This window comes from Algibacter lectus, from assembly GCF_004368925.1.
Classification (GTDB): domain Bacteria; phylum Bacteroidota; class Bacteroidia; order Flavobacteriales; family Flavobacteriaceae; genus Algibacter; species Algibacter lectus.
The window spans coordinates 1573684-1631354 of sequence record NZ_SORL01000007.1 but is presented as its reverse complement, the minus strand read 5'-3'; the positions used below and the strand labels follow the sequence as shown (position 1 = coordinate 1631354).

36 protein-coding genes (2 of these 36 only partly in view) are annotated in these 57671 nt (G+C 34.7%); 33 read left to right on the top strand and 3 right to left on the bottom strand.

The annotated features are described in order from the left end of the window. Both DFQ06_RS07380 and DFQ06_RS07375 read right to left on the bottom strand, forming a co-directional pair. Positions 1-619 carry the 5' portion of a phosphatase PAP2 family protein gene (locus DFQ06_RS07380; RefSeq protein WP_042503047.1) on the bottom strand. The gene continues 218 nt to the left of window position 1, outside the view, so the window shows 619 of its 837 coding nt (coding positions 1-619); the start codon lies at positions 617-619; its stop codon lies beyond the left edge, outside the window. 465 nt (positions 620-1084) lie between these two features. Then, complete coding sequence (locus DFQ06_RS07375; RefSeq protein WP_042497348.1) at positions 1085-2107, bottom strand: glutamine synthetase beta-grasp domain-containing protein; 1023 nt, start codon at positions 2105-2107, stop codon at positions 1085-1087. 320 nt (positions 2108-2427) lie between these two features. Here DFQ06_RS07375 and DFQ06_RS07370 point away from each other — a divergent pair, with 320 nt between their 5' ends. The 6 genes from DFQ06_RS07370 (at position 2428) to DFQ06_RS07345 (ending at position 9571) form a co-directional block, all read left to right on the top strand. After that, complete coding sequence (locus DFQ06_RS07370; protein ID WP_042503045.1) at positions 2428-4614, top strand: glutamine synthetase III family protein; 2187 nt, start codon at positions 2428-2430, stop codon at positions 4612-4614. Between the two features lie 204 nt (positions 4615-4818). After that, positions 4819-5997 carry an AIR synthase related protein gene (locus tag DFQ06_RS07365; RefSeq protein ID WP_042503042.1) on the top strand — a complete coding sequence of 393 codons (1179 nt, stop codon included), beginning with the start codon at positions 4819-4821 and terminating at the stop codon, positions 5995-5997. Positions 5998-6021: 24 nt separating this feature from the next. Further along, the gene (locus DFQ06_RS07360) at positions 6022-6714 is read left to right on the top strand and encodes a hypothetical protein (RefSeq protein WP_042503039.1); all 693 of its coding nucleotides are present in this window, start codon (positions 6022-6024) and stop codon (positions 6712-6714) included. 72 nt (positions 6715-6786) lie between these two features. Then, positions 6787-7746: a DUF3078 domain-containing protein gene (locus DFQ06_RS07355; RefSeq protein WP_042497359.1), complete on the top strand. Its 960-nt coding sequence runs from the start codon at positions 6787-6789 to the stop codon at positions 7744-7746. Positions 7747-7980: 234 nt separating this feature from the next. Then, positions 7981-8691, top strand: a complete 711-nt coding sequence (locus DFQ06_RS07350; RefSeq protein WP_042503036.1) for a hypothetical protein — start codon at positions 7981-7983, stop codon at positions 8689-8691. 481 nt (positions 8692-9172) lie between these two features. Continuing rightward, positions 9173-9571 carry a hypothetical protein gene (locus DFQ06_RS07345; RefSeq protein WP_133966923.1) on the top strand — a complete coding sequence of 133 codons (399 nt, stop codon included), beginning with the start codon at positions 9173-9175 and terminating at the stop codon, positions 9569-9571. Here DFQ06_RS07345 and DFQ06_RS07340 read toward each other — a convergent pair. Continuing rightward, positions 9548-10210: an ATP-binding cassette domain-containing protein gene (locus DFQ06_RS07340; protein WP_133966921.1), complete on the bottom strand. Its 663-nt coding sequence runs from the start codon at positions 10208-10210 to the stop codon at positions 9548-9550. The two genes, DFQ06_RS07345 and DFQ06_RS07340, sit on opposite strands and share 24 nt — an antisense overlap. Positions 10211-10613: 403 nt before the next feature. Between DFQ06_RS07340 and prfA the strand changes: the two genes are divergently transcribed. The 27 genes from prfA to DFQ06_RS07200 form a co-directional block, all read left to right on the top strand. After that, entirely contained in the window at positions 10614-11690 is a 1077-nt protein-coding gene (gene prfA / locus DFQ06_RS07330; protein WP_042503030.1) for a peptide chain release factor 1, read from the top strand. Between the two features lie 100 nt (positions 11691-11790). After that, the gene (gene pyrF, locus DFQ06_RS07325; RefSeq protein WP_042497370.1) at positions 11791-12603 is read left to right on the top strand and encodes an orotidine-5'-phosphate decarboxylase; all 813 of its coding nucleotides are present in this window, start codon (positions 11791-11793) and stop codon (positions 12601-12603) included. 249 nt (positions 12604-12852) lie between these two features. Further along, positions 12853-15351 carry a glycoside hydrolase family 95 protein gene (locus tag DFQ06_RS07320; protein WP_133966919.1) on the top strand — a complete coding sequence of 833 codons (2499 nt, stop codon included), beginning with the start codon at positions 12853-12855 and terminating at the stop codon, positions 15349-15351. Between the two features lie 147 nt (positions 15352-15498). Continuing rightward, positions 15499-17163: a hypothetical protein gene (locus DFQ06_RS07315; protein ID WP_206672762.1), complete on the top strand. Its 1665-nt coding sequence runs from the start codon at positions 15499-15501 to the stop codon at positions 17161-17163. 17 nt (positions 17164-17180) lie between these two features. Next, positions 17181-18743 carry a sulfatase-like hydrolase/transferase gene (locus DFQ06_RS07310; protein ID WP_206672763.1) on the top strand — a complete coding sequence of 521 codons (1563 nt, stop codon included), beginning with the start codon at positions 17181-17183 and terminating at the stop codon, positions 18741-18743. Between the two features lie 29 nt (positions 18744-18772). Beyond that, positions 18773-20407 carry a glycoside hydrolase family 172 protein gene (locus tag DFQ06_RS07305; protein ID WP_133966917.1) on the top strand — a complete coding sequence of 545 codons (1635 nt, stop codon included), beginning with the start codon at positions 18773-18775 and terminating at the stop codon, positions 20405-20407. A 63-nt stretch (positions 20408-20470) separates the two neighbouring features. Further along, entirely contained in the window at positions 20471-23101 is a 2631-nt protein-coding gene (locus tag DFQ06_RS07300; RefSeq protein WP_133966915.1) for a glycoside hydrolase family 31 protein, read from the top strand. A 35-nt stretch (positions 23102-23136) separates the two neighbouring features. After that, the gene (locus tag DFQ06_RS07295) at positions 23137-24516 is read left to right on the top strand and encodes a 3-keto-disaccharide hydrolase (protein WP_133966913.1); all 1380 of its coding nucleotides are present in this window, start codon (positions 23137-23139) and stop codon (positions 24514-24516) included. Positions 24517-24553: 37 nt separating this feature from the next. Next, positions 24554-25987 carry a right-handed parallel beta-helix repeat-containing protein gene (locus tag DFQ06_RS07290; protein ID WP_133966911.1) on the top strand — a complete coding sequence of 478 codons (1434 nt, stop codon included), beginning with the start codon at positions 24554-24556 and terminating at the stop codon, positions 25985-25987. Positions 25988-26007: 20 nt separating this feature from the next. Then, on the top strand, positions 26008-27498 hold the full coding sequence (locus DFQ06_RS07285) for a right-handed parallel beta-helix repeat-containing protein (RefSeq protein ID WP_206672764.1): 1491 nt from the start codon (positions 26008-26010) through the stop codon (positions 27496-27498). Between the two features lie 179 nt (positions 27499-27677). After that, positions 27678-29513, top strand: coding sequence for an arylsulfatase (locus DFQ06_RS07280; RefSeq protein WP_133966909.1), 1836 nt, complete (start codon positions 27678-27680; stop codon positions 29511-29513). Between the two features lie 54 nt (positions 29514-29567). After that, entirely contained in the window at positions 29568-31361 is a 1794-nt protein-coding gene (locus DFQ06_RS07275; protein WP_133966907.1) for an arylsulfatase, read from the top strand. A 33-nt stretch (positions 31362-31394) separates the two neighbouring features. Further along, on the top strand, positions 31395-32984 hold the full coding sequence (locus DFQ06_RS07270) for a sulfatase family protein (RefSeq protein ID WP_133966905.1): 1590 nt from the start codon (positions 31395-31397) through the stop codon (positions 32982-32984). A 98-nt stretch (positions 32985-33082) separates the two neighbouring features. Beyond that, positions 33083-35041 carry a DUF1565 domain-containing protein gene (locus DFQ06_RS07265; protein WP_133966903.1) on the top strand — a complete coding sequence of 653 codons (1959 nt, stop codon included), beginning with the start codon at positions 33083-33085 and terminating at the stop codon, positions 35039-35041. An 18-nt stretch (positions 35042-35059) separates the two neighbouring features. Beyond that, the gene (locus DFQ06_RS07260) at positions 35060-35863 is read left to right on the top strand and encodes an SGNH/GDSL hydrolase family protein (RefSeq protein WP_074938042.1); all 804 of its coding nucleotides are present in this window, start codon (positions 35060-35062) and stop codon (positions 35861-35863) included. 122 nt (positions 35864-35985) lie between these two features. After that, entirely contained in the window at positions 35986-37470 is a 1485-nt protein-coding gene (locus DFQ06_RS07255; RefSeq protein WP_133966902.1) for a sulfatase family protein, read from the top strand. 59 nt (positions 37471-37529) lie between these two features. Continuing rightward, positions 37530-38468, top strand: a complete 939-nt coding sequence (locus DFQ06_RS07250) for an alpha/beta hydrolase (protein WP_133966900.1) — start codon at positions 37530-37532, stop codon at positions 38466-38468. Between the two features lie 63 nt (positions 38469-38531). Next, the gene (locus DFQ06_RS07245) at positions 38532-39512 is read left to right on the top strand and encodes a hypothetical protein (protein WP_133966898.1); all 981 of its coding nucleotides are present in this window, start codon (positions 38532-38534) and stop codon (positions 39510-39512) included. A 307-nt stretch (positions 39513-39819) separates the two neighbouring features. Continuing rightward, on the top strand, positions 39820-44178 hold the full coding sequence (locus DFQ06_RS07240) for a CBM96 family carbohydrate-binding protein (RefSeq protein WP_133966896.1): 4359 nt from the start codon (positions 39820-39822) through the stop codon (positions 44176-44178). A gap of 212 nt (positions 44179-44390) precedes the next feature. Then, complete coding sequence (locus tag DFQ06_RS07235) at positions 44391-46862, top strand: leucine-rich repeat domain-containing protein (protein WP_133966894.1); 2472 nt, start codon at positions 44391-44393, stop codon at positions 46860-46862. 208 nt (positions 46863-47070) lie between these two features. Continuing rightward, a complete protein-coding gene (locus tag DFQ06_RS07230; protein ID WP_133966892.1) occupies positions 47071-47898 on the top strand; it encodes a 3-keto-disaccharide hydrolase in 828 nt (275 codons plus the stop codon). A gap of 313 nt (positions 47899-48211) precedes the next feature. Continuing rightward, entirely contained in the window at positions 48212-49807 is a 1596-nt protein-coding gene (locus DFQ06_RS07225; protein ID WP_133966890.1) for a sialate O-acetylesterase, read from the top strand. Positions 49808-49826: 19 nt separating this feature from the next. Continuing rightward, positions 49827-51278 (top strand): glycoside hydrolase family 30 protein, encoded by a 1452-nt coding sequence (locus tag DFQ06_RS07220; RefSeq protein WP_133966888.1) that lies wholly within the window; start codon positions 49827-49829, stop codon positions 51276-51278. Positions 51279-51319: 41 nt separating this feature from the next. Further along, positions 51320-52954 (top strand): GH39 family glycosyl hydrolase, encoded by a 1635-nt coding sequence (locus DFQ06_RS07215; protein WP_133966886.1) that lies wholly within the window; start codon positions 51320-51322, stop codon positions 52952-52954. A 13-nt stretch (positions 52955-52967) separates the two neighbouring features. After that, complete coding sequence (locus DFQ06_RS07210) at positions 52968-53720, top strand: DUF6250 domain-containing protein (RefSeq protein WP_052415214.1); 753 nt, start codon at positions 52968-52970, stop codon at positions 53718-53720. Positions 53721-53744: 24 nt separating this feature from the next. Then, complete coding sequence (locus DFQ06_RS07205; protein WP_133966884.1) at positions 53745-56162, top strand: glycoside hydrolase family 3 N-terminal domain-containing protein; 2418 nt, start codon at positions 53745-53747, stop codon at positions 56160-56162. 225 nt (positions 56163-56387) lie between these two features. Next, positions 56388-57671 carry the 5' portion of a UxaA family hydrolase gene (locus DFQ06_RS07200; RefSeq protein WP_133966882.1) on the top strand. Its footprint extends 378 nt past the window's final position, so the window shows 1284 of its 1662 coding nt (coding positions 1-1284); the start codon lies at positions 56388-56390; its stop codon lies off the right edge, out of view.

Below are 57671 nucleotides of genomic sequence, written 5' to 3'. Positions count from 1 at the left end.
CTGCTTTTATCCATGGACTCTTAAATTGTTTTGCAATGGCATAGGCATTCCCAAACGATAAAACGGTATGGCCAGAGAAAAAGGAATCGTAATTATTAACTTTTTTTAGTAATAAAGGATCAAAACTATTCGCTGAATCTCCAGTTAATGGTCTAGATCTTCCTAAAACACGCACGGTTACTTGCTGTAAAACTCCCCCTGTAATAGATGAAGCTAGCATTAAAACACCTGTTCTTCTAAGTTTTTCGTTTTTAATGAATAATCCTGTAAAATATACAGCGCCACTAAGGCTATAGTTTCCTTCCGGATTTGCTGTTTTTCCGCCAAAATGTAGCACGTTGTTAGGAATAGCACTTCGGAAACCATCAGACCAATGATCTATTTCATCATCTGCAAGTGTTAATAAAGCCGTTCCAGCCACTATTCCTGCAAAGTCTATCCATTGTTTATCTTTCCATTTTGTAGGCCTAGTAAAAGCATAACCAACACTTCTGCCAACACTACCCATATCGTATTTAAAGGTTTGCCAAATGGTTTGCTCTCCAAATGATTCCGGTGTGGTTTGTCCGTTCATGAAGTTTGAACAGAATAATAAAAAGACAATAAGCACTTTATTCATACAATTAATGGTGTTGGTAGATAATTGAAGTTATCTATCTGAAATGGGCGCGCAAATATATATTAATATCTTATTTAGAACTAATATATAGATATGTATTAATGTGTATAGAGATATGAGAGTAACTTATTGTTTTGAGACGAACACAGGCAGAAATTAGAAAGAAGCATAATGTTGCAAGAATGGGGAACTCTTTTGTTAAGCTGAAACGTTAGCGAGAATACGCGTTAGGGATTGATGCGGCATCCTTTTTTGTGCGAGCATCACTGTTGTAAACAGTGCGGAAGTTTTGTGTTTGTCTATGATGTTGTAAATAGTTTAAAAACTGTAGTGGCACAAATAAAGATATAGCGGAAAGCCCGACCCTGTGGGTAACGCCCCAAAAACTAACTTTATGATAAAATAAAAGCGCTAACAAATAAATGCGAGCGCTTGTATTATGAACAAAATGTTATGCTATGTGAATTATACCTTTGCAGATTTAACTGTTTTCACAATTCTTGCTGCAATTTTGTATGGATCAGCGTTTGAAGCAGGACGTCTGTCTTCTAACCAGCCTTTCCAGCCTTTTTCTACTGCGATTAAAGGAATACGGATTGATGCACCTCTATCTGAAATTCCCCAAGAGAAATCTGTAATAGCTGCAGTTTCGTGTAAACCTGTTAAACGTTGGTCGTTAAACTCACCGTAAACAGCAATGTGTTCTTTTACTACTGGGCGGAAAGCCTCGCAAATTGCTGCGTAAACTTCTTTGTCTCCACATGTTCTTAAAACATTGTTAGAGAAGTTTGCGTGCATACCAGAACCATTCCAATCCATATCTTTACCTAATGGTTTTGGGTGGTACTCGATGTAGTAACCATATTTTTCTGTTAAACGATCTAATAAATATCTTGAAATCCAAAGTTCGTCACCAGCTAATTTAGCGCCTTTTGCGAATAATTGGTACTCCCATTGTCCTGAAGCAACCTCTTGGTTAATACCTTCGAAGTTTAAACCTGCCGCGATACATAAATCTGCATGCTCTTCAACGAAATCTCTACCGTGTGTGTTTTTACCACCAACAGAGCAGTAATACATACCTTGTGGAGCAGGATAACCACCTACAGGGAAACCTAAAGGTAATTGTGTTTTATTATCCATAATGAAATACTCTTGCTCGAAACCGAACCAGAAATCATTATCATCATCATCAATAGTAGCTCTACCATTAGATACGTGTGGCGTTCCATCAGCATTCATAACTTCAGTCATAACTAAATAACCGTTGATACGATCTGGATCTGGGTAGATTGCAACAGGAACTAATAAACAGTCTGACGATCCGCCTTCTGCTTGTCTAGTAGATGATCCATCAAAAGACCAATTTCCTATTTCTTCTAATGTACCTTTGAAGTCTTCATGCTCTTCAACTTTAGTTTTACTTCTTAAGTTTTGAGTAGGGTGGTAACCATCTAACCAAAGGTATTCTAATTTAATTTTTGCCATAATGAATATTTTATAATTGAAATATTGATAATAATATCACAAATATATATTTTTAAGTTTTTACTACGAATTTATTAGGGGTGTTTTAACAAAGAGGTGACTTGTTTTTATTTATACCCTACTTTTTTGAGGATTATTTTAAAAAAAGTTGATTATTTATTGAAAATACTGAAAAAGTGTTAATAATATATTTAGGGTTTTTACGGAATTCTTGATTTTGGTGCCTATTTTTGCTCGAAAGTTTAATACTGATGTTGAGAATTAAATTTTTTATGAGTTATATTGAAGAATTATTAGAAAATATAAAACTGCTTTAGAAAATGTCTACACTTAGATTTCATGCCGTAAAAGAATCGTTGGCCTATAAACCTGTGCATATTGAGGAAAAGGAAAGACGATCGGATTTATTTGGTAAAAATGTGTTTAACGAAAACACGATGCGCCAATATTTAACCAAAGATGCCTTTAATGGGGTTATGAATGCTATAAGTCATGGTAAAAAAATAGACAGAAGTATTGCCGATCAAGTATCGTCTTCTATGAAAGATTGGGCTTTATCTAAAGGAGTTACACATTACACGCATTGGTTTCAGCCATTAACAGGAGCGACTGCCGAAAAACACGATGCTTTTTTTGAAACTATTGGTGGTGGTATGGCTATTGAAAAATTTGGTGGCGACCAATTGGTACAGCAAGAACCAGATGCTTCTAGTTTTCCGAACGGAGGTATTAGAAACACTTTTGAAGCGCGTGGTTATACGGCTTGGGATCCTACATCGCCAGCTTTTATTTATCAAACAACATTGTGTATACCGACTATTTTTGTGGCTTATACAGGTGAAGCGCTAGATTTTAAAACACCTCTTTTACGCGCACTAAATGCAGTAGATACAGCAGCTACGGCTGTGTGTCGTTATTTTGATAAAAATGTAAAAAAAGTAACCAGTTCTCTAGGTTGGGAGCAGGAGTATTTTTTAATAGATAAAATGTTGGCTGCTAGCCGTCCAGATATTACACTTACTGGGCGCACTATGCTTGGGCATTCGGCAGCAAAAGGGCAACAGTTAGACGACCACTATTTTGGATCGATACCTAACAGAGCCTTAAATTTTATGCGTGAGTTAGAAACGGAGTGTATGCTTTTGGGAATCCCCGTGAAAACAAGGCATAACGAAGTGGCGCCTAATCAATTTGAATTGGCTCCTATTTATGAAGAAGCGAATTTGGCTGTCGATCACAATTCACTTTTAATGGATTTAATGGGGCGTGTAGCATCTCGACATAATTTTAAAGTGCTCTTTCACGAAAAACCATTTGCGGGAATGAATGGTTCTGGAAAGCATAACAACTGGTCGCTTTCTACAGATACTGGAGTGAATTTATTGGGGCCAGGAAAAACACCAATGAGTAATTTACAGTTTCTTACCTTTTTTATAAATACTATTAAAGCGGTTTATAAACATGAAGCACTTTTGCGTGCCTCTGTGGCATCGGCAAGTAACGATCATCGTTTGGGAGCTAGTGAAGCGCCACCAGCTATTATGTCGGTGTTTATTGGCGAGCAACTTACTAAGGTTTTAGATGAACTTGAAGGAGTTACAAAAGGAAAATTATCTCCACAAGAGAAAACAGAACTTAAGCTTAATGTTATAGGTAAAATTCCTGATGTTTTACTTGATAATACGGATAGAAACAGAACATCGTCTTTTGCTTTTACAGGAAATAAATTTGAATTTAGAGCTGTGGGATCTACTGCAAATTGTGGTAACCCGATGACGGTTTTAAATACTATTGTAGCAAAACAATTAAAAGATTTTAAAATTGAAGTTGATGCTTTAATCAATAAAAAAGATTTAAAAAAGGATGAAGCTGTTTTTAATGTTTTGCGAGAATATATAAAGGATACTAAAGCAATTTTATTTGAAGGAAATGGATATGGTAAACCTTGGGAAATAGAAGCGAAAAAACGTGGGTTGAGTCACAACAAGACCACTCCGGAGGCTTTAACCGCTAAAATATCTCAACAAACCATCGATTTGTTTGAAGAAATGAATGTTATGAGTAAAGTGGAAACTCAAGCGCGTTACGAAATTGAGATGGAAGCTTACAGTAAACATATACAGATAGAAGGTCGAGTTTTGGGAGATATTGCTCGAAACCATATTGTGCCAACCGCAATTAAATATCAAAATATTTTAATTAGAAACGTTCGTGGATTAAAAGAGATTTTTGAAGAGAAATATCACGATGTTTCTAAAGAGCAAATGCTTTTAATTGAAGAAATTTCGAATCATATAGAAGGCATTAACGCAAATGTTACTAAAATGGTAGATCAGCGTCGAAAAGCAAATGCCATTGAAGATATTGAAAAACGTGCTTTAGCTTATGCGAAAAAAGTAAAACCGCTGTTTGATGATATTAGGTATCACTGTGATAAATTAGAAATGCTTGTTGATGATGAAATTTGGCCATTAACGAAGTATCGCGAATTATTATTTACGCGATAATTAAAATACAATTCGTTTTTTAGTTGAAAAGAGATAAATGCAAGGTTTAAAACTTTTCTTTTATTTAGTTTTTACTAAAAAAGAATAGAGAATTGAAAATAATAAAGGGTTTAACCCATAAAATATTAAAACTTCTAAAATCCTGCTTTAAAAAAGTGGGGTTTTTTCATTCAAAAAAGTAAATTTGCAACACAATAGAATATTATGAGTCAAGAAGTTTCAAAACGATACGCACAACGAGGGGTTTCAGCATCAAAAGAAGATGTTCACAACGCTATTAAAAATATAGATAAAGGTTTGTTTCCACAGGCGTTCTGTAAAATAGTTCCTGATTATTTAACTAATGATGAAGATTATTGCTTAGTGATGCATGCAGATGGCGCAGGTACAAAATCGTCGTTGGCTTATATGTATTGGAAAGAAACTGGCGATGTTTCGGTTTGGAAAGGTATTGCTCAAGATGCGTTAATAATGAATATTGACGATTTATTGTGTATTGGTGCTACAGATAACATTATGTTATCGTCTACTATTGGTAGAAACAAAAGCTTAATTCCAGGAGAAGTGCTTTCGGCTATTATAAACGGTACCGAAGAACTTTTGGAAGATTTAAAATCTTTTGGAGTTACTATACATTCTACAGGTGGTGAAACTGCCGATGTTGGAGATTTAGTAAGAACTATAATTGTAGATTCTACCGTAACAGCACGTATGAAACGTAGTGATGTTATAGACAATGCCAACATAAAAGCTGGTGATGTAATTGTAGGTTTGGAAAGTTTTGGACAAGCCACTTACGAGAAAAGCTATAATGGCGGTATGGGAAGTAATGGGTTAACTTCTGCAAGGCACGATGTGTTTAGCAAGTATTTAGCCGAAAAATATCCTGAAAGTTTTGATGCCGCAGTACCTGAAGACCTTGTGTATTCTGGTGGTGTAAAATTAACAGATGCTGTGGAGAACTCTCCAATAGATGCAGGTAAACTTGTATTATCACCAACAAGAACTTATGCGCCTATTATAAAGAAAATTTTATCAACGTTTAAAAGTGATACTGTACATGGTATGGTGCATTGTTCTGGTGGCGCACAAACTAAAATTCTTCATTTTGTAGATCAATTTCATATTGTAAAAGATAATTTATTTCCAATTCCACCGCTTTTCAAGTTGATACAAGAGCAATCTAAAACAGATTGGAAAGAAATGTACCAAGTATTTAACTGTGGTCATAGAATGGAATTATACGTAACACCAGAAATAGCTGAAGATATTATTGCTATATCTAAATCGTTTAACGTCGATGCTAAAATTATAGGTAGAGTAGAAGCTTCTGAAACTAAAAAATTAAGCATAAAAAGTGAGTTTGGAGAGTTTGTATATTAATAACTAGTATTTAATATTTTTTCCATGGAATCGAGAAAAGTTATTTTCTGTGTTACAGCTTTGCTCGTTTTGGCAAACTTGTTATCGGTAACTTTTTTTGATTTAGAAGGCATGCGCAACGTGCGGCTTATTAGTAGCGTTTCCTTTTTAGTCCTTTTTGTTTTTTTTAAAGGTTATAAAAACATATTTCTACTGCTTGGGCTGGTAGGCTTAGTTTGTGCAGATTTTTTTATACATTTTTTTGAAACCTTATATTACGCTCGTCTTGTTCTTATTTCTAGGGGGCTTGCAGCTATATGTGTTTGTTTAGATGTTTTACCTAAAATAATTCGTTTAAAATATAGTGTTTCTACAATTTTGGTGCTCTTTGTTGTAGCCTTATTACATGTGTTTTTGCTGTTTAAATTATTAAGTTTAACTGAGATTGCGCTAAAAGATCCTTCATTAACAGCTGTAGCCTTGTTTAATGGAGGGCTTCAAATATTTTTAACGATACTTGCATTTATGTATAGCTATGGTTATTCAACTGTAAAAGCGAGGTATTATTTGTTTTTTGTATACGGAATTGCTATTTCTAATATTTTAACTTCGGCAGGATACTTTTTAAGTTTAGATTTTGTGTTTTACATTTCTAGACCTTTGTACGTTTTGGGGTTAGGATCTATGGTTGTTTATAGTGTGGCCGAATTTAAAATTATTAAGCCAATTGAAATATAATTCTTAAATATTCGTTAAAATGGTACAATTATTGATGCTTTGTGTAATTTTAAAAAATACCCTAATATAATCATGAAAAATTCTTTCTTAATTATTGCCTGTCTTCTTTTTCAATGTATTCATGCTCAGCCTGATTCTTTATTTTTAAAGGTTGCTAAACCAAAATATGATGGTCCGCAATGGCAGCAAAAAAATAAAGCAACTTTCGATTTAAGTGAAGTGGCTTTTGTTAATTGGAATTCGGGTGGTAGTAATTCTATTTCAGGTTTAATAGGTTTTGAAACTAGTGCTAATTATAGCGATAAGTATTTTTCATGGAGAAACGATGCGCGTATGCGTTACGGTATAAATAAGCAACAATCTAGAGAGCTTAGAAAAACAGACGATTTAATCGAAATCAATTCTAGCATGGGGTTTAAACCAGATTTAAAGTCTAACTGGTTTTATTCTGCACAATTAAATTTTAGAACACAATTAACAAATGGGTACAGTTACCCAAATACAGACAATCCTATATCTAGATTAATGGCTCCAGGTTATTTATTTTTTGGTGGAGGTATGGAATACGGTAAAAATATTGAGAAAATGTCATTTTACTTTTCACCACTAACCTTAAAAGCCACCTTTGTTTTAGATGAAGATTTGGCAAACGCAGGAGCTTTTGGTGTTACACCAGCTGTTTACGACTCTGAGGGTTTATTAATTCGTGAAGGAGAACAAACACGAAGAGAGGTTGGTGTTTTAATTACTAACAGTTATGAGATGGAGTTAGTTGAAAATATAAGTGTGAAAAATCAATTAAGTATGTATTCGGATTATATTAATAACTTCGGAAATGTAGATGTTGATTGGCGTGTAGATTTTGACTTTAAAGTGAATAGTTTTATTAGAGCAACTTTAGGTTCACATTTAAGATATGATGATGACGTTAAGACCACTATAGAAACAGATGTTGAAGGTGAAACTGAAGAAGCTGGAGCAAAAGTGCAGTGGAAACAGTTTTTAGGTGTTGGTTTTGCTGTAGATTTTTAAATCGAGAACTCAGACCTTTTATTAGTAAGGTGTTTTAATTGATATTTTGTTTTCAATTTACTACAAAATTACGTGTTATTTTATGAAATTGATTTTTAAACTATTGAAAATAGAAATATTTGCATAAAATAAAATTTCAGTATTCTTAACTAGCAGATTTTAAATGATATAGTTAAATTGCGTTAATTTTCACTGTAAAAGATACAGCCTCGGCTGTAAACAAAATGCCCGGAAATGTTAACGCTCAAGAATAAAATATACTTAGTTACTTCTGTTTTCTTTATTTTATGCTGTTGTTGTCAATACTATCACAAATTAAGTGGTGTATTTACAATTAACCTTTTAGCAGACATTATTTTCTTTACTATTTTTCTGAAGTTTAAAAAAATTAAAGAGCGAACTATTCCTTTGTTTTGGCTCTTTTTTATTTTAGCGGCAACAGCTATATATTTTAATAATAATATTGCTTATGGCCCGATAACCACTTCCCTAAAGCTTATTGGGTATGTTATGCTACTTATTTATGTATATCCTAAACAGAAAAAAGTAAAGAATAACAGCATGGATATTTGTGTTTATTCACTCGTTTTTTTGATCAATGTATATGTGGTTTATAAAATAGTTGAATTAGTTGCAGATTTGGTTGAAGAACAATATATGACGGTCGTGTTTTTTGTGTATGGCATCGTTCTTATTTTACTCAGTATAAGTGCCTATAGATATCGCTTGTTACACGATTCGCGTTCTAGGTATTTCTTGTTTTTAATAGCCTTTTTAATAACAGCTGAAGTCTTCGGGATTGTTGGTTTCTTTTTAGATTATACCTTCATGTATTATCTAGAATATTTTTTCTTTCTATTTGGATTAAGTTTTGGAGTCATTGCTTTTATTGATGAAAACGTTAGTGATAGTGTACATAAATTAATAAAAACAGGCAGTATTTAGAGTTTTTTAAGTGTAGGTAGATCAGACGTCTATTCGTTTGTTTTTACCGTATATCTTTTAGATATTATCTTAAAAAGATATTTATCTGCTTACATGTATTGTATTTCTTATAATATTTTTAAATTACACGCTTAAATAGAAATCTCTTGGTTTACAGCTACTCAAAAATAAACAGTGCATGTTAAGTATTAAAAATAGGGTGTACTTAATAACCAGCATTTTTTTTGTATTGAGTTGTATTACATTATTTTTAAGTTATAGCTTAAATGTTGTATTGGTTACAGAACTAGTGCTTTTTGTATTTGTTTTGAAGTACAAAATTTATTCGGAATGGACTATAGCACTTTTTTGGTTGTGCTTTATTTTATCTGAAACTTTCCTTGTTTTTTCTGAAAACCCACTCAACACCATATGGCCAACCCTTTTTAAATTATTTGGTTATGTTATGCTTTGTCTCTGTGGTTTTTTCAAACAAAAAACATTGCGTATTAGTTATATTGAATATCTAATTTATGGATTGCTTATTTTTCTTAATACTTATGTAGTTCGAGCTGTTATCGCAATAATAGAACCTTTTATTATTTTAGAATATTTGGTTAATTTGTACTTTCTTTTAGGGTGTGCTCTAATTATAGTTGCGGCTTTTGCTATTCGGTATCGCTTAATAAAAGATTCTAGATCTAAATATTTTGCTTTAGTAGTCGTGTTTTTAACTTTAGCCGAAGTTACTAGTGTTATTGCTCACTATCTTCAATTAATGGCACTATGTTATTTGGAGTATTTTTTATTCTTATTTGGGTTAAGCTTTTGTGTTTTATTCTCTGTTTTAGAAAATAAAAACGATAAAGCATTTAAATTAGTTAAGGTTAGAGGTGTTTAAGTACTTCAAATCCTCTAATTCTTTTACATTTTCAATGTGTCTTGAATTACCATTTTTTATAAAGTAAAGATTATCAGCAATATCAATAATCTCTTTATATAAATGATCTGTAATTATAATAGCTTTATGCTCTTTTTCAGCTGTAATCACATTTTTTATAATTTCAATATTTAATGGAGATAGATGAGAAAAGGGTTCATCTAATAAAATCAATTTAGTGTTGCTTTTTAAAACAATGTATGTTTCAATTAAGCGGCGTTCTCCTCCCGATAATTTTCCGATTTTAATTTTCTTATAATGTCCGAACACTTCAAAATGATGTGTGAATGTTTTCCAAGATATTTTAAAAAGTTTAAAAATTCTTTTCACTTTTAAATGACTAGGAATAAAATGATGCTGTGGTAAATAGCCAACCAGTTTTGTTTTGTAAAGAGGTTTTAAAACAGGTTTATTATCAACGCGAATTAGTTTGTATTTAGGCTTTAAACTCCCAAACAATATATTTAGCAAACACGTTTTTCCGCAACCATTACTTCCTAATAATCCTGTGATGTTATTGGTTTCAGCTTTAAGATAAATACCGTTTAAAATACGTTTTTCTTTAAAGGATAATTCAATATTATCAATTTCAAAAATCATATAAATTCTTTCAAAATTAAAAGAAAAGGCAGACTTAAAATTAAATCGATAATAAATACACAACCAAAGAGTTTTAAAGTTGAAAGGCCCAAGTTTTTATAGAATGTCAATTTGCGTTTAGCGTTGGTTTCATTCATTAAATACCACAAAAAAGCAATCAGAATTAATTTTATTATAAATATAGGAATTAGACTATAGCCCATAATAGCAAAAAGAATATTCACACCAAAAGACCATAACATATATGGCCGGTAAAATATAAATAAAGCAGATAATTGTTGCATAGTATGGCCTATAACGTGAAAAAACATAAATTATTTTTAAAGTTACGTTAGTTCCATGTCATGTAGTCATTGAAAATTCATAATTTATTGTATTTTTGATTTCCAATTAAATAAGGCAGATGTTAGAGAAGTTACAAATAGTAAAACAACGTTTTGATGAGGTTAGCGATTTAATTATCCAACCAGATATCATCACCGATCAAAAGCGTTATGTAGAGCTTAATAAAGAATACAAAGATTTACGTATCCTTATGGATAAACGTGAGGAATATATAGAGTTTACTAATAATTTAGCTGAAGCTGAAGAAATAATTGCAGACGGTAGTGATGCCGAAATGGTTGATATGGCCAAAATGCAGTTGGAAGAAGCTAAAGTTGGTATCCCTAAGTTAGAAGAAGAAATAAAAGTTCTCTTAATTCCTAAAGATCCTGAAGACTCTAAAAATGCTGTAGTAGAATTACGTGCCGGAACCGGTGGTGATGAAGCGAGTATTTTTGCAGGAGATTTATTTAGAATGTACAGCAAGTATTGCGAAAGTAGAGGCTGGCGTGTAGATACTGTAGATTTTAGTGAAGGTACAAATGGCGGTTTTAAAGAGATTCAGTTCGAAGTTTCGGGTGAAGATGTTTATGGAACCTTAAAGTTTGAAGCCGGAGTACACCGTGTACAACGTGTGCCGCAAACAGAAACTCAAGGTCGTGTACACACTAGTGCAGCAACGGTTATGGTGTTTCCAGAAGCGGAAGAATTTGATGTTGAAATTAACCCAAAAGAAGTTCGAATCGACTTTTTCTGTTCATCTGGACCAGGTGGGCAATCGGTAAATACAACTTATTCTGCGGTACGTTTAACTCACATACCTACAGGGTTAGTGGCGCAATGTCAGGATCAAAAATCGCAACATAAAAATAAAGAAAAAGCCTTTAAAGTATTACGTTCTCGTCTTTACGAAATGGAATTGGCTAAAAAGAACGAAGCCGATGCTGCTAAACGTGGTAGTATGGTATCTTCGGGAGATAGATCTGCTAAAATTAGAACGTACAATTACTCGCAAGGTCGTGTAACCGATCATAGAATTGGATTAACGCTTTACGATCTATCAAATATTGTAAACGGTGATATTCAAAAAATTCTTGACGAATTAATGTTAGCTGAAAACACAGAGAAATTAAAAGCAAATACCGATATCATTTAGAATATGTACTGCTATGTTGGTGTTAAAACTAACATGAAATTTACAGTACGTCGAGTTTAATATTAAATAGTAATTTCCTTTTAAGGAATATTAAGTTAGGATGACAACAAAGCAGCTTATTGAACAAATTCAGAAGAAAAAAACTTTTTTATGTATAGGTTTAGATGTGGATTTAAACAAAATACCTCAACACCTTTTAAAAGAAGAAGATCCTATTTTTGCTTTCAATAAGGCTATTATCGATGCCACACATCATTTGTGTGTTGCCTATAAACCAAACACGGCTTTCTACGAGGCTTATGGTATTAAAGGCTGGAAATCTTTAGAGAAAACTATTAAATATTTAAATGAAAAGTATCCTGAGATTTTCACTATTGCCGATGCAAAACGTGGCGATATTGGTAACACAAGTACTATGTATGCTAAAGCATTTTTTGAAGATTTAGCATTCGATTCGGTTACTGTAGCACCATATATGGGAAAAGATTCTGTGGAGCCGTTTTTAGCTTTTAAAGATAAACATACTATTATGTTGGCTTTAACCTCTAATGCTGGAGCTTTCGATTTTCAAACGAAAACGGTTGATGGAAAAGAGCTTTATAAACAGGTTTTAGAAACGTCTAAAACGTGGACAAACGCCGAGAATTTAATGTATGTTGTTGGAGCAACCAAAGCAGAATACTTTGCTGATATTAGAAAAATTATTCCAAACAGTTTTTTACTCGTCCCTGGTGTTGGCGCTCAAGGCGGAAACTTGCAAGACGTTTGTAAATATGGTATGACGGACAATGTTGGCTTATTAATTAATTCTTCGAGAGGCATTATTTATGCATCTCAAAACGAAGATTTTGCAGAAGCCGCTGCTAAAAGTGCAGAAATACTTCAACAAGAAATGAAAGCGATTTTAGAATAAAACGCATTTTATAATTTTATAAAAACAGCCATCTTTTATTTAAAAGATGGCTGTTTTGTTTACAATAAATTCTAACCGTAATCTTACTATTTTATTTTTATTTAAAGTTTAATATTCATCTGTTTATTTAGCTAATTACGATTAATAAGTTATAGTTTATATGGATGAAACCATAGTTTATACTATAAAATCCTGTAAATATTATTTTCGTTAAAAATTACAACTAAACCATAGCTAAAAGTAAAACGGATGAAAATTATATTAAATACTTTTATTTTAATTTGTATCGGAATTGGAACTTGTGTTGCTCAAAATAATAATAAAAACAAACTTTGGTACAATGCTCCGGCTGCAGATTGGAATGAAGCTTTACCATTAGGAAATGGCCGATTAGGTGCTATGGTTTTTGGGAATCCGGTAAACGAAAATATTCAACTTAACGAAAATACACTTTGGGCTGGTGGTCCGCATAGAAATGATAATGCAGCAGCTAAAACGTCTTTGTCTGAAATACGAACATTACTTTTTGATAAAAAATATACGGAAGCGCACCGTTTGGCTGATAAAGATTTTATTTCGAAAAAATCTCATGGTATGCCTTACGAAACGGTTGGTAATTTAAGGTTGAATTTTGAAAACCATGATAATTTTTCTAATTACCACCGCGAGCTCGATATTGAAAACGCTGTTAATACAACCACCTATACTGTTGGTGATGTAAACTATAAACGTGAAATTTTTACATCGTTTACCGATCAGGTTATTGTAATAAAATTATCGGCTAGCGAAAACGGAAAGATTAGTTTTTCTGCTAGTATGGACCGACCAAAACCTGCAATGGTTTCAATATCTACTGAGGATAACAATATTTTAAAAATGACAGGGCTTAGTAGCGACCGTATTAGCAAACGTATAAAAGATGGAACACCAACAAAAGGACAGGTAGAATTTGAATCTCGTTTAAAGATTTTACAAGAAGGCGGGAAAACATCTGCGAAAGCTGAACACTTGGTAGTTTCTAGAGCGAACAGTGTAACGCTATTTATTTCAATAGCTACTAACTTTGTTAATTATCAAGATATAAGTGCAGATCCACATAAACGAGCTGCGGATTATATCGCTAAAGCGGAAAATAAAGCTTACCATCAATTACTAAAAGATCATACAGCTTTCTATCAAAAATATTTTAAAAGAGTTGAGTTAGATTTAGGTGTTACAGATTCTATAAATAACACAACAGATGTTAGAATTAAAGAATTCAGTACAGGTAACGATCCTGCATTGGCAGCTTTATATTTTCAATTTGGACGTTATTTATTAATTTCTTCATCGCAACCAGGAGGGCAACCTGGAAATTTACAAGGCTTATGGTGTAATCAATTAACACCACCATGGAAAAGTGCTTACACGGTAAATATTAACACTCAAATGAATTATTGGCCGGCTGAGGTGACTAACTTATCCGAAATGCATGAGCCGCTTATTCAAATGGTTCGAGAACTTTCTGAAGCAGGTAAAGAAACCGCAGAAGTTATGTACGGAGCCGATGGTTGGGTAACGCACCACAATACCGATTTATGGCGTATTGCAGGGCCTGTAGATGGCGCAACTTGGGGCATGTGGCCAACAGGAGGTACATGGTTAAGTCAGCATTTATGGGAGAAATTTATGTTTAATGGCGATTTGGAGTATTTACGTTCTGTATATCCTGCAATGAAAGGTGCCTCGGAGTTTTGCTTGAGTTTTTTAACAGAAGAGCCCGATAATGGATGGTTAATTATGTTGCCAACTATTTCGCCGGAACACGGGCCAAAAGGACGTGATAAAGGCGTGAATATTGAAGCTGGTACAACCATGGATAATCAATTGGTTTACGATATTTTAACTAAAACTATTGCTGCTGCAAAATTATTAGATGTCGATTCTAATTTAATTCCAAAAATGGAGGTGGCACTTTCTAAATTACCACCAATGCAAGTTGGTAAATACAATCAGCTCCAAGAATGGATGGAAGATTTAGACGACCCGGAAGATAAACACCGTCATGTATCACATTTATACGGATTGTATCCTTCTAACCTAATTTCACCTTATAGAAATTCAGAATTATTTGAAGGTGCTAAAAACACGCTAATCCAAAGAGGTGATCCATCAACAGGATGGTCTATGAACTGGAAAATAAATTTATGGGCACGTTTATTAGATGGCAATCATGCTTATAAACTTATGGGGGATCAAATAAAGTTAGTTGGCCGTCCAGATTCACCAAAAGGTGGTGGTACTTATGCTAACATGCTCGATGCACATCCACCGTTTCAAATTGACGGAAATTTTGGTTTTACTTCCGGTTTAACCGAAATGTTAGTACAAAGCCATGACGGCGCAATTCATTTAATTCCTGCACTTCCAGATGTTTGGAAAGATGGCAGAGTGAAAGGATTACGTGCAAGAGGTGGTTTTGAAATCACAAATTTAGAATGGGAAAATGGAGAAATAGTAAAGGCTGTGATAAAATCTAATTTAGGAGGAAACTTACGTATTAGAGCTTATAATAAACTGATTTTAGAAGGAGGTAAAATGCTTAAAACGGCATTAGGAACAAACTCAAATACATTTTATAGCGTACCAGAAATTAAACAACCATTAGTTTCTAAAGAAGCTAAATTAGAGGGGGTGACTTTGAAAAAATCGTACTTGTTTGATATAGAAACAAAAGTAGGTGAGGAGATTATTTTGGTTGGAAAATAAAATGTTTAGAATTAGGTGTTAAAAAGAGGTGTTGATTGTGTGAAAACAGAAGTTATTGGTCGAATTAATAATCGAAACGAACTATAAATTTCTATGTTTGAGTACCTGAGAATCATTTAAGATCTCTTTTAAATAAATTTTATATCAATGAAAAAATTAAGTTTAAAAAATTATTTCAGTTTAACATTTTTAGTGTTGGTGAGTGTTTTTAGCACGAATGTTTTGGCTCAGATTGATGTTGCTTCACCTTTAATATTAGATATGGTTCATCATAATCCTGGTGAAGCACCTTATCAATCGGCCTATAATGATCCTGCGGTTATAAAAGAAATGGGTTATAATGGTAAGGTTTATTTTCTGTTTGAATCTCCAGCATTAGCGATAAATTGGGAATCTGTAGACCCAGACATTTTACCAAAAGGTTCAGAGGAACGCGCATGGGTAGATGCTAAGGCTGCACAAATTAAAGAGATGCATGCGAAGAGTAAAGCACAAGATATGGCTATTTATGCCATGTCTGATTTGGTTTTATTTCCGAAGCGTTTAATAGAAAAATTTGGTATAGAAAACACTTTTGGAGATCCAAATAATGCCTTAACGGAAAAATTTATTCGAGCTCAAATTAACGAAATGTTCGATCAATTTCCAGATTTGGATGGTTTGGTGGTGCGTATTGGGGAAACTTATTTGCATGATGCACCCTATCATCAAGGTGCTATCGAAAATAAAAAAAGCCCCGAAAAGACTATTATTCCTTTAATGAAAATTCTTAAGGAGGAGATTTGCGAGAAACGAAACAAGCAGCTTATTTTTCGAACATGGATTGCCTTCGATAAAAATATAAAAGATTATTTGGAAGTTAGTGATGCCATTGAGCCTCACGATAATTTGGTAATTAGTATAAAACATTGTGAGGGCGATTTTCATAGATCTAACGCATTTAGTAAGGTGATTGGTCAGGGACGTCATCGTCAAATTATAGAAGTTCAGTCAGCACGTGAATATGAGGGGAAAGGTGCTTACCCTAATTACATCGCAAACGGTGTTATAGATGGTTTTGAGGAACATGCATCGATGCCTAAAGAACAAATAAATAGTATTAGCGAGTTTGTTGAAAAAAGACCCAATTTGTATGCCGGTATTTGGACGTGGTCTCGTGGCGGTGGCTGGGAAGGTCCTTATATTAAAAGTGAAATGTGGTGCGATTTAAACGCATGGGTTATGGCACAATGGGGGCAAAATACCAATAAAAGTGAGGAGTTTATTTTTAATAGATATGCTACCGAACGTTTAAAGTTGGAAGGTGAAGATGTTGCTAAATTTAGAGAACTGTGTTTGCTTTCTGCTGAAGCTGTAGTGCGAGGTAGAAATAGTACGTTTAGAGATATGAATCCTTGGTGGACAAGAGATCAGGGAATTGCTTGGCCGGATGCTGTAAAAGGAGAAGTGGAGCGTAAGCGAAATTTAGAGCAAAAAGATGAATCTGTTGCCAAATGGAAAACGATTGTTAAGCTGGCAAAATCTATTAAATGGGATAGTGAAGCGACTAAAAATCATGCTATAGGTTCTTCGGAATATGGATTAAGACTTTATAAAATATACCGAATTATTGTTAACATGGCCGATGCTGAAAAACAAGGTGATGCCAAGGCTGTTAAAAAATGGATTAAAGCTTATGATAAAGCTTGGAGGCATTACAATAAACTTCCGCAGCAATATCTGTCGGTAGCGACACTTTATACCCAAAAATACGATCGCCACATTTCTAATAATGCTGATAAAAAAATTAACGAGTTGAGAACTAAATATTAATATTAGGAAAATAAATTATGCATAGTTTAAAACAAATTTCATCCATTGCTTTAGTGATGCTTTTGTCTTTAATGACGAGTGGTCAATCAAAAATTAATAAAGCTTCGGAAGCTAAACCTAAACCCAATATTATTTTTTTAATGACTGATGATCAACGTTGGGATAATATGGGAGTTTACGGGAAACCGGAATTTAATACGCCTAATATAGATAAATTGGCAGCCGAAGGTGTGGTGTTCGATCAGGCGTTTTATGCTGTGGCTATTTGTATGCCGAGTCGAGTAACTATGTTAACGGGAAGGTATAATTCAAATCATAGAGTAAGTTTTGTAGCTCCAGACGATTATACGTTATCGCAAAATGATTTTAGTAAAAGTTACCCCGCATTACTTAAAAATGCGGGTTATAGAACGGGTTTTATCGGTAAGGTCGGATTTACAGTAACAGATGAAGCTACACGACCAAGTATGCCAAAAGAGCAATTCTATAAAGAACATATGGGTGGTGTTTTTGATTTTTTTGCAGGAAGTGAAACACGTGATAGAAAAGGGCATGTTACCTGGCCAGAAGACGATGTAGAATTGAAAAATATTTATAAAGAAGGGCGACAAAACTCAGGAAGAACCTTAAGAACGGGAGAAGCCATGATGCGTTTTATAGACACACAACCAGAGGATCAACCATTTTGTTTGTCGGTTAGCTTTTATGCAGTAAAGCATGATAACGATAAGGATGTATATATGCCGCATTTCGAGCAATTTAAAAAGGCAGAAATGGAAGCGCCAGACAATTGGGTAGAGGGCGATAATCCTGTTTTACCAACAGTGGTTAAAGAAAATGCAAGAGGTGTGTATTTGCATAAAAAACGCTCATCTACACCCGAAATGTATCAAAGGCTTGTACGTCGTTTTGCAACACAGGGTTATACTGTAGATGAACAAGTTGGCTTTTTGGTTGAAAAACTAAAAGAAAAAAACATGTTAGAAAATACCGTTATTATCTATACCAGTGATAACGGTCGTTTTCAAGGCTCTCACGGGCTTTTTGATAAATGCCTTTTGTATGACGAATCTGTTAAGGCTCCTCTTATTATTTATGACGGACGTATGTCGGAATCTAAACGTCAGAGACGTGAAAAGGCTTTAATTTCTTCAGTAGATATGGCGCCTACAATTGTTTCTATGGCAGGTTTACAAGTACCAAAAAGTATGCAAGGTCGAGATATTAGTAGGGTTTTAAGTAAAACTGAAGACATGTCGCAATGGCGAGATACCGTGTTTATGGAAGATTTGTTTTTGGCCGCTATGTTTCAAGAACGCTATAAAGATAATGTTGATGAATTAAACCAAAATTTAATAGAAAATAACAAATCATATAGAAGCAGAGGCGTGCGTACAGAGCAATGGAAATATATTGTTTACTACGAACATACACCTAAAATTGAGGAACTTTATGATGTGATTAAGGATCCTTCTGAACAAAATAATTTGGTTAATAATCCAGAGTATACTGCTGTTTTAGAAAAATTAAGAGCAAAAACAGAGGAGATGTATCAAGTAGCTCTCAATAAAAACAACTAAAAACCATAAACTAAACTAGACTAAAGCCCATGAAACACATTCTAAGTATTCTTTTTTTATTCACTACAGTTTTAGGATTTACTCAAAACAAGAATGAAGTGAGTATAGAATCTTTGTTAAAAGATATGGTGGATAGAGATGTTGTCGCTCGTTTTCCTTCAACTAATTTTAGATTAAAACAAGAAAGTAGTTATAATAGAGCTTCTACAATACCTCAAGATTCTATTGGTTGGTTTAATAATCATGATTTCAACAGTAAAGATGGCGATCATAATTTTATAAGAACAGAAGAAAAAAATGGTCAAAAAGAATGGGTATTAATGGATCATGTAGGGCCTGGAGCTATTGTACGCACTTGGATGCCTTTTTTGAGTGCAAATAAACCAGACACAGACATTGAGATCAAAATTTATTTAGATGGAAGTGAAGAGCCTGCATTGCAAGGTAATATGTTAGGCTTGCTTGATGGAACAGGTTTGATTCCTTTTCCATTGGCACATCAGTCATTGCGTTCAGCAGTATCTTTTTTTCCTATTCCTTATGCTAAGAGTTGTAAAATTACTACAACACAGAGGCCTTTTTTCTATCAATTTACTTATAGAGAATATGATGATTATACACCTATAAAAACCTTTACTAAAGAGGATTTTGATAATGCAATGCCTTTAACTAAAGAGGTAGGTGAGTTATTGTTAGCTCCAAAAAATACAATGAAAGGTGAAGATGTTTCTTTTAGTGCAAAATTAAAATCTAAAAAAGAAAAATCTATAAAATTACCAGAAGGACATGCAGCTGTAAGAGAGCTTAGTATAAAATTAGATGATTACAAAAATCCTGATGTAACTCGTACTGTAATTTTAAAAATTGAATTTGATGGTGAATCAACTGTTTGGTGTCCATTAGGTGATTTCTTTGGTAACGGAATAGGGTTACACCCATTTCAAGGTTGGTATAGAACGGTTAGTGAAGATGGAATAATGACATGTAGATGGGTAATGCCATATCAAAAAACAGGAAAAATATCGATTGTTAATATAGGGGAAACTACAGTAAATGTAGACTTGAAAGCAACTGTTGGTAAATGGAATTGGGATAGTGAAAGTATGTATTTTAATGCAGCTTGGAAAGGGCAATACCCTGTAGCTACTAGACCTTTTTCTGATTGGAATTATATTACAATAAAAGGAAGAGGTGTATATGTGGGAGATGCTTTAACTGTTATGAACCCTGTTGCGAAATGGTGGGGGGAAGGCGATGAAAGAATTTATGTAGATGGTGAAGATTTTCCATCCATTTTTGGAACAGGAACAGAAGATTACTATGCCTATTCTTGGGGAGGGAAAAGTAACGAGTTTTACGAGCATCCTTTTCATGCACAACCAAGAAGTTATATATTCAATAAGTTAAATAAAAAAACTAAAGATTTTAAGGGTAAAAACACCTCTGGTTATAGCACAGAAACTAGAACTCGTGCCTTAGATGTTATGCCTTTTAGTAGTTCTTTAAAATTAGACATGGAAGTTTGGAGCTGGACCGATTGTGAAATGGGATATGGCGTAGGCATGTATTGGTATGGTGATAAACAAACCACATCTAATAGAGTTCCAGATGAAAAAGAAGCATTAAACGTACCTCCATTACCAAAGAATTTTCCGAATGAATAATTTATCAGAAATGATACCGAAAATTATTCATTAAAAAATCACCAACTAAAAACCAAAATTATAATGACAAAAAACATTTGCTTTCTAAGTATAACGCTTCTTTTTCTAGCAAGCTGTAACTCAAAATATAAATACAATATTGAGAAATCGGAACATGGCCTTACCATCCAGCAGGATAGCTTAAATATTAATGTTGAAATTATTGACGATGCCATTATTCATGTCAATAAAATACTGAATACAAGTACACCGTCAACAATTCCAGATTATGTTACGGTTTTAGAGCCTCAAAGCGTAGAATGGGAGTTGAAAGAAACGTCAGATAGAATAACAATTAGCACCAAATTGGTAAAACTATTTGTAAATAGTGATGGTGTTATTACTTTTGAAACAAAGGATGGTAAAGGTTTATTAGCCGAAACCAATGAGCGTACTTTTATTAATTCCGAAGAAGAAGGAAAGCAACATAATGTTTCACAAGGGTTTCAAGCGGGAGATGAAGGTTTGTACGGTTTAGGGCAGTTTCAAAGTGGTATCATGAATTGGAAAAATGTACCAATTCGTTTACAGCAGTATAATCAGGAAATCGCTATTCCGTTTTTGGTTTCAACTAAAGGTTATGGTATTTATTGGCATAATTATAGTCTTACCGATTTTAATAATCCTGAAAATGAGATCGTATTTGATTCTAAAGCTGAAGTTAACAATAGCAGTGAAGAAACAGTAGCTCCTGTTGATGGTGAAAAGGAAAATGTAGCAGCTTATGCTGCTAAAGAGGCGGCAGAAAAAAACATACGCGAAACTACATTTACACCAACAAAAACTGGAGAATATACCTTTTTAGCTTTAAGTGATAATAACGGCCGTATGCGAGGGAATATTAATGTATCCATCGATGGCGATTCTGTTATCAACTATTCAACCATATGGATGCCTAGGCGATATTCAGGTAAAAAACATTTAGAAGCTGGCAAGGAATATAAGGTAATATTCCAAAATACAGGAGCAAAAATACCAGGGAAATTATTTTATAATGAACCGGATTTTAACAAAACCGTTTTTAGCAGTACTAAAGGCAATGCCATCGATTATTATTTCGTTTATGGAGCTAATCCGGGTGAAGTGATATCAAACTATCAAGAGTTAACGGGTAAGGCGCCTATGTTTTCAAAAAAATCTTATGGTTTTTGGCAATGTAGAGAACGTTATCATAATCAAGAGGAATTGTTAGAAAATGCTCGCGAAATGAGAGATCGAAATATCCCTGTCGATAACATTGTTCAAGATTGGTTTTACTGGCCAAAAGGGACTAAAGGACCAGAGTGGGATAGAGCTAAATATCCAGATCCAGATGCTATGGTAGATGAGCTAACCAAACTGAATTTAAATTTAATGGTTTCTGTTTGGCCAGAGGTTAAAAATAAACCTTTAGAGGAAAAGTATGGGCTTACTAAAATAGAAAGTAGTAATTATATCGATATTTATGATAAAAAAGTAAGTGAACAATTTTATCGCGCTTTAAGTGATTCTATGTTTCATAAAGGTGTAAAATCTATTTGGTTAGATGGTACAGAACCAGAGGGAGTAAGAGATACAAAAGTAAGTACTGCCGTTGGACCTTATGAAGAAGTTCAAAACCCTTATTCTTTAGAAGTAACAAGAGCCATGTATGAAGGTCGAAGAGAAGAGTTTCCTAACGAGCGTGTTTTTAACTTAACAAGATCGGCTTATGCCGGACAACAACGTTACGGAGCAACATCTTGGTCTGGCGATGTCGCTGGAACTTGGGAGCAGTTTGCGGAACAAATCCCTGCAGGGCTGAATTTTACTATGGCGGGTGTACCGTATTGGACACATGATATTGGTGGTTTCTTTAGAGATTCTAAGTCGTTAAATCCTATTTACGATAGTCAGTATACTAATCCGGAATATATAGAATTGTTAACGCGTTGGTTTCAGTTTGGCGCGTTTAGTCCTATTTTTAGAATTCATGGTTATGTTTCAGAAACTGAAATTTGGAGATATAACAAAGATTTTGAAACTACAGCTCGCAAATTTATAGATACCAGATATAAATTGATGCCATATATTTATTCTGAAGCTTGGAAAGTAACAACTCAAGGTAAATTAATGATGTCGCCGCTTGTGTATCATTACCCAAAGGATAAAAATACTTGGGGTATTAAAGATCAATTCTTTTTTGGAGAATCGTTAATGATTTGTAATGTTACCGAATATCAACAACGTCAAAAAGAAATTTATTTGCCAGAAGGTATTTGGTATAATTTCTGGACAGGTAAAAAAGTAAAAGCTACCGGGAAAATTACTATTGAAACGCCTTTAGATGAAACTCCAATTTTCGTAAAAGCAGGAAGTATCTTGCCAATAGGTCCAAAAGTTCAGTTTGCTACAGAATTAACAAAAGATCCTATTGAAATTGTGGTGTATCCTGGAGCCGATGGGGAATATGTAGTCTATTTTGATGATAACGAATCGTATAATTATGAGGATAAAACCTATTCTGAAGTGGTTTTTACTTATTCCGATGCCGATAAAACACTAAAAATAACTAAAGGTGTGGATAATTATGTTGTGTTTGAAGATTTGCCCAAAGAATTCCTAATACACACTGTAGATCAAGGTCGAGCAGAAAGAATTTATTTTCAAGGTGAAGAAACTACTATTCAGTTTTAGATTTTTATAGTTTGATTAATTTAAACAACATTAAAATGAATAATTTAAAACTTAGCGTTTTAGTCTTAACAATATTGACAGGAATTAACTTATCCTTCAGTCAAATAAAACTAAAAGGTCTTGAAGATTTTCGAACTCCTCAAGGCGATTGGTTCGAAGTGAAATCGGTTGAGGTTGATTCGGTTAACTACCAGTTTTTAAATTTTAAAAAAGGTGCAGGTGTTTTTGTAAATGGAGAAATAGGCAAAACGGAACATATAGAAACTCAGGAGTCTTATGGAGATGTAGAATTGCATATTGAATTTCTATTGCCAAAAGGTTCCAATTCAGGAATTTATTTTCAGAGTAGATACGAAATCCAAATTTTTGATAGTTACGGAAAAGATGATGTGGCGTATTCTGATTGTGGAGGTATTTATCAGCGTTGGGATGAAAGTAAACCTAAAGGAGAAAAAGGTTACGAAGGTATCTCGCCAAGAGTTAATGCAACATTACCGTTAGGAGAATGGCAGACTTACGATATTATTTTTAGAGCGCCGAAGTTTGATCAAAACGGAAATAAAATAAAAAATGCCATGTTCGAAAAGGTAGTTCTTAACGGACAAATTATTCATGAAAACAAAGAAGTAACGGGAGCTACTCGTGAAGGTTTAGATGCTGCTGAGGTTGCTTTTGCTCCATTAAGGTTACAGGGCGATCATGGAAGTATTGCTTTTAGAAATATTCTAATTAGAAAATTAGATAATACAAGAGAAACCAAACTGAATACTTGGGTGGATCTTTTTGAAAATTCAGAAAAAACGGGACCCAATTATGATTTTATTGTAAACGGAGATGCGACTGAGCAAGAAGCAAACACTATGTTTGAGTATAATGGAAAGGAGCTTAAAGCCATGTATAAATGGAAGAAAACTGCCGCGCCTTACGGGGTTGCGATTACCAAAAAAGCTTACAGCTCTTATGATTTGAAGTTTGAGTTTAAATGGGGTGAACGTAAATTTGAGCCACGACTCGATAAAATACGTGATGCCGGTTTATTATATCATTGTCCTGTGGGAAGTTATGCTTGGCCATCAAGTTTAGAATATCAAATTCAAGAAGACGATTGTGGCGATCTATGGAATATTCTCGGAGCACATTGCGATGTTTTAAAAGATGGCGAAATTCAGAAAATTGAAAAAAGAAGCTATAGTAGTTCAAAAAAATGGACTAATGAAGAAAAGCCAGGATGGAATCAAGTCTTGTTGCAAGTTAGAGGTGATAGCGCAAAATACTATTTAAATGAGGTTTTAATCAACGAAATCACCAATGCAACATATGGAGGCTTATCGCTTAAATCTGGATTTATAGCTCTTCAGGCTGAGTATTCAGAATTAATTTATAGAGAAATAAAAATTAAAGAAGTTCAGTTTTAGACCAAATAAAAGTATTAAAATAAAAATAAGATTAATAATGAGTAAACTTATCAATACCAGTTCAGTACTTAAAAATTCGATGTTTCTTTTCGGGATGTGTTTCCTATTAAGCATCACTGCTAGCGCACAAATTAAGGTGAATTCTTTAAGTGAATTAATACCTTATTTAAGTCAGAATGAAGTGCATGTGAAAATGACCCCTGGTGTGTACTCTATAACGGCAGCCGATGTAAAAAATGGTTTATATCCAAAATCTTCTTTTGTAGGTAAAGAGTGTAAAGTATTATTGCTTTTTGAAGGAAGCAAAAGTACTTACGATTTTTCAGGAGTTACCATTAAGGTTGATACAAAAGTGTTTCAATCTTATGGAAATATTAGAATTAACGAAATTCAAATTGTTGGTAATAATAACGTGCTTAAAAACCTAACATTAATAGATGACGGATCGGTTTATGATGGGCCAACAAAAGGTGCGTTAAATGTTTGTATCGATGGAAAAGAGAATCTTGTTGAAGGCTTCTATGTAGCGGCTAAAGGATCGTTTCCTTATGGTTATGGCGATGCCTTTGGTAAAGGTGGAAAAAACGTTATTAGACACCAAAAACACAGTTCTTGTTTAATTCGTGGGGAATCTAATCACTTAAAAAACTCGACGTTTATCCATAGAAGTTACGGACATTGTTTATTTATGCAAGCTGCAAGTAACCCAACAATAGAAGGTTGCTATGTAGAAGGCGAAATGCGTAGTACCGACGATATGTTATTAGAAAAAGGTACAGGCTCTCCTGCCGATAAAGTTGATTTCATGACGGTTTGGGGTTACGAACTTCCCAAAGGCTACATGTTAAGTACTGGCGAAGCAGGTATTCGTGCTTATAATGCAGGCGAAACTATTATTGATGGTAAACTTATTAAGCGTGGCACATCGAACCCAACCATATTAAATTGTACGGTTAAAAATATGAGAACAGGTGTTACTTTAGCGCATGCCACTGGTAAAAAATATGTCGAAAATTGTACAGTTATAGGTAGTGAAAATGGGTTTTCATTAGGTTCTGGCGATGTGATTAATTGTAGAGCCGATTGCAGTTATGGACCAGTATATTCATCGACTTATGAAAATGACAAGAATTTTAATGCTGATATCACTATCATTCCTGCGAGTAATCCGTACATGAATGGTTCTGGAAATGTAGCCTACATAGGTGGTCGTGGTCATAATATCACTTTACGTGGAAGTAATGAAGGTGTCGAACACGGATTACAAATTAAGGTTGGTGGTTTAAAAAATAACATTCGTTTATTAAATGGAAATTTTCCGCATCAAAACGACTTTAAAGGATCCGATTTTGAAATTAATAATCTTACCGATTATCCATTATATCTTTCGAATAAAAGTTTAGGTGTTACAGGTAGAACGTCTGGAACTATAGAAGATTTAGGCACAAATAATACTATTCAATCAAAATAATAGATAAGATACCTTTTTAAATGAAGCAGCTTAAGTTTATAAATATTGCAGTAGTACTTATGTTTGTCGTTGCGCAGTTTAGTTATGCCCAAAACAAAAGTAAAACAGTTGAAAAAGGACTTCAGTTAAATCAAATTAAAGTGTCTAGCTTATCAGGGTTACGGGAAGCAGTTCAAGAAAGTAATCAGCACATTATTCTTAATCCAGGAAAATATAATATTACCAATTTACCAACAGAATCTAGAGGTTTCCCATGTTCCGGTTCTAACAATATTATTGAACTGAATGAGGTTTATATCAATTTCCCTGTCGGAACATGTAAAGATGCTCATTTCGATATTACAGGTTCTAATAATATTTTAAGAGGTGGCGATTTCGAAGATACTTACCAAAACGGTATGGAGAAAGTAACCGATTTTGGTAGCTACAATCAAAACCGAAAAACTTTGGCGAAAGGCTTAAAAGGAGGTGCAAATATTCGCGTTTCAGGAAATAATAATACTGTGGAAGGCATAAAGCTAACCGTAAGAGGTTCGTTTCCTTATGGCTATGGCAATATGTACGGTATTGGCAGAGGTAATGCTACCGGTTTAGACAAACGTTGCGCTTTGTTAATTACAGGCGTGGGGAATACGGTTGATAATTGCGAATTTCAACATAGAGCATTTGGACATGTTATTTACATGCAGAAAAACGCTGATAAAACCCTAATTAAAAACACCTACATTGAAGGTGATGTGCGCCCAAGTAACGATGCTTACGCAGAAACCAATGATGGTGATTTACCAAAACGATTTAATTACAAAATGCCACTTGGTGAAATGGAAGGACTTCCTATTCCCCGTGATGTAATGTTTAACCTTACGGAAGATGGTATTCGCGCTTATAATATTCCAGGGGCTGTAACCGTCGAGAATTGTGTGGTTAAAAAATGCAGAGGTGGTATTAAACTGTACATGGCTAAAGGGAAAGTAATTGTTAAAAATAGCACGGTTTTAGATTGTGTCGTAGAAGGCTATTCTTTAAATAATGGAGGAGAAATGATTAACTGTAAAGGCAATGCTGCTTACGGGCCGTTACTTTACATGCATTTCGATAAAGTATCAAATCAAAATATAGATTTAACTGTTTTACCGGCTCCACACGCTGTCGGAAATCATGTGTTTGCTGCTATAAAAGGGCATGGGCATAATATAAAATTAACAGCAGCTAATCCTTCAGAAACTATCGATAATACACTTAGACCCATTGTGGTTGGTTATCCTGCTCGCTTTCAGTTTTTAACTACAGATTATCCAAATGTACCTAAAGGGTATGAGGAAAATTTTAAGAAGCATTTTGGAAATAAAACGTATAGTGCGACAAATATTTCAATAAAAAATGGTACTAATTATCCGGTTATTTTAGGTCATTTATCCGAAGAAAATCAAGTGAAAAGTAGCGGTAAAGTAACCGATTATGGAACAGCTAATCTTGTGAAAACCTATCCTGTTTCCGAAGAAAAAAAGTAGTTAATCCCTCTAAACATCGAAGTTTTTTCAATATAAGCCTATAATTTATAGTATTTGAATGATAGTTTATATCCATATTTCTAAGGAAGTGATATTTTTATGCTCTTAAATGTCCGTTTTCTAAAGCGCGGATATTTCAATTCAAAATACTAAACATCTATTCAGATAAATTAATTCTTATGAAAAAAAGTAGAGGTCTTATTGCTGTAATTTTATGCGCCTTATTTATGGTGTCTTGTAAATCGGAAGAAAAAAAGACTGAGGTAAAGAAAGAAAAACCAAACGTCATTTTACTTGTTGTAGACGATCAGGGTTATGGTGATATTGGACGCCTTGGCAACAAGGAAATTAAAACACCAAACATCGATAATCTTTACGATGTAAGTGCACGTTTTACACAATACCACGTATCTCCAACTTGTGCGCCAACAAGAGCTGCTTTAATGACGGGGCATCACTCTAACAGAGCTGGTGTTTGGCATACTGTAAACGGGCGTTCGTTAATTTTAGATAGAGAGACAACCATTGCTCAGGTTTTTAAAGATAATGGTTATGCAACCGGAATTTTTGGAAAATGGCACTTAGGTGATAATTACCCATTTCGTCCGGAAGACAAAGGCTTCGAAGAAGTTTTAGTACACAGTGGTGGCGGTATTGAGCAAGCTTTGGATTATTGGGATAATGATTATTTCAATGATACCTACAAGCACAATGGTGAGTTAAAGAAGTTTGAAGGTTTTTGTACCGATATTTGGTTCGATAACGCTAAAAAATATATGGCAGAAAATCAAAAGAATAATAAACCATTCTTCTGCTATTTATCTACCAACGCAGCGCACACGCCATATTTTGTAGAAAAGAAATATTCTGATCCTTATGAAAATAATGAAAACATACCGAACGCAGCCTTTTATGGTTTAATTTCTAATGTCGATGAAAATATTGGGAAATTGGTAGAGTATTTAAAAGAAATCGATTTAATGGATAACACGATTTTAATTTTCTCTACGGATAACGGAACTTCAGCAGGAGCAAAAATTGAAAAAGGTGGCGATCGTTTAGATGGTTTTACAGATAAAGGATTCAATGCTGGTATGCGTGGTATTAAAGCGAGTATGTATGAAGGTGGACACCGCGTACCACTATTCATTCACTGGAAAGATGGTGGAATTACTACCGGAAAAGATATTAACGAACTTACGGCACATTACGATATCGCACCAACTTTGGTGGATTTATGTGGTTTAGAAGTTAAAGGAGATTTAAAATTCGACGGAAAAAGTTTAAAGCCATTAATCGATGGGCATAATGAAGAATTTGTAGATCGTGCGGTTATCACGAATTCACAACGTACTGAAGTACCAGAACCTTGGAGAAGAACCGCTTTTATGAAAGGCGATTGGAGACTTGTTAATGGTACTGAACTTTACGATTTAAGCAAAGATCCTGAGCAACGTACAAACGTTGCTGATCAGTTTCCAGAAAAAATGGATGCTTTTAAAGCAGAGTATGATGCTTGGTGGAAAGAAATTTCTCCAAGTTATGCCGATCAACCTTATATTATTGTAGGTACTCCAAATGAAAATCCAACAACGTTACACGGTCATGATTGGCACACTACAGCGGCAGCAAGTCCATGGCATCAACGCCATATTAGACAAGGTTATATCGATAATGGCTACTGGTTAGTAAAGGTTGCTGAAAGTGGAACATACAACTTAAAATTACGTCGTTGGCCAATAGAAACAGGTTTACCTTTAAATGGCGTGGCTCCGGTGCGTCCAACTCTGGAAGGCACAACGGTTAGAGAAAGTGTGAAAAGTAAAGCGTTAACTATCAAAAATGCTAGAATTAAAATCCAAGATGAAGAGCAGTCTGTTACTGTAGATCCTAATGCAGAGTTTGTAGAATTCACAGTAAATCTTAAAGCTGGAGAAACACAGCTTCAAACTTGGTTTACTTTAGATTCAGGAAAAGAATTGGGAGCATATTATACGCTCGTCGAAAAAATGTAAGTTGGACTTTATAAATTTTTACTTTTAGGAATTAATAACCTAACTTTTACCATAATGAGAAAAAGAATTTCATTACTATTTTTAGTCTTAATTGCCATGTTTTCGAGTTTTGATGGGCTTTCGGCACAATCGAAACAAAAACCAAATGTTATAATTGTAATCACTGACGATCAAGGAAAAGGAGATTTAGCTTGCGAAGGAAATAAGTTTATTAAAACACCAAATATCGATAAGTTTTATTCCGATGCGGTTCGTTTTACAAATTACCACGTGTCAACCACCTGTGCACCAACACGTGGAGCAATCATGACGGGACGCCATAGTAATCGTGTTAATGTGTTTCATACTATTAATGGGCGCTCTATTCTTTTTGAAGATGAAGTGACTTTACCACAAATTTTTGCTCAAAACGGCTATACTAATGCCATGTTTGGAAAATGGCATTTAGGTGATAATTATCCATACCGTCCTGAAGATAGAGGTTTTCATGAAGTTATTCGTCATGGTGGCGGAGGTGTAGGTCAAGGTCCAGATTATTGGGGTAACGATTATTTCGATGATACGTACTGGCACAATAGCAAAATGGAAAAGTACGAAGGATATTGCTCAGATGTGTTTTTCAATGGTGCTTTAGATTTTATTGAAACCAATAAAGACAAACCTTTTTTCTGTTATATTTCTACCAATGCACCGCATTCACCGTATAATCTTCCAAAAGATTATTTCGATTTATATCAGGGTAAAAAGTATAAAGATATCAATGAGAGAACCTTGCGTTTTTATGGAATGATTACCAATATTGACGACAATTTCAAAAAGTTAGAAGATAAATTAGACGATTTAGGTATCTCCGATAATACCATCGTAATTTTTACTACAGATAATGGAACGGCAGCAGGTAGAAGTGTTTACAACGCAGGCTTAAAAGGCGGTAAAGGTAGCCAGTATGAAGGTGGACACCGTGTACCACTTTACATTAGATGGCCAGATGGAAAATTGACAGGCGGTAAGGATATTGATGAGTTAGTAGCGCATTACGATTTATTACCAACGTTTGTAGATTTATTAGGTTTAGATTTTAATCCAGTTAAAAAACTAGATGGTAAAAGTTTAACGCCTTTATTAGAGGCTAAGAATGATACTTGGGAAAACCGAATTTTATATATGGATACCCAAAGAGAACAAAATCTGATCAAGTATAGAAAATATACAGTTATGGACAAAGATTGGCGTTTAGTTGATGGTAAAGAACTGTATAATATAAACAACGATTTAGGTCAGCAAAATAACATCATTTCTACACACCCAGAAGTGGCAGCACGTTTAGGTGTGGGGTACGAAACTTGGTGGCAATCTTTTGTAGACGAAGAAGTTAACGAGCGTTATGCTTACATTAAAGTAGGTTCTCCAAAAGAAAACCCGAGTAGAATTTCAGCTCACGATATGATTGTGGGGAAATTTAGTGGAGCTTGGCACCAAAATGGAGCTATTACTGGAGCTCGTGCTGGTGGTAAGTGGAAAATTGAATTTGTTGAAGATGGCGATTATAAAATCAGTTTACGTAGGTTTCCAAGAGAAAGTAACTTAGCTATCAACGCGACGTTTCCAGCTCAAGAAAAGGCTATTGAATATGATAAAACATCGCCAGCTGGAGAAAAATCAGATTTTAAAGAAGCTTTCTTATATGTAGCTAATATTTCTAAAACTTTAGACATTAAAGCAGATCAGGATGAAGTAACCTTTACAGGGAAGATTCCAGCGGGAAAATACGATATGGAAGCACAACTTATAGATGAGTTAGGTCGTGTACACCCTGCATATTATGTATATGTTGAAAGAATAAATTAGAAACGCTCTTTAGCGGAATTTTAAAATATCAAAATGAAATTAGTATTAAGATTAGTAGCCTGTTTGAATCTTGTCTTGTTAGTCTCTTGCGGCCAGCAAAATAAAGCACAGGCAGTAAAAGTAACACAAGAAACAAAACCTAATATTGTTATTATTTACACCGACGATCAAGGTTATGGAGATGTAAGTGCACTTAACTCAGAGGCGAAATTTAGAACGCCAAATATGGATAAGTTAGTTAACGAAGGTGTTACTTTTACCGATGGACATAGTAGTGATGCGGTTTGTACACCTTCTAGATACAGCTTGTTAACAGGGCGTTACAGTTGGAGAACAAGTTTAAAGAAAAACGTTTTACGTGCAGATGGTCCGTGTTTAATTGAAAAAGATAGAATGACGATTGCTTCGTTACTTCGTGAGCAAGGTTATAGTACAGCCATGATTGGTAAATGGCACCTTCAAATGGAGTTTGAAGGTGATGTGAAAAAGGGTGGTCGCGATTGGTCTAAACCTTTTACAGATGGTCCAATAGAAAAAGGTTTCGATTATTTCTTCGGAATTCCTGCTTCTATGAATTATGGTATATTAACTTATTTAGAAAACGATAGAGTGCTTGATCCTCCAACGCTTTACACAAAAAAGAAATTGGATGTTACGCCGCGTACTTATAGAATGACGCCTCCTTATCAGGAAGAACAAGCGAAAGGCTATGTTGAGGTAGCGCCTTCATTTAATGATGAATTGGTTCTTAAAACTTTTGCCGATAAAGCCGTTGAATATATCGGTAATGCTGCCGATGAATCTAAATCTGGAAAACCTTTCTTTTTATATTTACCACTTACAAGTCCACATTTACCACATTGTACACATCCTGATTTTCAAGGAAAAAGTAATTGCGGAAATTATGGCGATTTTATGGAAGAAACAGATTATCGTATCGGGCAAGTGCTTGATGCTTTAAAAGCGAATGGTTTAGATGAAAATACTTTGGTTATTTTTTCATCGGATAATGGTGCGGAATCTAATTACGCTTATCAAAGAGATACTTACGGACATTATAGTTGTATGAATTTTAAAGGAGGAAAACGTGATGTTTATGAAGGCGGACACCGAGTACCGTTTTTAATGCGTTGGCCAAATGCTATTAAAGCAGGAAGTCAAGTAAACGATCCGGTTTGTCAAACCGATTATTTAGCAACTATTGCTGATATTGTTGGAGCTAAAATACCTGATAATGCAGGAGAAGATAGTTACAGCTTATGGCCAATGATGCAGGATGACGCTGTTAAACAAAAAGCAGATAGACCGGTAATTCATCATTCATTCACTGGGCATTTTGCTATTCGCGAAGGAAAATGGAAATTAAATATGCTTAGAGGTTCTGGTGGTTCTTTAAAACCTGTGATTATAGAACCAAAAGAAGGCGAAGCGCCGTTTGAACTTTACGATATAGAAAACGATCCTGGGGAAACTACAAATCTTTATTTTGAAGAATCAGAAGTGGTTAGTAGGCTAACAGCTAAAATTACCGATATTATAAAAACAGGTCGATCAACAGAAGGATTACCTCAACCTTATGTTACAGAAAATTGGGAGCAATTAACTTGGATGAGCTTAAATTAATTAGGCATAAAGTGAATTTTTAAATTTGAAGTTCGTGATGTTGGCTTGTAAAATTATTTATAAAATAATGATAGAATTTGATTCTAAAAATAAATAGAATGAGAGCAAAAGTCAACGTTTTCACAATCTTACTTTTTGTTTGTTCTTTTATCGTTCAAGCAAAAGATTTTCACGTATCAAAAGAAGGAAACGATTTTAATGAAGGAAGCCAAAGCGCTCCGTTTAAAACCATTTCCAAAGCAGCCAAATTAGCTCAGCCAGGCGATGTTATTATCGTTCACAAAGGTGTTTATCGAGAACGCATAGATCCTTTTTATGGAGGAAGAAATGATAGAAACCGAATTGTTTACAAGGCTGCCGAGAACGAAGAGGTTTGGATTAAAGGTTCTGAAGTTATTAATACTTGGAAAAAATATAAAGGCTCTGTTTGGAAAGTCGTGATTGATAATGTTTTTTTCGGAGATTTTAATCCGTATCAAGAAATTCTTTATGGCGACTGGTTAACAAAAACTTACGGCAGAGATCATCATTTAGGCGAGGTTTACATAAATGGAAAGGCTTTGTATGAAATTGATAGTCTATCTAAAGTAGCGTCTTTAAATCCTTTAAAAAGAGCAATAGATGTTGAAGGTTCTAAATACAAATGGTATTGTGAAACAAATAATGAAACGACAACGATATACGCCAATTTTCAAGATAAAAACCCTAATAAAGAGTTAGTAGAAATCAATGTGAGGCCTACTGTCTTTTTTCCGAAGAAAACAGGAATTAATTATATTACTGTTCGTGGATTTAAAATGGCACACGCTGCAACCCAATGGGCACCACCAACAGCAGAACAACAAGGTTTAATAGGTCCAAATTGGAGTAAAGGCTGGGTTATCGAAAACAACCTCATCACCGACTCTAAATGCGCCGGAATAGTGATAGGGAAGGAGCGTGGTTCTGGCCAAAATGCATGGCGTCGCGATAAAAAGAAGCATGGTACCCAACGCGAGCGCGAAGTTGTTTTTAAAGCTTTACAAATGGGATGGTCTAAGGAAACAATTGGTTCTCATGTTATAAGAAACAATACCATAAAAGATTGTGAACAAGGCGGAATTATCGGTCATCTTGGTTGCGTTTTTAGTGAAATATCTAACAATCATATTTATAATATAAATGTGAAAAAACAGTTTGATGGATGGGAAATTGCCGGAATTAAACTGCACGCAGCTATTGATGTTCTTATAAAAAATAATTTTATACACGATAACCACAGAGGTATTTGGTTAGATTGGCAAGCACAAGGTGCTCGGGTATCGGGTAATCTTTTAGTTAATAATGAAGATCAAGATTTGTTTGTAGAAGTGAATCATGGACCTATGATAATCGATAACAATATTTTACTTTCCGAAAGAGGGATTCTTAATGCGTCTCAAGGAACCGCATTTGTCAATAATTTAGTTGCTGGAAATATACACATGAGAACGGCAACAAATAGGTTTACCCATTATCATTTTCCGCATTCTACGGAAGTTTTGGGGATGATGACGGTTATACTTGGTGACGATCGTTATTATAATAATATTTTTGCTGCCAATAACGAGTCGTTAGAGAAGAGTCAATATTATGGTTTGGATGCTTACAACGATTTTCCTTCAGCTTCATATCAATGGAAATCACCTGGTAGTTTAAACAACTATAATGCGCAGAAGTTTCCCGTTTTTATAGATGCTAATTTGTATTTAAATAAAGCTAAACCATCGAATATAGAAACTAATCTTGTTGAAAATAAAACTTTAAATCCAGCTATTCGTTTAACTAAATCGGACGATGGTTATTACTTAAATATTACTGCAGACGCTAGTTTTAGACATGTTAAAACACAGTTTGTAAATACTACTATTTTAGGTGCTGCTTTTCAATCGGAAACACCTTATGAAAATCCTGATGGCTCTGCACTCACCATTAATGAAGATTATTTTGGAAACGAACGAACCACGGAACAACCATTGGTTGGCCCATTTCAGAATTTAAAAATAGGAGAAAATAGAATTAAAGTTTGGAGTAATTAAGTTTGAAACATTAAAAATATGCAACGTAAAAAGTTTATAAAAATTTTAGGTTTTGGTGCTTTAGGTATCGGTTTAGCTCCAATGGCCTTTGCTAAAAATACTTATAAAAAAACAAACGAAGCCATTTGTAAACTCACTTGGGATGCCTTGTGTGGAAAAATAGGTAAAGCCTATAAAACGGATGCATTTGTGTATGTTCATCCTAGAAAAAGAGTGCCAAATGTGTTTATTTATGGCGACTCTATTTCAATTGCGTATTCATCAACCGTGATGAAGCTTTTAAGGGAAAAGGCTAATGTTTATCGCTTGTTTAAAAATGGAGGATCTAGTGATCAGTTTATCCCGAATATGGATAAATTGGAGCAAAGTATGTTTCAACCAGGATTGGAGCAAGGCTGGAAATTTGATTGGGATGTTATTCATTTCAATGTGGGTTTACACGATTTAAAATACCTAAAAGGAAAAAACCTAAATAAGAAAGATGGTAAGCAAGTGTCGTCTATTGAAACATATAAAGAAAATTTAGAGGGTATTTGTCAATATCTAAAAACGAAATTTCCGAAGGCAAAATTAATTTTTGCAACCACAACACCGGTTCCCGAAAATGCAAAAGGTCGCTTTAAAGGCGATAGTATTAAATACAATAAAGGAGCTTTAGAAGTTTTAGCAAATCATCCGGATATTATAATTAACGATTTGTACACTTTTACCCAACCACATCGCGAAGCTTGGGAGCAAGCACCCGGAAATGTGCATTATAAAGCTTTAGGTTTTAATAAGCAAGGAGAAGAAGTGGCTCGAATTATTGATGAGGTTTTGTAATAAATATTTACATTAATAGCTAAATAAACCGCATTTTCATTAAGTTGAAAAACAAAGAAAATATATCTGAATAATCATTTAAATAGAAATATCAAAAATTAAAAAACCAAACAATAATCAATATGCATAAATTTTTTAAACACACTCTTTTAGCCGGAATTTTAGTGCTAGCGTTTACAAGTTGTAAAGACAAAGCAGAAACCAAAGCGGAAGTTGCAGAAGCTCCAAAAAGACCAAATTTTCTATTTGTATTGGTAGACGATCAATCGCCGTTTGATTTGCAAACCTACGATCCAAATTCAATTTTAGAAACGCCAACCATTAGTAAGTTAGCTAGCCAAGGTGTTGTTGTAGAGCAAGCGCGCCACATGGGGTCTATGAATGGAGCTGTTTGTACGCCATCGCGCCACATGATTATGTCTGGAAGAACGTTATGGCATTTACCACCAAGTGCAGAATTTCAAAAGCAAACCGATCCAAACGAGATAGACGACCAAACTATTGGAGCTGTTTTTAATCGTGCGGGTTATAAAACCATGAGAACTTGTAAAAAAGGAAACTCTTATCCAGGAGCAAATAAACAATTTACTGTGGTTCACGATGCAACAAAACGTGGCGGTACAGAAGAAACAGGAAGTGCTTGGCATGCAAAGCAAGTGCTAGAATATTTAGGAGATAGAGAAGTTACGAAAGAAGAAGATCCGTTTTTTATCTATTTCGGGTTTTCTCATCCACATGATACTCGAAATGGTACGCCGGAATTGTTAGAAAAGTATGGAGCAACCAATCATAAAGATCAAAATTCATTACCTGCTGCAAATGATAAGCAACCAGAACTTCAGGATAATTATTTAGCGGCACACCCATTTTTTCATGGACATCCACAACTTAGAGATGAGGAACGTGTAAGTGGTGTTTGGAAAAATAGAGATGAAAGAACGATTAGAAATGAATTAGGTAGAGAATATGCTTGTTCAGAGAATGTAGATAATCAATTAGAGAAAGTTTTAGCTAAGCTTGAAGCTATGGGCGAACTAGATAATACTTATATTGTTTATACTTCAGATCACGGTATGGCTATAGGTCGTCATGGTTTACAAGGAAAACAAAACTTATATGAGCATACTTGGAGAGTACCATTTATAGTTAAAGGCCCTGGGATTCCTTCAGGAAAACGTGTAAAAGGAAATATGTATCTTTTAGATGTGTTGCCAACCTTATGCGATTTAGCAGGAATTACTGCTCCAGAAACTGTAGAAGGTAAAAGTATGGTACCTGTTTTTAAAGGAGAAAAGGAAACGGTTCGCGACGTGATGTACGGTGTTTATGCAGGAGGAACAAAACCAGGTATGAGATCTGTTAAAAAAGGTGATTGGAAATTAATTAAGTACGATGTAATGGATGGTAAGGTTAGAGAAACTCAACTTTTTAACTTAGCTGAAAACCCAAATGAATATTTACCTGAGCATAATAAAGCAGGTGAAATGGAAACGGATTTAGCCGAAAACCCAAAATATGCTGATAAATTAGCCGAAATGGAAGCTTTATTACTAGAGCAAATGGTTGCTAATGATGATCCTTACCGTCTTTGGAATCAAAAATCATAATATTTACAAAAGTCTCAACATAAATAAAGTTGAGACTTTTTTACTTTAATTCAAGTTATATGAAATCAATAAAAATATCTATTCTGCTTACTTTTTTTCTTTCAAGTATATCTGTGCTTCATGCTCAGGTACCAGCCGATTTCGGTTTTGTAGAAGGAGAGAACTATAAAAAAGATGTGGTTTATAAAACAGTTGATGGAAAACCAGTAATTATGGATGTTTTTTATCCAAATGCCGATGTGCTTCAAAAAGAAAACCCATGGGTTGTGTTTGTACATGGCGGTGGTTGGGCTGGTGGTGTAAAAGAAAATATTTTTAGAGATTCTTTTTTAGGAACATTAAAAACACTTATAGCAAGCGGTGTGGTTTGTGCAACCATAGATTATAGATTAGCAAGAAAACCTGTAACATCTTACGAGTCTGTAGTAGATTGTAAAGATGCTACTAGATTTCTTTTACAAAATGCTGATGCATTTAAACTAGATAAAGAACAATATGGTATTTGGGGTGGTTCTGCCGGAGGACACTTAAGTTTGGTAACAGCTTTAGCTCCCGATGCTCCTTTTCCTGGCGACCCGAGTTTGGCAGATATTCATCCAAAATATAAGTTTGTAACTTCTTTTTTCCCGTTTACATCATGCCTAAATCCTGATATTAGACCAAATTCTATTTTTGAAAATGGTAAACTTTTCAATCGTTTATTGGGTGGAACTTTAGAAGAAAAACCAGAGCTAGCACGCTTGATGAGTCCTACTGAGTTTTTAGATGAAAACAGTTTGCCTATTTTATTGGTACACGGCGAAAAGGATACTACGCTTCCTATTATTAACTCTCTTTACATGATGGAAGTTGCCAAAGAAAAAAATGCCGATGTACAATTGCTAGCTGTTAAAAATGCTGGGCATAGCATGTCTGGTAAAAATATATCTCCGTCTTTTGAAGGTATTGCCGAGCGTTGCAGCAGTTTTATGCTTTCTCATTTAGGAGAGACTAATTAGGCTATATATAATTCAGAATAAAAGAAATATTTAAAAGATAGAAATTAAACGAGGTATTTTAAAATGAAAGGTCTTCATATTCTTTTTGCTATATTATTCGGTGTTTTCCATGGAAATAGTCAGGATATAAAATACCCAGAGGTTGAAATTAGCAACGGGATTATTAAAGCTAATTTGTATTTACCAGATGCTGAAAATGGTTATTACAAAGGCACTCGGTTTGATTGGTCTGGCGTTATTTCTAGCTTAGAATTTAATGGGCATACTTATTTTGGCCAATGGTTCGATGCTGATAATCCGCCAGCATTCGCCACCATTATGGGGCCTGTCGAGGCTTATGCGCCTTTAAATTATAATGATGTCGTAATTGGAGAAAGTTTCGTGAAAATTGGAGTTGGTGCGCTTAAAAAAACTTCAAATGAAAATTATAGTGATTTTAAAAATTACGAGATTGTAAATCCGGGAAAACGCAGCATAAAAGTTAAAGGTAACGAAGTTGAATTTATTCATATTCTAAACACCGACAAGGTTTCATATCAATATACCAAAATTATTAAGCTTATAGAACATGAACAAAAAATGGTGATTTCTCATGTTTTAAAAAACACAGGGAAACATCAGATTAAAACTTTCGGCTTCAATCATAATTTTTTGGTGATCGATAATGAAACAATTGGTAAAGATTTCGAAATGATTTTTCCTGTTGAAGTTTCAGGGATTGGCCGTGGTTTAGGTGATATTTTTGAAATTGAAGACAAACGTTTAGTTTTTAAAAGAGATATTATTGGCGATGAATCTATTGCTATTAAACACTTGAATGGTTTGAATAACAATGTCGATAATTTTGATGTTAGTATACATAATTCTAAAACAGGAGCAGGCGTTAAAATTACTGGAGATCAACCACTTTCTAGATTCCGACTTTGGGGAACGGCAAGAACCATATGTCCGGAAACTTATATCGATATTAAGGTAACGCCAGGAGAAACATTTAGTTGGAGTTACTTTTACGAATTCTACGAATCTAAAACAGTGAAGCATTAAAGTTTATTGTGTTATAAAATCACACTTTTTATAAGCGGATTACTTTTCAAAAGTAAAATGCTCAAAAAATAAAATACTAAAGTCTGCTTTTCTATAAGCGGGCTTTTTTGTTTATACCAGTTGCTGTACGAATTAATCTTCAAAAAAGAACTTTAGTTTATAGGCAAAGAACTATAATTTATAAGAGTTCTGCTTTCAAAATAATATCATTACATAACCATTTTAAGTATGCTACGCAGGTAGCCTATTTATTCTTAATACCCCAAATGTTACCAGAGTAAGGCCTTCTTTCTAAACTAATTAAAGAATGAAGAACTATTATTTTTTTAAACATTCGATGTGTTTCGTTTGTTTCTTTTTTTTATCCCTATCTATTTGGGCAACCGATGAAACTGTAGCTCCAGGAGGCGATATTCAAGCCGCAATAGATAATGTCGCTGCTAGTGGAGGAGGTATTGTAACCCTTGCTTCAGGAACACATAATATTACTGTACCTGTTAGAATGAAAAGTAATGTCACTTTACAAGGTGAAGGCCAGTGGGCTAGTTTACTTAAAACTACGGTAAACATGAAAATGATTATTGCAGATTCAGAAAATTTAGTGAATCTCATTATTCAAAATTTGGCTATAGAAGGTACCAATGCCGCAAATGGTGGAGGAATAGAAATTACAGCTAATGATGATGTGGAACATGATAATGTCCAGATTTTAAATGTGCATTGTACAAAAACGGGTTGGGGTGTTCATATTAAAGGAACAAAAAACTTGTTAGTAAAAGATTGTTTGTTTGATGAAAACGGAACGGCAGGACAAGAAGGTTTTGCACATAACATGTACTTACGTCGTGTATATGGTGCAGAAGTTAGAGATAGTCGGTTTTTAAATTCTACATCGGCAAATGGTATTAATATTTCTTACAGTGAGGATATTAAAATTTACAACTGTGAGATGTCGGGCAACTATTTTAGAGGTGTTCGAGCAGCAAATACCGATGGTTACTTAGTGTACGATTGTATTGTGCAAAATAATGGTAATGTGGGGATTTTAGCTAATTCCGAAGGTGTGCCAACAACAAATATTGATATTAGAAGAAACTGTGTTTCAAATAATACATTAGAAGGTATAAGTGGTGTTAACGGTGTTACCGGAATTGTAACTGATAATAATGCCTACGGAAATGATACGGATGATGATAGTGCAGACTATAGCTTGCCAGGTGGTGTAAACGAATCTGGTAATATTTCTGATGCAAGTGTTAACTGTGCTTATCAAACCAATCAAACTCGTATTTTACTTAGTGCTACATCAGGTATTAATACTGTGGAATTGAATTGGACTTTAGATAACGTAACAACCGTTAGACAAGATGTTTTTAGAGATACAGATGCTGATGCTAGCGGACGTACTTTAATTGCGAGTAATGTGTCTGGAACAACGTATACCGATAATTCGGTTGTTGGAGGTACAGATTACTGGTACTGGATTAAAGCGAGCGATATTTCAGAAAACACTATAAATTCTAATGCGGCGAGTGCTAATCCATCATCTGGAGAACCAAGCGTTGAGCTTTCTGCAACAGCAGGAGATGGTTTTGTAACTTTAGATTGGGATATTGAAAATATAGATATTCAAAATGTAGGTGTTTTTAGAGATACTGATGATAATGCTAGTGGACGCCAATTGATTAAAAACGGTTTAACAGGAACGAGTTATACAGATACTTCCGTGGAAAACGGAACGCAATATTGGTATTGGTTAAAGGTAACCGATGTCGATTCTAAAAATTTCCAGAACGATCCAGCAACTTATGCATTACCAACGGTGCCTACTGTGGCTCGCGCTCAATTTATTCATCCAGGTATTTCTCATAAAAAATCAGATTTAGACCGTATGAAATATATGGTTGAAGCAGAAGTTGATCCTTGGTACGCCTCGTATCAAGATATGGTTTTAGATTCTAAATCGAGTTATGATTATGTAGTACAAGGTGATGAAACTTTTACCGAATTAGGTAGAGACTCTGGTGTAAACTATGGCGCTTGGAATAGTGATATTCGAGCGGCTTATTACAATGCCATCCGTTGGTATATTACAGGAGACACAAGACATGCCGATAAAGCCGTTGAAATTTTTAAAGCTTGGTCTAATTTAACATCGGTAACTAGTGGAGGAACTGAGGCTTTAAGTGGAGGAGTGGCATACATTATGGTAGAAGCAGCGGAAATTATCAAAAGTACTTACCCAGGTTGGGAAGCTGCAGATGTACAAGCTTTTAAAGATATGTTGGTGTACCCAGGATATTCTACTACTACAGAGCCTGCAGATATTAGAAATAATGCAACCTTTTACTGGAAATCTTATTTAGGAGACCCTGTAAGACATGGAAATCAAGGTCTTTCAGGCTGGCGTACTGTAATGGCTATGGGTATCTTTTTAGATAACGAAACTATGTACAATCGTGCATATCACTATATTAAAGGTACTTTAGATGAGCACACAGGAGATTTAGCATATCCTGCCGGACCAAATACAAGTAGTGAAGTGCCTACCGCAGTTGGAGAACACTCAGATACTTACGGTATTGATCGTGGTTATACCGAAGCGAATTATGGATATAACGAGGTGATGACTAATTATATATACGAAAACGGACAATGTCAAGAATCTTCTAGAGATCAAGCCCACGTTATGTTTGGTCTAGGTTTATTAGGTTCTATGGCAGAAATGGCGTGGAATCAAGGTGATGATTTATATAGTCATGAGGGTGATCGATTTTTAAAAGGTCTAGAATTTTCATTGAAATATAATGTATCGGCTTTAGCGTCTTACCCAGATCAAACCACTGCTTGGGAACCTGATAACTTTATAACAGGATTTGATAGAACCGGGAGATGGTATTCTAAATCTATGAGTCCTGATGGTATTGGTGGTTTTACGTCCATTCGTCCAAATTGGGAAATGTCTACTGCACATTACATTGGTAGAGGTTTTAAAACTGAAGAAGAAGCTAAATGGACCCAACGTGCAAGAGATAAATCGATTGAATTAGGAGGTTACGAAAAAGCAGGATGGAGTAATGATGCCATTGGTTGGGGGGCACTTACGTTTCGTAGACCCGTAGAATGTTTTGGAGATCCAATAATAGGTTTTGATGTTAATGGTTTGCCCGATTATGCAGTACATACTATAGCAGAAGTTATTGAAGCGGAAAACTTTGATTACGATCCATTACAACATGGTGAAGGTCGAATTTATAACGATTTAAGCGTTGGGAATTCAGGTGGAGCATACCGAATGATGGACAACGTAGATGTTGAAACTATAGCAACTGGAGGATATAATTTAACAGACATAGAAGCTGGAGAATGGTTAACCTATACGGTTTCGGTGCCAGAGACTGCTATTTACAGTATTAGTATTAAATATGCTGCTTCTCAAGAAGGAGGTGCTGTTAAATTTAGTTTTGGAGGTGAAGAAAAAACAATAGAACAAGCCGTGCCATTTGGAGCACCTCATTCTGAGGGAGATTCCGATTGGAAAGATTATGTTATTGCAGAAGATATTCAATTAGAAAAAGGTGTTCAAAGTTTAAAAATTTATTTTTCAGGAGTTTCTAATGCTTTCAAATTAGATAATTTTACTTTAACTGAAACAGGAATTGTAAAACAAGATCAAACTATTCAGTTTTTTACAATATCAAATAAACTATTAGATGGGGACGATTTTGATCCAGAAGCTACAGCTACTTCAGATTTAAGTGTGAGCTATTCAAGTTCAAACACATCAGTTGCAACAATTGTAGATGGTATGGTTCATATTGTTGGATTGGGAAAAACCACTATCACTGCAACACAAGAAGGTGATGCTGTTTTTAATGAAGCGCCTAGCGTTTCACAAGAATTAACCGTTGTGTCTATGGTTGCTGGTACTTTGAGTTTAGGTGCCAATGCCGATACGTATGTGCATGAAGGAAAAGCAAATGATAATTTTGGAGAAGCAACATCGATGGTTACAAAAGTAGATGCGCGTTATGCTATTTTAAAATTCAATTTAAGCACACTTCTTGGAGATGTGATTTCAGCAAAGCTTAGGTTATATCAAAGAACACGATATAGAGACTTAAGAACAGTGTATGATGTGGCTGATGATAGTTGGACGGAAACAGGAATAACATGGAATAATAAACCGGACTATTCTAATGCGAGATCTGAAATTACAACAGCTGCAAGTACATGGTGTGAATGGGATGTATCATCTTATGTAGCTCAAGAAGCTAACGGAGATAAGGTGATCACGTTTGCTGTTAAAGACCCTGCGAATAGTGGTGTTGGTATCGATTTTTACACAAAAGAACTTGGCGAAACAGTCCCGGAATTGGTTATCGAATATGCTGGAACATCGTTAAATGTTAATGCCGAAGATACTATTATCAGTATGTATCCAAATCCAGTTTCAAATGCGCTTAATATTTCATTAGGTTCAGCTAACTTAAATTTAAATAAAACTAGTATTAAGGTTTTTGCTTTAAGTGGTCAGAAAGTTTTGGAAACTAAACCAAAATCGAATAACATAAAACTAGATGTGTATCAATTAAACAGCGGTATTTATATGCTTATGATTTCCGATACATCGAAAAATATAACAAGAAAAATAGTGAAGTTGTAATTCGTATTAACCAACCAATTCAATCATTATTTAAAGTGAGAAGTTCTATCAAATTTATTTGGTAGAACTTTTTTTATGTAAGACTTTTTTTAGTTTATAGGATTTCAAGTCTTTAAAAAGCAATAATTTAAAGTGATGAAGTAATAATTTATAGAATTAAACTATGGTTAATGGTAAGTTTACTATCAACTAAATAACCATAAACTAAACGTATGAAAACAACATTACAATTATTTAAAATGAATAAAATGTTATTCGTTTTATCATTAACGCTTTTTGCCACTTTTGGAGCAATTGGGCAAACAACAATTTCTAGTGTTGCTGAGCTTGCTAATGCGGCTGGCAATTCAAACCAAAATATAGTTATGGCTCCAGGTGTTTATCAAATGGAAGATTACTTAACGCCTGAGGTTATTGAGAATACGGTTCCTGATGCGAACAATAGGCACGCTATGATTGAATTTAGCGGAAGTAATAACAATTTCGATTTAACAGGTGTTACTATTGAAATAAATTCAGAGCTTTTAAATGATTATGGCACTCGTATTATTGAGTTATATGTTACAGGGGATTTTGTAAACATTAAAGGCTTAACAGTAACCGATATTGGGAATTCGGCACCTTCAAGCCCTGGCATGCAATCTGTGACTATTGCAGGAGAAAACAATATCATGGAAGGTGTTACATTAAATATAAATGGTTCTTATCCTTACGGTTATGGAGATCTTTTAGGGAAAGGAGACGGTAACCTAGTTAGCTTACGTAAGCATAGTGGTTTACTGGTTGAGGGATTAAATATTACTATTAAAGGCTGCTCTATTTACTCGCAGGCATTTGGACATTTATTCTTTATTCAAGGCGGAAGAAATGTGCTTTTTGAAGATTGCCATGCGGAATCAACAACGAGAACAACCGATGATATGTTAGCTGAAACATCAGGACCAGCTTTCGATAGAGATTTTGCAGCAGTTTATACTAATTATGAGGGGAATAAAGTTATTACGCCGGGTTATACAAAATCATTAAGTGAAGTTGGATATCGTTCATACGGTGCAGGTGGCGTTGATGGGCATACTACAGGCGCTATTACACTTATTAATTGCGTTGCCAAAAACACACGTTCAGGTTTTGCTTTTACTAGATATGGAGGCGATGTATTAATGCAAAACTGTGAAGCTACAGGTTGCGAAGCAGGTTATCAAGTGGAAGAAGTAACTATTGAAAATAGTAGAGGTGATGCTGTTAATGGACCGTTATTATACCTTAACGGTGGTGCTTCAACCGTAGAGCTTTCTTTAATGGCAAATGTGGCAACAACTACGTTACATGCTATTGCAACTATTGGAGGGGATAACCATGACGTAACACTTAAAAAGTGGAATGATGTTACTCGCCCGCAAGTGCATCCTATTTTATTAGGAGCTACCAGACCATCGGGAGCTAATCCATTTTCACCATTAGGAAGTACATCAACTTCTGGAACCGTTTTAAATACTTGTACAGATATGCCTGTTGAAATTTTATCTACAGTAAGCTCTTGCATTATTAATACCACCGGTACAGTTACAGATAATGGTACAGGAAATACTATTAATACGGTATCTGACTGTGATAATATTGTAGTTGTAGAACCAGAGCAAAATACTATTGGTGATACATTTATAGTTGAAGATATAGAATATAAAGTAACGAATTTAGACCCTTACGAAGCCGAGGTTATATCTAGCTCGTTAGTTAATGTGGTTGTGCCAAGTACAGCAACAAGCCCAGAAACAGAAACGCCATTTACGGTTACTAGAATAGGAGATAATGCTTTCAACGGCAGTAGCACAGAAACTATTAAATTACCAAGTACAGTTACATCAATAGGCTATCAAGCGTTTAGAGGTGGAAGTTTAACAGGGGTAACATTTACAACAACAAATGGTATCACGGTAATTGATGGCAGAGGCTTTTTTGTTGCTACTACACTTCTTGAGATAACTGATATTATGAGTAGTGCAGAATCTTTAGGTAGCGGAGCGTTTAACGGTAACTCAAGTGTAACTTCTTTAACAACACCGAGTACATTATCAACTATGGGAACAAGTGTTTTTAGAGGAATGACAAATTTAGAAACGGTAGACTTATCGGCTTCAACTTTGTTAACCGAAATTCCGTCGCAAACTTTTAGAGATGCCACGGGTATAACATCTATAATTCTTCCCGAAAATGTAACTTCTATTGGTGCTAGCGCATTTTTAAACCTTAATAATTTAAGTACTGTAAAAGTTTTAAACCCAGTTCCAGCTGCAATAACAGCTTCTGAGTTTTCCGGTGTAAATCTTGCGGATGCGACGTTGTTTGTGCCAAGTGAAGAAGCTAAAGCGGCTTATGAAGCGGCTGATGTTTGGAAGGAGTTCGGTACTATTATGGTATCCGTAACATTAAACGTAAACAATATAGAACAAACGTTAGATTTTAATATATATCCAAACCCAACTAACGGATTAATAGCAATAAAAAGTAAACAACTTAACCAAGCAAGCGTTAATGTTTACGATTTAAACGGAAGAGTTTTGTTAACGAAAAATATTAGTGGAACATCCTCAGAAATCAATGTTTCCAAACTTTCTTCGGGAATTTATTTACTTAAAGTTAAGGTAGGAAATAATGAGTTTATTAAGCGTATTGTAAAACAATAATAGGTTTTATATAGATTGAATACAGCAGCATTAAGATGATTCTTAATGCTGTTTTTTTATGCTTTAATAGTAAATGAACTATAATTTACATCAAAAAAACGATGCTTTATAAGAAATAAAAAAGCGTATAAATAATTTAGCTAAAAGCAAATACAGTAACTTTTTGTGTCCTGTTTTTACTGGTAATCATTCAATAATAATATACAATATGAAACTTTCTAAAATTACATTATGCGTCTTTTTTATAATTGCATTTAGTTTATATTCAACCAAAGGAACGGCTCAAAATGATGCAACAGATAATGCAGGTTTTGTTAAAGTATTTAATGGTGAAAATTGGGATGGTTGGTATCTTAAATTAAGAAATGACGATGCGGAAATGGCTAAAGAGGTTTTTGCTATTGAAAATGAAATGGTACACGTTTTTAAAGATGCACCAGATAGTTTAGATTTAGGAACAGGCGAAAATGGGACGCACGGCTTATTTTATACCAAAAAGAAATACAGTAAATACATTCTGAAATTTGATTATAAATGGGGTGAAAAAATAGCCAATAATTTTGAGAGGTGGCAATATGATGCAGGCGTGTATTATCACGTTACAGATGATAAAATTTGGCCAACCGGTATTGAGTATCAAGTGCGTTACAACCAAGTAACTAATAAAAACCATACAGGCGATTTAATTCGTCCGAAAGGTGTAAAATACGATTGGTATTCTGATCCAAACGGCGACTCTTACTTAAATCCAAAAGCAGGTGGTGTTTTGGATGAAACAAAAAGCTGGTTACACTTTGCTTCTCCTACCGAAAATTATAACGCCTTAAACGGTGAATGGAATCATTGCGAAATTATAGTCATGGGCAGTGCATATACTATTCATAAATTAAATGGAGAAATCGTTAATATGGCTTTCAATTTAAACCCTAGCGAAGGTATCATTGGTTTTCAATCTGAAACAGCCGAAATATTCTATCAAAATATAGAAATTAAAGAATTTTCAGAGGTTATTCCTATGGAAAAATTCTTAAAATAATTACGCGTTAGAAAAGAGTGTAATTCATGTTTTTTCGCCTCAAATTAAACCATTTTTCTTAATCTGTTTTTAATCTTAAAAGATGAATTTTTAGAGTTTTTGACTTAAAAAAGCAATAGCATTTGAGTTGTGATTTTAGTGTGATAATTTCATGAATTACACCGAAAACCTTGGCTTTTAACGTGTAAATACCCAATATGAATCATTGTTTATAGTCTAAGGGTATGGAGTTATAGTCTATTTCTGTTTTTTTTTTCAAATTGCAGTATGTAGAGCAACAGGCTTTGCTGTTTATTTTTGAATAATATTTAAGATGAAAATCAGTATTAAAATTATCGTAATTCTAATTGTTTTCATACCAAAATTTGGGTTTGCAGATGTAGAATTAAATAGTTTGTTTTCTAACCGTATGGTCATTCAACGTAATGCCGAAATTCCTATTTGGGGTTGGGCAGATCCAAATGAAAAAGTTGAGGTTTTGACAAGTTGGGGAGAACATGCTACAGCGATAACAAATACAGATGGAACTTGGCGTTTGGATATCAAAACCCCCAAAGCTGGAGGTCCGCATAAAATTACCGTTTCCGGAAAAAATACAATTGAAATTACAGATGTATTGTCGGGAGATATTTGGTTATGTGCAGGGCAATCGAATATGGATTTCTCTATGTCGAAATTTGTTAAAAACTCTAGAGATCCAAAAGACCAGCCTTTAGTTGAGTATATTCGAAATGAAGTTGCAACAGTAAACGACGATTGGATTCGCCATATAGAAGTGCAGCCAACATCCTCACTTTCCGAAAAGAAATTAAATTTTGACGATCAATGGAGAAAAGCAAAACCAGAACAAATCGGTAAAATATCTGCAACAGGTTACTTTTTTGCTAAAGCAGTTCGCGAGCAGGTTAATGTGCCTATTGGTTTGTTAGAATGTGCTTTGGGAGGTACACGTATTCAGCCATGGCTTTCGGAAGCGACTTATATGGCCGACCCAAATATGAAAGCTTATTTTGAAGCTAGCCGAAAAAAATCTAATGAAATTATAGAAAGAGTATCTGTAGAAAATTATGTAGATACCACTTTCACAGCAAAGTTTAAAGCTTGGGAAGCTGGCGGAAAGAAAACACCTAAACCTTATCCTTCTACACATCCATCACTAGATAAACAATTGCCGGCAACACTTTATAATGGTATGTTGTCTGCTATTATGCCGTTTAAAATAAAAGGGGTTTTGTGGTATCAAGGTGAAAGCAATTCGCATTTTTTAGAAGAAGAGTATAGAGATTATTTTACTGCGTTAATAAAAAGTTGGAGAGCAGATTGGAACCAAGAAGATTTACCTTTTTACTGGATGCAATTGGCAAATTATGAAGTACCAGATAAACGTTCCGATTTAGGTTGGGCATCGGTTAACAATCAATTAAGGCAAAGTTTAAAATTACCGCATACCGGTATGGCTGTTCTTTATGATATTGGTGAAGCTAAAGATGTGCACCCACATAATAAAATGGATGCAGGAAAGCGCTTGGCTTTATGGGCTTTAAAAAACGATTACAATGTAGAGGTTTCTGCTGTTAGTGGACCGTTATATCATTCACATAAAATAAAAAGAAACAAAATACAAATTACATTCTCAGAGGTTGGAGAAGGTTTGATTGTAGGTCATAAGCACTTGTTAAATCCTGTTTCCGAAGTTAAAAATCAACCTTTAAAATGGTTTGAAATAAAAGGAAAAGATGGCGAATGGTATCCTGCTCAAGCAAAAATAATTTCAAAAAATAAAGTTGAAGTTTGGAGTGAAGAATGCTTGATGCCTGTGGCTGTTCGTTATGCTTGGTCATCAAATCCGGAAGGTGCAAACTTGTATAATAATCACGGGCTTCCGGCTTCTGTGTTTTTAACGGAGTAATATTTAAATATCATTAATTATGAAATCCCTTCAGTCTATCAAGTTATCAAGTTCTTATTTAATCATTTTAGTGTTTGTTTTATTGAGCCAGACTCATTTTGCACAGAACGTAGAACTAACTTATACCACAGCTTCTAAGCGTTGGGTTAAGGCTAAAAAGTTTTTGCAAAAAACAAATGAAAATACGAGTGCAAATATTAAAATTTATGCAGATAGTTTATTGCAAGAAGTTGATGGTATTGGCGGCGCGTTTAACGAGTTAGGTTGGGAAGCTATTAATACGCTAGATGCCGATAGCGGGAAGGACGTTATTAATGCTTTATTTTCTAAAGAGGGCTGTAATTTTTCTATGTGCCGTATTCCAATTGGAGCTTCAGATTATGCGTTAAGTTATTATTCACATAATGATGTTCCAGAAGATTTTGTAATGCGCGATTTTAATATTGATAGAGATCGTTATATTTTAATCCCATATTTAAAAGCGGCTTTAAAGGCTCGTCCAGATTTAAAAATTTGGGCTTCACCATGGACGCCTCCAGCTTGGATGAAGGTTAACGAACATTATTCTCTGCGTGCCGGCGATTGGAATAATCGTGCCAACGGAAATAGAATGGATCCGGGTGCTCAAATACTGAGTAATGCAACAGCATTTAAAATGCAAGATCAGTATCTAAAAGCTTATGCACTATATTTTTCAAAATTTATTCAAGCTTATAAAAAAGAAGGGGTCGATTTGTTTTCAATTCAACCACAAAACGAAATTGCCTATGCGCCAAACTGGCCAAGTTGCACGTGGAGAGCCGAAGATTTCTCAATATTTATAGGCGATTATTTAGGTCCGAAATTAGAAGAAGATGGTTTGGATACCGAAATTTGGTTAGGTACCATTAACTGGAGTAAGCCAGATTATGTGCGCACTATTTTGGATAACAAAAAAGCAGCTAAATATATTAAAGGTGTTGGTTTTCAATGGGGAGGATCTAACGCTATACCTGCTATAAATAAAGAATATCCAGATTTAAAATACATGCAAACCGAGAATAAGTGTGGTGAAGGCGAGAATGATTGGACGTCGTTTGATCGCTCTTGGGAAACTTTAGTGCACTTTTTTAATAATAAAGCTGGTTCTCATATGTATTGGAATATGGTTTTAGACGAAACAGGAAAAAGTGCCTGGGGATGGCCACAAAATTCTATGGTGGTTATCGATAAGCAAACTAAAAAAGTTACTTATACTGATGAGTTTTATTTGTTTAAACATTTATCTCATTTTGTTCAGCCGGGTGATCATTATTTAAAATCTTCCGAAGGAAAAAATCATTTAGCATTTCGGTTAAAAGATGGAAGAACTTTGGTTTTACTGAATAATCCCGAAGACAAAAAACAAAATGTAAATTTAGAATTAGGCACCAATACCATTACGGTTTCCGTCGAGGCCAAGTCTATTAATACTATAATAATCACGAAATAATTACTAGTAAATAATCGAAAATATAAGATAATATATAAAAAATGAAAAAACTAAAACAAGCCATTGTTGCATTTATTTTGGGAGGCGTTTTGTCTCTAAATGCACAACAAAAAATTTCGGTTAACGTAAACGATACTGGCGAACAATTCGATCATTATTGGAGTAAAATGGTAGGAGCAGGTCGTGCTAACGAAGGTTTAAGAGCCGGATGGTTAGAACAGCTAGGGCAAGTTCAAGAAAATTGTGGATTTGAATATGTGCGTTTTCACGGATTGTTTCACGACGATATGTTTCCTGTTATTATAGAAAAAGGTAAAACGGTTTATAACTGGCAATATATCGACGATTTATTCGATCGTATGTTAGATTTAAACGTAAAGCCATTTGTAGAATTAGCGTTTTTGCCAACGAGTATGGCAGCCGAAAATTCTAAAACAGTATTTTGGTGGAAAGCTAATATTACACCAGCCGATGATTCTTTCGAGAAATGGCACGATTTAGTTAAAGCCTTTACACAACATTGTGTAGATCGTTACGGAACGGAAGAGGTACTTACTTGGTATTTTGAAGTATGGAACGAGCCAAACTTATACCCATTATTTTGGGACGGAACGAAATCTCAGTATTTTGAATTGTATAAGCAATCTGCTTTAGCTGTGAAATCTGTGGACGAACGTTTAAAAGTTGGCGGACCATCAACGAGTAATTTTGTGCCAGATACCCGTTTTGATGGTGAAACTACAGATGATAAAGCATCTGACGCTGTATTTAATGCAAAGGATATTAATAGCTTGCAGTGGCATGGCGTATGGATTGAAGATTTTTTAGCGTATTGCCATAAAGAGAAATTACCTGTAGATTTTGTAACCACACATCCTTACCCAACCGATTATGCTTTTAACCCAGAAACAGGTAAAGGAAAGGGTTTAACACGTTTTGCGAAGTCGCTTAAATTAGATTTAGAATGGCTGAACGAAACCATAGAAAAAAGTCATTATCCAGATGTTGAAATTCATTTAACAGAGTGGAATACCAGCCCAAGTAGTCGCGATGAAATGCACGATCGTTTACCTGCGGCCGCTTATATTGTAAAATCTAATTTAGATTGTATTGGCTTAACAAACTCTTTAGCGTTTTGGACGTTTACCGATATTTTTGAAGAAAAAGGTGGTGCATCAAGTATTTTTCATGGTGGTTTCGGAATGATAAATTTTCAAGGTTTAGTAAAACCATCGTATCACGCGTATAGAATGCTTCATGAATTAGGAAACGAGAAATTGTATAAAGATGATTATCTGTTTGTAAGTAAGGATGCTTTAACAGGAAACGTAGTAGCTTTAGCTTACAATTATCCCGTAGAATATGAGGATGCTGTACCGTTTGGAACAGATAAACGTGAGTCTGGAACTTCAAAAAAATTAGATTTTAAATTAACAGGTTTAGATGCAAATACCATGTTTGAAATTGAGATTTTGGATAAAGATCATGGAAATATTCATAATTTCTGGGAGTCTATGGGTAAACCAGAACCGCCAACACGTGAGGAAATTAAAGTCATGAAGGCATACGCAAACACCATGAAAACGGAATTTGTAAAAGCTGATAAAAACGGAACCTTAAAAATTAACCACGAGATTACACCATGGAGTTTAGTTTTAATTAAACAGGTTAATTAAAAAAATAATATAAATGAAGAACTTTAAATATAACAAAAAACGACTTTCTGTAGGGCTAGTAGCGCTTTCTATTCTAGTGGTAGTATCATGTTTCAATATTAATAAAAACATAGAAATAAAAGGAGAAACGTTTAAAACGAAATTACTTTTTAAAGAAAATTTTGATAAAGGATTAGATAATTGGCAAGTGGAGCAAATGCCAGAAGGTACTGTAGAGGTTAAAAATAGCAAACTGGAAATTAACGATGTTTCTGGTTGTACCGTTTGGTTGAAACAGAAGTTTGAAGGCCCGATAGTTATCGAATATGATGTTTTTGTAATTCAAGATGGTGGTGCAAACGATCGCGTTTCAGATCTTAACTGTTTTTGGATGGCAAACGATCCTGAAAACCCAACCAACTTATTTGCGAATTCTGATAAGCGTGGTGGTAAATTTTCAAATTACGATAGCTTGAAGTTGTATTATATGGGACTTGGCGGTAACCACAATAAAACCACAAGATTTAGACGTTATGTTGGTAATGGCGAACGTCCTTTACTACCAGAACACGATTTGAGCGATTCTAAATTTATGTTGGAACCTAACAAAACATATCATATTAAAATAATAGCAAACCATGGTATTGTGCAGTATTACAGAGACAATCAATTGGTGTCCGATTTTGTAGATGCTAATCCATATACTTCGGGGTATTTCGGATTTAGAACCGTGAAAAACCACATGACAGCAGATAATTTTAGAGTATACCAGTTAATTTCAGAATAATAGAAGACCTAATATAATTTACGAATGAAGTATTACAAAATAACGCTAGCACTTGCTGTTTCATTTCTATTTACGGGCATGAAACCTGATAATAAAGATATTTATCATAAAGGTTGGATAGATTTTAATAAAAATGGCGCTAAAGATGTTTTTGAAGATTCTAAAGCACCATTAGAAGCTAGGGTTAACAACTTAATTTCGTTGATGAATGTTAATGAGAAAACCTGTCAGTTAGTAACATTATATGGCTATTCTCGTGTTTTAGAAGATGAAATGCCAAACGATAAATGGAAAAATAGAGTTTGGAAAGACGGTATTGCAAATATTGATGAGCATTTAAATACCATTTGGAATCAGGAAAAAACGCATACCAAATATGCATTTCCATATAGTACGCATGCAGAAGCTATAAATACCGTTCAAAAGTGGTTTATTGAAGAAACCAGAATGGGAATTCCTGTAGATTTTACTAATGAAGGTGTACACGGTTTATGTCATGAGAAAGCAACGCCACTGCCAGCACCTATTGGTATTGGTAGCACATGGAATAAAGATTTGGTTTACAAAGCCGGAACTATTGTGGGCCGTGAAGCTAAAGCTTTAGGGTATACCAATGTTTACGCACCTATTTTAGATGTAGCTCGCGATCAACGCTGGGGACGTGTTTTGGAATGTTATGGTGAAGAACCGTTTCATATTTCAGAAATGGGAAAACAAATGGTTTTAGGTATTCAATCGGAAGGCGTAGCATCAACTTTAAAACATTTTGCTGTTTACAGTGTACCAAAAGGAGCAAGAGATGGTGATGCGAGAACAGACCCACATGTGGCGCCTCGTGAAATGTTTCAACTGCATTTATATCCTTTCAAAAAAGTGATTAAAGAAGCTGCGCCTATGGGAATTATGAGTAGTTATAATGATTACGATGGTGTTCCAGTTACGGCTAGCCCTTATTTTTTAACCGAATTACTTCGTGAACAATTTGGCTTTAACGGTTATGTGGTTTCAGATAGTGAAGCGGTAGAATATGTTTCGGAAAAACACCATGTGGCGGCCGATTATAAAGAAGCGGTACGCCAAGTTATTGAGGCTGGTTTAAATGTTAGAACCACGTTTAGAACTCCAGAATCTTTTGTAGAACCTTTAAGAGAATTAATTGCAGAAGGAAAAATTTCAATGCAAACTATTGATTCTAGAGTTGCTGATGTTTTAAGAGTAAAATTTAGATTAGGCCTTTTTGATAGTCCTTATGTTGAAAACCCTGATGAGGCGGATAAAACAGTACATACCGCTGCAGACGAGGCGTTTTCAAAACAAATAAATAGAGAGTCTTTAGTGCTTTTGAAGAATGAAAATAATCTATTGCCTTTAGATGTCGATAAAATCGATAATATTTTAGTGACAGGTCCATTAGCCGATGAGGTTAGTTTTACTTTTAGTAGATATGGTCCGGCTTTTAATCCGTCTACTTCGGTGTTTAAAGGAGTGAAAGATTATGCAGGAAATAAAGCCAATGTTAGCTTTGTAAAAGGTTGTGATATTGTAGACCCCGATTGGCCAGGAAGCGAAATTATTCCAACGCCATTATCTGTAAAAGAACAAGCAGATATTGATGCTGCTGTAGAACAAGCTAAAAAATCTGATATTATTATTGCCGTAGTTGGCGAAGATGAAAAACGTGTTGGCGAAACCAAATCGAGAACTAGTTTAGGACTTCCTGGGCGTCAGTTTCAACTTGTACAAGCGCTTTATGCAACAGGGAAACCTGTAGTTTTAGTTCTAATTAACGGGCAACCACTAACCATTAATTGGGAAAATAAATTTTTACCTGCCATTTTAGAAGCATGGTTCCCGAGTACAGCAGCCGGCGAAGTTATTGCAGAAACCTTATTTGGAGATTATAATCCGGGAGGGAAGCTATCGGTAACTTTCCCGAAATCGGTAGGGCAAATTCCTTTAAACTTTCCGTACAAACCAGGTTCTCAAGCAGGGCAACCCGGAGCAGGACCAAATGGTTACGGTAACACACGTGTGTTAGGACCTTTATATCCTTTTGGTTACGGTTTAAGTTACACGTCTTTTGAATATAGCGATTTAGTTATTTCTAGAACATCTTTAAAAGCTCAGGCGAATATTGAAGTGTCATTCAAAATAAAAAATACAGGAAAACGCGAAGGTGATGAGGTGGTGCAAATGTATTTGAAAGATAAAGTGAGTAGTGTAACCACTTACGAGTCTATGTTACGTGGTTTCGATCGTGTGCATTTAAAACCAAATGAAACTAAAATCATCCATTTTACTTTAACACCGAGTGATTTGGAATTGCTTGATATAAACATGAATTGGACGGTAGAACCTGGAGATTTTGAGGTTTTAATTGGAGCCTCTTCAGTAGATATTAAATTGAAAGAAACTTTTACAGTAGAATCTGTAAACGATTAACGTTATTTTTAGAATACAAGTAGTGTGAGTTTAGAACATATTGTGAATCTCTAAAAAAGAGCTAATTAGGTCTTAAAATTGCATTTTGAAACTTTATTCTGTTTCAAATGCAATAATAGTATTAGTATTGGTCAAATATTTGGAAGATTTCAATGGTTGCTTATAGTACTATTGTATTCATAATTCTTTATAGCAGTAGAGCTGCACTTTATTTTACCAGTATTTATGGAAACAAAACAAAACGTACTTAAAATACATGAAAAAGACAATGTAATTGTCGCACTAACAGATTTAAAAAAGGGAGATAAAATCACCTTTGAAAATCACGTGTATGAACTTCAAAATGATATTTCAGCAAAGCATAAATTTGTAACTGAAACTCTAGCAGAAGGCGATCCCGTTTATATGTACGGTGTGTTGGTTGGAAAAGCTAAAAAGGAGATTTTAAAAGGCGATATCATTAGTACCACTAACCTTATTCATGATACGGAAAAGTACGGCGTTAATTCTTCCGAAGAAAAAGAAGTTTGGCAAGCACCAGATGTTTCAAAGTTTGTAAATAAAACATTTAACGGTTATCACAGAGCCGATCGGAAAGTTGGGACTGAGAATAATTGGTTAATTATTCCTTTGGTATTCTGCCAAAACAGAAATGTTGAAGTTTTAAAACAAGCTCTAGTTGAAAAATTAGGGTATGGTAAAAAACAACATTTAGGATTAGATGTAGATGCCTTAATTAATGATTATAAGTCTGGCGTTTCCGCGGAAGCGATGCTAGATAAAAATATATTGAAAGACGGCGAAGACACAAGCAAAAACTTGTTATTCCCGAATGTAGATGGTGTTAAGTTTTTAACTCACGATGGTGGGTGTGGCGGTGCAACATCAGATGCTATAACGCTTTGTAATCTTTTAGCAGGTTATATTAACAACCCGAATGTTGCAGGAGCAACGGTTTTAAGTTTAGGTTGTCAACATGCACAAGCAAGTATCTTACAAGATGCTTTAGGTAAAATGGCGGATGCTAATAACAAGCCCGTTTATATTTTAGAGCAACAACAAAGTGTATCTGAAAAAGAATTATTGGCCGAAGCTGTTAAGAAAACCTTTGTTGGTTTAATGGAAGCTAATAAAATTGAACGTAAACCAGCAAACCTATCTAAATTAGTAATTGGTTTAGAATGTGGTGGATCGGATGGATTCTCTGGAATTTCAGCAAACCCAACTTTAGGTTATGTTTCCGATTTAATCGTAGGATTAGGCGGAGCAACGGTTTTATCAGAATTTCCAGAACTTAATGGTGTAGAGCAGGAGTTAATTAACCGTTGTACAAGTACAGAAAAGGCTAAAAAATTCTCGCATATAATGTCTACTTACAACTCAAAAGCAGAAGCTTTAGGTGCGGCATTTTCAATGAATCCTTCACCAGGAAATATAAAAGATGGTTTAATTACCGATGCTATAAAATCTGCAGGAGCTGCCAAAAAAGGTGGTACATCACCAGTGCAA

Excerpts from the sequence above, each read along its gene's own strand:
- DFQ06_RS07230 (WP_133966892.1), top strand. The coding sequence starts at position 47,071 with ATGAAACTTTCTAAAATTACATTATGCGTCTTTTTTATAATTGCATTT.
- DFQ06_RS07300 (WP_133966915.1), top strand. The coding sequence starts at position 20,471 with ATGACAAAAAACATTTGCTTTCTAAGTATAACGCTTCTTTTTCTAGCA.
- pyrF (WP_042497370.1), top strand. The coding sequence starts at position 11,791 with ATGACAACAAAGCAGCTTATTGAACAAATTCAGAAGAAAAAAACTTTT.
- DFQ06_RS07270 (WP_133966905.1), top strand. The coding sequence starts at position 31,395 with ATGAAATTAGTATTAAGATTAGTAGCCTGTTTGAATCTTGTCTTGTTA.
- DFQ06_RS07235 (WP_133966894.1), top strand. The coding sequence starts at position 44,391 with ATGAAAACAACATTACAATTATTTAAAATGAATAAAATGTTATTCGTT.
- prfA (WP_042503030.1), top strand. The coding sequence starts at position 10,614 with ATGTTAGAGAAGTTACAAATAGTAAAACAACGTTTTGATGAGGTTAGC.
- DFQ06_RS07320 (WP_133966919.1), top strand. The coding sequence starts at position 12,853 with ATGAAAATTATATTAAATACTTTTATTTTAATTTGTATCGGAATTGGA.
- DFQ06_RS07260 (WP_074938042.1), top strand. The coding sequence starts at position 35,060 with ATGCAACGTAAAAAGTTTATAAAAATTTTAGGTTTTGGTGCTTTAGGT.
- DFQ06_RS07365 (WP_042503042.1), top strand. The coding sequence starts at position 4,819 with ATGAGTCAAGAAGTTTCAAAACGATACGCACAACGAGGGGTTTCAGCA.
- DFQ06_RS07245 (WP_133966898.1), top strand. The coding sequence starts at position 38,532 with ATGAAAGGTCTTCATATTCTTTTTGCTATATTATTCGGTGTTTTCCAT.
- DFQ06_RS07290 (WP_133966911.1), top strand. The coding sequence starts at position 24,554 with ATGAGTAAACTTATCAATACCAGTTCAGTACTTAAAAATTCGATGTTT.
- DFQ06_RS07280 (WP_133966909.1), top strand. The coding sequence starts at position 27,678 with ATGAAAAAAAGTAGAGGTCTTATTGCTGTAATTTTATGCGCCTTATTT.
- DFQ06_RS07255 (WP_133966902.1), top strand. The coding sequence starts at position 35,986 with ATGCATAAATTTTTTAAACACACTCTTTTAGCCGGAATTTTAGTGCTA.
- DFQ06_RS07210 (WP_052415214.1), top strand. The coding sequence starts at position 52,968 with ATGAAGAACTTTAAATATAACAAAAAACGACTTTCTGTAGGGCTAGTA.
- DFQ06_RS07305 (WP_133966917.1), top strand. The coding sequence starts at position 18,773 with ATGAAACACATTCTAAGTATTCTTTTTTTATTCACTACAGTTTTAGGA.
- DFQ06_RS07215 (WP_133966886.1), top strand. The coding sequence starts at position 51,320 with ATGAAAAAACTAAAACAAGCCATTGTTGCATTTATTTTGGGAGGCGTT.
- DFQ06_RS07225 (WP_133966890.1), top strand. The coding sequence starts at position 48,212 with ATGAAAATCAGTATTAAAATTATCGTAATTCTAATTGTTTTCATACCA.
- DFQ06_RS07285 (WP_206672764.1), top strand. The coding sequence starts at position 26,008 with ATGAAGCAGCTTAAGTTTATAAATATTGCAGTAGTACTTATGTTTGTC.
- DFQ06_RS07250 (WP_133966900.1), top strand. The coding sequence starts at position 37,530 with ATGAAATCAATAAAAATATCTATTCTGCTTACTTTTTTTCTTTCAAGT.
- DFQ06_RS07360 (WP_042503039.1), top strand. The coding sequence starts at position 6,022 with ATGGAATCGAGAAAAGTTATTTTCTGTGTTACAGCTTTGCTCGTTTTG.
- DFQ06_RS07220 (WP_133966888.1), top strand. The coding sequence starts at position 49,827 with ATGAAATCCCTTCAGTCTATCAAGTTATCAAGTTCTTATTTAATCATT.
- DFQ06_RS07275 (WP_133966907.1), top strand. The coding sequence starts at position 29,568 with ATGAGAAAAAGAATTTCATTACTATTTTTAGTCTTAATTGCCATGTTT.
- DFQ06_RS07265 (WP_133966903.1), top strand. The coding sequence starts at position 33,083 with ATGAGAGCAAAAGTCAACGTTTTCACAATCTTACTTTTTGTTTGTTCT.
- DFQ06_RS07370 (WP_042503045.1), top strand. The coding sequence starts at position 2,428 with ATGTCTACACTTAGATTTCATGCCGTAAAAGAATCGTTGGCCTATAAA.
- DFQ06_RS07375 (WP_042497348.1), bottom strand. The coding sequence starts at position 2,107 with ATGGCAAAAATTAAATTAGAATACCTTTGGTTAGATGGTTACCACCCT.
- DFQ06_RS07315 (WP_206672762.1), top strand. The coding sequence starts at position 15,499 with ATGAAAAAATTAAGTTTAAAAAATTATTTCAGTTTAACATTTTTAGTG.
- DFQ06_RS07240 (WP_133966896.1), top strand. The coding sequence starts at position 39,820 with ATGAAGAACTATTATTTTTTTAAACATTCGATGTGTTTCGTTTGTTTC.
- DFQ06_RS07295 (WP_133966913.1), top strand. The coding sequence starts at position 23,137 with ATGAATAATTTAAAACTTAGCGTTTTAGTCTTAACAATATTGACAGGA.
- DFQ06_RS07350 (WP_042503036.1), top strand. The coding sequence starts at position 7,981 with ATGTTAACGCTCAAGAATAAAATATACTTAGTTACTTCTGTTTTCTTT.
- DFQ06_RS07355 (WP_042497359.1), top strand. The coding sequence starts at position 6,787 with ATGAAAAATTCTTTCTTAATTATTGCCTGTCTTCTTTTTCAATGTATT.
- DFQ06_RS07310 (WP_206672763.1), top strand. The coding sequence starts at position 17,181 with ATGCATAGTTTAAAACAAATTTCATCCATTGCTTTAGTGATGCTTTTG.
- DFQ06_RS07340 (WP_133966921.1), bottom strand. The coding sequence starts at position 10,210 with ATGATTTTTGAAATTGATAATATTGAATTATCCTTTAAAGAAAAACGT.
- DFQ06_RS07205 (WP_133966884.1), top strand. The coding sequence starts at position 53,745 with ATGAAGTATTACAAAATAACGCTAGCACTTGCTGTTTCATTTCTATTT.